51 protein-coding genes and 3 tRNA genes (2 of these 54 running past the window's edge) are annotated in these 57671 nt (G+C 55.2%); 32 read left to right on the top strand and 22 right to left on the bottom strand.

Annotation, left to right across the window (positions count from 1 at the left end):
- On the bottom strand, positions 1 to 629 hold the 5' end (the start) of the coding sequence (locus CKV89_RS11645; RefSeq protein WP_154657634.1) for a hypothetical protein. The gene continues 784 nt to the left of window position 1, outside the view; only the first 629 of its 1413 coding nucleotides appear in the window; its start codon is at positions 627 to 629; its stop codon lies off the left edge, out of view.
- An 80-nt stretch (positions 630 to 709) separates the two neighbouring features.
- The gene (locus CKV89_RS02205) at positions 710 to 2935 is read right to left on the bottom strand and encodes a transglycosylase domain-containing protein (RefSeq protein ID WP_051277524.1); all 2226 of its coding nucleotides are present in this window, start codon (positions 2933 to 2935) and stop codon (positions 710 to 712) included.
- Between the two features lie 209 nt (positions 2936 to 3144).
- Here CKV89_RS02205 and CKV89_RS02200 point away from each other — a divergent pair, with 209 nt between their 5' ends.
- Entirely contained in the window at positions 3145 to 3360 is a 216-nt protein-coding gene (locus CKV89_RS02200) for a biotin/lipoyl-binding carrier protein (RefSeq protein ID WP_028327200.1), read from the top strand.
- A gap of 22 nt (positions 3361 to 3382) precedes the next feature.
- Here CKV89_RS02200 and CKV89_RS02195 read toward each other — a convergent pair whose 3' ends face one another.
- Positions 3383 to 4843, bottom strand: coding sequence for a CCA tRNA nucleotidyltransferase (locus CKV89_RS02195; protein ID WP_231935424.1), 1461 nt, complete (start codon positions 4841 to 4843; stop codon positions 3383 to 3385).
- 219 nt (positions 4844 to 5062) lie between these two features.
- Here CKV89_RS02195 and CKV89_RS02190 point away from each other — a divergent pair, with 219 nt between their 5' ends.
- From CKV89_RS02190 to trxA, 7 genes are all read left to right on the top strand, one after another.
- Positions 5063 to 5545 (top strand): NUDIX hydrolase, encoded by a 483-nt coding sequence (locus tag CKV89_RS02190; protein WP_028327202.1) that lies wholly within the window; start codon positions 5063 to 5065, stop codon positions 5543 to 5545.
- Complete coding sequence (locus CKV89_RS02185) at positions 5542 to 7638, top strand: DUF6049 family protein (protein WP_028327203.1); 2097 nt, start codon at positions 5542 to 5544, stop codon at positions 7636 to 7638. The genes CKV89_RS02190 and CKV89_RS02185 overlap by 4 nt, the downstream gene beginning before the upstream one ends.
- Complete coding sequence (gene murJ / locus CKV89_RS02180; RefSeq protein WP_051277525.1) at positions 7635 to 9260, top strand: murein biosynthesis integral membrane protein MurJ; 1626 nt, start codon at positions 7635 to 7637, stop codon at positions 9258 to 9260. The genes CKV89_RS02185 and murJ overlap by 4 nt, the downstream gene beginning before the upstream one ends.
- A 127-nt stretch (positions 9261 to 9387) precedes the next feature.
- The gene (locus CKV89_RS02175; RefSeq protein WP_028327204.1) at positions 9388 to 11028 is read left to right on the top strand and encodes a protein kinase family protein; all 1641 of its coding nucleotides are present in this window, start codon (positions 9388 to 9390) and stop codon (positions 11026 to 11028) included.
- 102 nt (positions 11029 to 11130) lie between these two features.
- Positions 11131 to 11820, top strand: coding sequence for a hypothetical protein (locus CKV89_RS11640; protein WP_154657635.1), 690 nt, complete (start codon positions 11131 to 11133; stop codon positions 11818 to 11820).
- Between the two features lie 105 nt (positions 11821 to 11925).
- Positions 11926 to 12858 carry a thioredoxin-disulfide reductase gene (gene trxB, locus CKV89_RS02170; RefSeq protein WP_028327205.1) on the top strand — a complete coding sequence of 311 codons (933 nt, stop codon included), beginning with the start codon at positions 11926 to 11928 and terminating at the stop codon, positions 12856 to 12858.
- A gap of 83 nt (positions 12859 to 12941) precedes the next feature.
- Complete coding sequence (gene trxA, locus CKV89_RS02165) at positions 12942 to 13268, top strand: thioredoxin (protein WP_028327206.1); 327 nt, start codon at positions 12942 to 12944, stop codon at positions 13266 to 13268.
- 52 nt (positions 13269 to 13320) lie between these two features.
- Here trxA and CKV89_RS02160 read toward each other — a convergent pair whose 3' ends face one another.
- From CKV89_RS02160 to rpmH, 8 genes are all read right to left on the bottom strand, one after another.
- Positions 13321 to 14622, bottom strand: coding sequence for a ParB/RepB/Spo0J family partition protein (locus CKV89_RS02160; RefSeq protein ID WP_084441027.1), 1302 nt, complete (start codon positions 14620 to 14622; stop codon positions 13321 to 13323).
- 86 nt (positions 14623 to 14708) lie between these two features.
- Positions 14709 to 15659, bottom strand: a complete 951-nt coding sequence (locus CKV89_RS02155) for a ParA family protein (RefSeq protein WP_407919578.1) — start codon at positions 15657 to 15659, stop codon at positions 14709 to 14711.
- A gap of 222 nt (positions 15660 to 15881) precedes the next feature.
- Complete coding sequence (gene rsmG / locus CKV89_RS02150) at positions 15882 to 16616, bottom strand: 16S rRNA (guanine(527)-N(7))-methyltransferase RsmG (protein ID WP_084441029.1); 735 nt, start codon at positions 16614 to 16616, stop codon at positions 15882 to 15884.
- 64 nt (positions 16617 to 16680) lie between these two features.
- Complete coding sequence (locus CKV89_RS02145; RefSeq protein ID WP_084441030.1) at positions 16681 to 17178, bottom strand: Jag family protein; 498 nt, start codon at positions 17176 to 17178, stop codon at positions 16681 to 16683.
- 84 nt (positions 17179 to 17262) lie between these two features.
- Entirely contained in the window at positions 17263 to 18276 is a 1014-nt protein-coding gene (gene yidC, locus CKV89_RS02140) for a membrane protein insertase YidC (protein ID WP_231935423.1), read from the bottom strand.
- 105 nt (positions 18277 to 18381) lie between these two features.
- Entirely contained in the window at positions 18382 to 18660 is a 279-nt protein-coding gene (gene yidD / locus CKV89_RS02135) for a membrane protein insertion efficiency factor YidD (protein WP_084441125.1), read from the bottom strand.
- A 38-nt stretch (positions 18661 to 18698) separates the two neighbouring features.
- Positions 18699 to 19082 carry a ribonuclease P protein component gene (gene rnpA, locus CKV89_RS02130; protein ID WP_084441031.1) on the bottom strand — a complete coding sequence of 128 codons (384 nt, stop codon included), beginning with the start codon at positions 19080 to 19082 and terminating at the stop codon, positions 18699 to 18701.
- 17 nt (positions 19083 to 19099) lie between these two features.
- Positions 19100 to 19237 (bottom strand): 50S ribosomal protein L34, encoded by a 138-nt coding sequence (gene rpmH, locus CKV89_RS02125; RefSeq protein WP_084441032.1) that lies wholly within the window; start codon positions 19235 to 19237, stop codon positions 19100 to 19102.
- Between the two features lie 795 nt (positions 19238 to 20032).
- Between rpmH and dnaA the strand changes: the two genes are divergently transcribed.
- From dnaA to CKV89_RS02070, 12 genes are all read left to right on the top strand, one after another.
- Positions 20033 to 21592, top strand: a complete 1560-nt coding sequence (dnaA, locus tag CKV89_RS02120; protein WP_034401165.1) for a chromosomal replication initiator protein DnaA — start codon at positions 20033 to 20035, stop codon at positions 21590 to 21592.
- A gap of 797 nt (positions 21593 to 22389) precedes the next feature.
- Complete coding sequence (dnaN, locus tag CKV89_RS02115; RefSeq protein WP_084441033.1) at positions 22390 to 23523, top strand: DNA polymerase III subunit beta; 1134 nt, start codon at positions 22390 to 22392, stop codon at positions 23521 to 23523.
- Between the two features lie 89 nt (positions 23524 to 23612).
- Entirely contained in the window at positions 23613 to 24803 is a 1191-nt protein-coding gene (gene recF / locus CKV89_RS02110) for a DNA replication/repair protein RecF (protein ID WP_084441034.1), read from the top strand.
- Between the two features lie 97 nt (positions 24804 to 24900).
- Positions 24901 to 25395 carry a DUF721 domain-containing protein gene (locus CKV89_RS02105; protein ID WP_084441035.1) on the top strand — a complete coding sequence of 165 codons (495 nt, stop codon included), beginning with the start codon at positions 24901 to 24903 and terminating at the stop codon, positions 25393 to 25395.
- 277 nt (positions 25396 to 25672) lie between these two features.
- Entirely contained in the window at positions 25673 to 27769 is a 2097-nt protein-coding gene (gene gyrB, locus CKV89_RS02100; RefSeq protein WP_028327215.1) for a DNA topoisomerase (ATP-hydrolyzing) subunit B, read from the top strand.
- Between the two features lie 220 nt (positions 27770 to 27989).
- A complete protein-coding gene (gene gyrA, locus CKV89_RS02095) occupies positions 27990 to 30575 on the top strand; it encodes a DNA gyrase subunit A (RefSeq protein ID WP_231935467.1) in 2586 nt (861 codons plus the stop codon).
- Positions 30576 to 30730: 155 nt separating this feature from the next.
- Positions 30731 to 31075, top strand: coding sequence for a DUF3566 domain-containing protein (locus tag CKV89_RS02090; protein ID WP_231935422.1), 345 nt, complete (start codon positions 30731 to 30733; stop codon positions 31073 to 31075).
- A gap of 107 nt (positions 31076 to 31182) precedes the next feature.
- Positions 31183 to 31256, top strand: a tRNA-Ile gene (locus tag CKV89_RS02085).
- A 106-nt stretch (positions 31257 to 31362) separates the two neighbouring features.
- Complete coding sequence (locus tag CKV89_RS12175; protein WP_211226681.1) at positions 31363 to 31491, top strand: DLW-39 family protein; 129 nt, start codon at positions 31363 to 31365, stop codon at positions 31489 to 31491.
- 45 nt (positions 31492 to 31536) lie between these two features.
- A tRNA-Ala gene (locus tag CKV89_RS02080) sits at positions 31537 to 31609 on the top strand.
- Positions 31610 to 31773: 164 nt separating this feature from the next.
- On the top strand, positions 31774 to 33183 hold the full coding sequence (locus CKV89_RS02075; RefSeq protein ID WP_084441036.1) for an amidase: 1410 nt from the start codon (positions 31774 to 31776) through the stop codon (positions 33181 to 33183).
- Between the two features lie 89 nt (positions 33184 to 33272).
- Entirely contained in the window at positions 33273 to 34490 is a 1218-nt protein-coding gene (locus CKV89_RS02070) for a pyridoxal phosphate-dependent aminotransferase (protein ID WP_028327218.1), read from the top strand.
- A gap of 55 nt (positions 34491 to 34545) precedes the next feature.
- On the opposite strand, the gene CKV89_RS02065 is transcribed toward CKV89_RS02070, so the two are convergent.
- Complete coding sequence (locus tag CKV89_RS02065) at positions 34546 to 35220, bottom strand: hypothetical protein (RefSeq protein WP_154657636.1); 675 nt, start codon at positions 35218 to 35220, stop codon at positions 34546 to 34548.
- Positions 35221 to 35447: 227 nt separating this feature from the next.
- Here CKV89_RS02065 and CKV89_RS02060 point away from each other — a divergent pair, with 227 nt between their 5' ends.
- Both CKV89_RS02060 and CKV89_RS02055 read left to right on the top strand, forming a co-directional pair.
- Entirely contained in the window at positions 35448 to 35966 is a 519-nt protein-coding gene (locus CKV89_RS02060; RefSeq protein ID WP_028327220.1) for a peptidylprolyl isomerase, read from the top strand.
- 157 nt (positions 35967 to 36123) lie between these two features.
- Positions 36124 to 36864 (top strand): rhomboid family intramembrane serine protease, encoded by a 741-nt coding sequence (locus tag CKV89_RS02055; protein WP_051277528.1) that lies wholly within the window; start codon positions 36124 to 36126, stop codon positions 36862 to 36864.
- Between the two features lie 321 nt (positions 36865 to 37185).
- On the opposite strand, the gene CKV89_RS02050 is transcribed toward CKV89_RS02055, so the two are convergent.
- Positions 37186 to 37503, bottom strand: coding sequence for a cell division protein CrgA (locus tag CKV89_RS02050; RefSeq protein WP_231935421.1), 318 nt, complete (start codon positions 37501 to 37503; stop codon positions 37186 to 37188).
- Positions 37504 to 37740: 237 nt separating this feature from the next.
- Here CKV89_RS02050 and CKV89_RS02045 point away from each other — a divergent pair, with 237 nt between their 5' ends.
- Positions 37741 to 38388, top strand: coding sequence for an anthranilate synthase component II (locus CKV89_RS02045; protein ID WP_028327222.1), 648 nt, complete (start codon positions 37741 to 37743; stop codon positions 38386 to 38388).
- A gap of 87 nt (positions 38389 to 38475) precedes the next feature.
- On the opposite strand, the gene pknB is transcribed toward CKV89_RS02045, so the two are convergent.
- Genes pknB through CKV89_RS12010 form a run of 7 tightly spaced genes read right to left on the bottom strand, consistent with a single transcriptional unit; the run spans position 38476 to position 47698 of the window.
- Complete coding sequence (gene pknB, locus CKV89_RS02040) at positions 38476 to 40284, bottom strand: Stk1 family PASTA domain-containing Ser/Thr kinase (protein WP_028327223.1); 1809 nt, start codon at positions 40282 to 40284, stop codon at positions 38476 to 38478.
- Positions 40281 to 41876: a protein kinase domain-containing protein gene (locus tag CKV89_RS02035; protein WP_051277529.1), complete on the bottom strand. Its 1596-nt coding sequence runs from the start codon at positions 41874 to 41876 to the stop codon at positions 40281 to 40283. The genes pknB and CKV89_RS02035 overlap by 4 nt, the downstream gene beginning before the upstream one ends.
- On the bottom strand, positions 41873 to 43327 hold the full coding sequence (locus CKV89_RS02030) for a peptidoglycan D,D-transpeptidase FtsI family protein (RefSeq protein WP_028327224.1): 1455 nt from the start codon (positions 43325 to 43327) through the stop codon (positions 41873 to 41875). Before CKV89_RS02030 ends, CKV89_RS02035 begins: the two co-directional genes overlap by 4 nt.
- Entirely contained in the window at positions 43324 to 44706 is a 1383-nt protein-coding gene (locus CKV89_RS02025; RefSeq protein ID WP_028327225.1) for an FtsW/RodA/SpoVE family cell cycle protein, read from the bottom strand. Before CKV89_RS02025 ends, CKV89_RS02030 begins: the two co-directional genes overlap by 4 nt.
- Positions 44703 to 46163, bottom strand: coding sequence for a PP2C family protein-serine/threonine phosphatase (locus CKV89_RS02020; protein ID WP_028327226.1), 1461 nt, complete (start codon positions 46161 to 46163; stop codon positions 44703 to 44705). The genes CKV89_RS02025 and CKV89_RS02020 overlap by 4 nt, the downstream gene beginning before the upstream one ends.
- A 3-nt stretch (positions 46164 to 46166) precedes the next feature.
- On the bottom strand, positions 46167 to 46655 hold the full coding sequence (locus CKV89_RS02015) for an FHA domain-containing protein FhaB/FipA (RefSeq protein WP_306747161.1): 489 nt from the start codon (positions 46653 to 46655) through the stop codon (positions 46167 to 46169).
- Entirely contained in the window at positions 46652 to 47698 is a 1047-nt protein-coding gene (locus CKV89_RS12010; protein ID WP_028327228.1) for an FhaA domain-containing protein, read from the bottom strand. The genes CKV89_RS02015 and CKV89_RS12010 overlap by 4 nt, the downstream gene beginning before the upstream one ends.
- A 271-nt stretch (positions 47699 to 47969) precedes the next feature.
- On the opposite strand from CKV89_RS12010, the gene CKV89_RS02005 reads away from it, so the two are divergent.
- From CKV89_RS02005 to CKV89_RS01980, 6 genes are all read left to right on the top strand, one after another.
- Positions 47970 to 48056, top strand: a tRNA-Leu gene (locus CKV89_RS02005).
- A gap of 483 nt (positions 48057 to 48539) precedes the next feature.
- Positions 48540 to 49655, top strand: a complete 1116-nt coding sequence (locus tag CKV89_RS02000) for an ABC transporter ATP-binding protein (protein WP_028327229.1) — start codon at positions 48540 to 48542, stop codon at positions 49653 to 49655.
- Positions 49652 to 50293 carry an ABC transporter permease gene (locus CKV89_RS01995; RefSeq protein ID WP_028327230.1) on the top strand — a complete coding sequence of 214 codons (642 nt, stop codon included), beginning with the start codon at positions 49652 to 49654 and terminating at the stop codon, positions 50291 to 50293. The genes CKV89_RS02000 and CKV89_RS01995 overlap by 4 nt, the downstream gene beginning before the upstream one ends.
- Entirely contained in the window at positions 50290 to 50985 is a 696-nt protein-coding gene (locus CKV89_RS01990; RefSeq protein WP_034401171.1) for an ABC transporter permease, read from the top strand. The genes CKV89_RS01995 and CKV89_RS01990 overlap by 4 nt, the downstream gene beginning before the upstream one ends.
- Positions 50986 to 51025: 40 nt before the next feature.
- The gene (locus CKV89_RS01985; RefSeq protein WP_028327231.1) at positions 51026 to 51940 is read left to right on the top strand and encodes an ABC transporter substrate-binding protein; all 915 of its coding nucleotides are present in this window, start codon (positions 51026 to 51028) and stop codon (positions 51938 to 51940) included.
- Between the two features lie 31 nt (positions 51941 to 51971).
- Positions 51972 to 52265, top strand: coding sequence for a GNAT family N-acetyltransferase (locus tag CKV89_RS01980; RefSeq protein ID WP_028327232.1), 294 nt, complete (start codon positions 51972 to 51974; stop codon positions 52263 to 52265).
- 19 nt (positions 52266 to 52284) lie between these two features.
- Here the strand turns inward: CKV89_RS01980 and CKV89_RS01975 are convergent, their stop codons facing one another.
- On the bottom strand, positions 52285 to 53553 hold the full coding sequence (locus CKV89_RS01975) for a phospholipase D-like domain-containing protein (RefSeq protein ID WP_084441038.1): 1269 nt from the start codon (positions 53551 to 53553) through the stop codon (positions 52285 to 52287).
- A gap of 552 nt (positions 53554 to 54105) precedes the next feature.
- Between CKV89_RS01975 and CKV89_RS01965 the strand changes: the two genes are divergently transcribed.
- The 3 genes from CKV89_RS01965 to CKV89_RS01955 are packed head-to-tail and all read left to right on the top strand — an operon-like array spanning position 54106 to position 57168.
- Positions 54106 to 55404 (top strand): glycosyltransferase, encoded by a 1299-nt coding sequence (locus CKV89_RS01965; RefSeq protein WP_051277530.1) that lies wholly within the window; start codon positions 54106 to 54108, stop codon positions 55402 to 55404.
- Positions 55401 to 56090 (top strand): TVP38/TMEM64 family protein, encoded by a 690-nt coding sequence (locus CKV89_RS01960; protein ID WP_084441040.1) that lies wholly within the window; start codon positions 55401 to 55403, stop codon positions 56088 to 56090. The genes CKV89_RS01965 and CKV89_RS01960 overlap by 4 nt, the downstream gene beginning before the upstream one ends.
- A gap of 25 nt (positions 56091 to 56115) precedes the next feature.
- Positions 56116 to 57168 (top strand): glycosyltransferase, encoded by a 1053-nt coding sequence (locus CKV89_RS01955; RefSeq protein ID WP_051277531.1) that lies wholly within the window; start codon positions 56116 to 56118, stop codon positions 57166 to 57168.
- A gap of 7 nt (positions 57169 to 57175) precedes the next feature.
- Here CKV89_RS01955 and CKV89_RS01950 read toward each other — a convergent pair whose 3' ends face one another.
- Positions 57176 to 57671, bottom strand: the 3' portion of a protein-coding gene (locus CKV89_RS01950; protein ID WP_084441041.1) for a DUF4031 domain-containing protein. 437 nt of this gene lie beyond the right edge of the window; the window shows 496 of its 933 coding nt (coding positions 438-933); the start codon falls outside the window, past its right edge; the stop codon is at positions 57176 to 57178.

Below are 57671 nucleotides of genomic sequence, written 5' to 3'. Positions count from 1 at the left end.
CAAAGAAATAAAGCAACCGAAACCAAAAACACCCCGACCAGCTCCGGCCCAACAAGAACCACAGTGATCAGCAAAGGACTAAACGCAACCATCCATGCCCGCCATGGATCACGCCGCGCTGTCAGCACAGTGACAAGCACCAACCCCATCGCCAAGATGGATGCCACAACAGACCAAGCAGCAACAAAATCCACCGATCTGCCACTAGAAACCGCAAAAAAGGACAGCAGCCACAACAGCACCCCCGTGCCCAAGGGTTCTGACAGCGACAGCTCACCTTCATAAGGAAAAGCCGCCGAAGACAAACCACTAGTCACAAACATCGTCGGCAAATCCGAATAGCATGCACGCCAAAAAACCGACGACCCAGCCCAGCCATGAGTAAAGCAATGCGCCTTCTGTAACACCCCCAGAGCCACCATCACCGCAGCCACAAAGCTCAACACCGCAGCTACTGGCTGCCATGCCGGGACTAAACGTCCAGACCAGCGCCCCTTCTTTACTTCAACAACAGGCAATCTGGCATAGCGACCAAGTGGACCACCTAACACCGAGTTCTCATCACGAGAACCCTGCACCGATGACAACTGCTCAGGCGCCGAGGCGCTCGCATCACCCTGAGAGCTCATAGAAGAACCCTACTTGCTAACAAAGAGGCTCCCAGTAGTGCTTTGGCTCCGGTCGAGATATCTCGACCGGAGCCAAAGCACTACTCCTCCGAATGGGAAAAGCCACCTCTGATGTAGCCATCCGGCTCACTGGGTGCTTGTTCCCCATCAGAATCTCCAGGGCCGCCAGGACGGCCTGGTTTTTCTCTGCCTCGACCTCGATCAGAACTGCTACCGCCACGTGTCGGTGCTGGAGAATGCGTTCCTGTAGGAACACCCGTCGGCTTGGGCTCTTTCCCGTTGCTGTCGTCCGTTGTCGGGCTTTCACCCGGCTTAGTCGTAGCAGTGGTCGCTGTCCCTGTCGGAGTGGCAGGCGGAGTGCTCTCCGACCAAGACGGCACCTGAGAGTCACCAATTCCTACACGTTCAGGGAAAGCAATGACATGCTTCCCTTCCATGAAGCGACGCATATAGCCCATCCAGATACTCACTGGATAAGTTCCACCCGTTAGCTCGGCCTTGCCGCCGATGCCATGCATCGGCTGCGGAATACCCTTCTCATCAGGCATATACAGGGCTACAGCTGTAGATGCCTGTGGAGTAAATCCACCGAACCAAACTGCCTTCGAATTATCCGTGGTTCCTGTTTTCCCAGCAGCCGGGAACCAAAGGCCAGATGCTTTCTTAGCCGTACCTTCGTCAGACAAAACACGCCGCATAGCTTCGATCGTGTCTGCAGCCACAGCTTCACTGATCACCCGAGTCGGCGAAGGCGAAGCCACATACTCTTTCATGACCCCAACATTGTCGTTAACCGACTTTACAATGTACGGCTCAGCTTTCATGCCTTTCGCGGCAATAGTTGCGTATGCGTTCGCAAGGTCAATAACACGGATAGAAGCTGTTCCAAAGACATTCGAACCTGAAGCAACCAAGTCTGGAGAATTCTCGGGGATCCCGAGCTTTACCATCATGTCTTTTGTCTTTTGCGGACCAACTTTAAAGTTCAATTCAGCAAACGCTGTATTCACAGAGTGAGCCAAGGCCTGACGGACAGAAACATTTCCATAACTGACATTTGCATAGTTCCGAACATCCCATGGCTCCGCGCCCGTGATCTCTGAGCCAAAAGTATGCGGACTGTCTCCATGAAGCACCGTCCGCGTGCTGATTTCCTGCTCCAAAGCAGCAGCGACAGCAAAGACCTTGAATGTAGATCCAGCCTGCAACTGTGCCTGATGCGCAGCAGAGTATGGGTTCTTCGAGAAGTTTGAACCGCCATACAAAGCTTGAATTGCACCGTCACCGGGCTTAATACTCACCAGGCCCGTGCGAATGCGAGCCTCACCTGGCTTATTGTTCTCCACCGATTGAATAGCATTGTCCTGGGCCTTCTTATCGATAGTGGTCACTACACGAAGGCCACCACGCTCCAGCTCAGCCTCTCCAATACCAGCCTTGCTCACCAACTCATCACGGGCCAACGCAACCAGATATCCACCCGGGCCACCCAAAGAAACTTTGCGCTTAGGGGCAACTGTCTGAGGAACAGACACATTCCGCGCCTCCTCAGCCGATATCCACCCCTCTTCGAGCATTCCATCAACCACATACTTCATACGGCTCTTCAGGCGCTCAACGGTCTTCTCCCCATTTGAAGGGTCAAAGTTTCCCGGAGACTGAATAATCGAAGCCAAGAAGATCGCTTCAGAAGTCGACAAATTCTTGACATCTTTATTGAAGTACGCCTGCGATGCAGCCTGAACACCGTAAGAAAGCCGACCAAAATAAATAGTGTTTAGATAGTCAGTCAGGATCTGGTCTTTAGACATCTCCTGCTCAAGCTTTAACGCAATAACCAGCTCTTTGCCCTTACGAGCAAAAGTCTGATCGTGCGTCAAGAAGTAGTTCTTGACGTACTGCTGGGTAATAGTGGATCCACCCTGGGTCGGCCCACCTGTAACCATCGCCACTACTGCGCGACCAAGGCCAATAAAAGAGACACCTGGGTTTTCATAAAAACTACGATCCTCAGCAGCCAAGACAGCTTTCTGCAGAAGCTTTGGCATCTGATCCTGCGTAACCGAGACACGGTTCACGCTACTGGTACGACCAATCTCAGTCTTACCATCCGAATAGTAGAAGATCGACGTTTCCTGCTTAGCAACTTCGTTAGCATTAGGCACCTTAATAGCCACGAAGGCGAAAACCACTCCTGCAATTGCAAGAACAACCAGGCTCAGAACAAGAGCAGAAAACACCTTAAGGGCACGGAAACGACCCTTGCGGACCTTGCCGCCTCTACCGACGACGACGCGAGATCTCACGTCACTCCCCTCCGGACCCCCAGGTAGGGATCAACTACCTTAACCGCCCCAGTATGACCGGCGAATCACGACAACGCACGCCCACGTTTATTCTTCTGCCTCCCAAAGCAACTCAGCCAACAACGCGTCACACAAGAAAACCCACAATCTCAAAGGAGCACTCCAGCACATACTTGGCGGTAACTCCCTCTCACGGAAGACTCCATCACATGACATTCGTAATCTCTTCTGACCTCGTTGCCCACGTCCTTCACATCAACATCCATGAAGGCGACAAGGTAACTGCAGGACAAGAAATCGCACTCCTAGAATCCATGAAGATGGAGATCCCCGTCATCGCAGAACACAACGGAACTATCACCGCAGTCAAGGTCATAGCAGGAGACGTCATCCAAGAAGGCGACATCATCGCCACCCTTGAGTAATAATCACCACACTTCACACAAATCAATCACGGCTCTCTGGCTGATCTGCCCACCACAAACGAAGCCGCTCAGACACAGCTTCGCGACCAATCAGCCCTTCCTCTAGCCGAATCTCCAAAGCCTGCTTATACGCCCTGCCCAGCAACGGCCCCGGCTCAATTCCCAACAACTCAGCAATCTCATTACCATTCAGCTCCGGCCGAACAGCCTTCAACTCCTCCTCGGCCATCAACTTTTCAATACGAGACTCAAGAGCGTCATAAGCATGCCGCAAACGCGCTGCCTTACGACGATTACGCGTAGTGCAATCAGCCCGAGTCAACCGATGCAACCTCTGCAACAGAGAACCCGCATCCGTCACATAGCGCCGCACAGCAGAGTCAGTCCACTCACCGTCGGCATATCCATGGAACCGCAAATGCAACTCCACCAACCGAGCAACTGCCTTAATCGTCTCCTTATCGAACCTCAATGCACGCATACGTTTACGCGTCATCTTCGCCCCGACAATTTCATGATGATGGAAGCTAACGCCCCCACCCTCCTCAAATTTCCTCGTTGGCGGCTTACCAATATCGTGAAAAATCGCTGCCAACCGCAAAACCAAATCCGGACGAGGAACCACAGCCCTCTCCCCAGGTTCCTGCTCCAAATCCACCGCCTGCTGCAACACCATCAACGTGTGCTCATACACATCCTTATGACGCCGATGCTCATCCACCGTCGACCGCAAAACCGAAAACTCCGGAAACATGCGGTCCGCCAAACCTGTCTCAACTAAAACCCGCAAGCCCGCAACCGGATGCTCTGCCAACACCAACTTGCAGAACTCATCACGAATTCTCTCAGCAGAGACAATCTCTAAAGAATCAGCAGCCTCCACCATCGCTGAACGAACACCCTCATCCAGCTCAAAACCCAACTGCGCAACAAATCGAGCCCCACGCATCATCCGCAGTGGATCATCCGCAAAAGACACCTCCGGTGCTGAGGGCGTCCGTAAACGCTTCGCCAATAAGTCATCCAACCCACCATGCGGATCAACAAACTCCAGCCCAGGCAACCGCAAAGCCATCGCGTTCACCGTGAAATCACGACGAACCAAATCCTCCACCAAACTGTCACCAAAACACACCACCGGCTTACGCGATTCATGGTCATACGCATCAGCCCGATACGTCGTCACCTCAACCGTCACACCACCCAAACGCGCAGCAATGGTGCCGAACTCACGCCCCAAATCCCACGTACCATCACCCCACGCACGAAGAATTCTCTCCGAATCATCAGGACGCGCCGAAGTCGTCAAATCCAAATCAGGAGCATCACGACCCAAAAAAGCATCCCGCACCGGCCCCCCAACCAGTGCTAACTCGAACCCCTCAGCCGCAAACCTCCCACCGAGGTCGAGAAGAACAGGCAAATGCGGCGTCAGCCGAGAAATGGCCTCGCGCAAAGCAGGATCAATATGGTGGACCGACACGGCACGCAAGGATAGCCGCAGCCACACCACCCCCGCCCCTCAGCACACCCTCAACAAAGCCAGATGCCAGCCCCGCTCAACAGCCTCAATACATAAACAAACACAATCACCGCGCCACACGCCACCACAAAACACCAGGTCAACAACCAATACGCCACTAACTCATCCCCAAAGAGCCCGTATGAGTGCGGTTGCCAAATACCTCGTTAGAATCAAAAGATGACCACCGCACCGCGACCGAGCCGCCCCGTGCGGCGCGTCCCCGCAGTGCTCGAACGCTCCGCCGGAGGCATAGTCGTCGACGTCCAACAAGGCCAAGCCCATATCGCCGTCATCGCACGCCGCAACCGCGCAGGACGCGTCGAATGGTGCCTTCCCAAAGGGCACCAAGAAGGTGACGAAACACTAGAACAAACAGCGGAACGCGAAGTTGCTGAAGAAACAGGAATCCAAGGACGCGTGCTCACAACCCTGGGCACCATTGACTACTGGTTCTCCACCCATGACCGCCGCGTACACAAAGTAGTCCACCACTACCTCCTCGAAGCCACAGGAGGCGGACTCACCGTCGAAAACGACCCAGACCACGAAGCATTCGCCGTCGCATGGTTCCCCCTCCACCGCGTACAAGAACAACTCACGTTCCCCAACGAACGCCGAATCGCCCAACTCGCCTGGGAACGACTCGCCGGAACCCCATGAGCAAACACACACACCGCGCACTCACCGCACTCATCCTGGCCGCCATCCTCACCGGCATTTCTACGCCAGCGGCCACATCCAACGAACGCAACACCACCCAAAACCCCCTCGAACTCGCCCTCACACGAGTCACCCCTACCATCGCCACCCCCGGAGAACCCGTCACTATCCGCGCAACACTGACAAACCGCGGAAACAAACCACTACCCAACATCCAAATACGCGCACTCCTCGGCAACCACAAACTCACCACACGCAGCGAAATCAATACCTACACAACAAGCAACAAACCCCTCGACACCACCCACGTAGCCACAAGCAAAACCCCCATCACCCTCCCACCTGGCAAAACCCAAACCACCACCCTCACCATCGACGGCAACAACATCACCACCACCAACGCCTACGACATACGCCCCCTCATACTCGAAGCCACCACCCCCACCACAACCACCACCACCCGCTCATTCCTTCCCACCCACACCCGCAAGGAATACCAACCTCTCCAGCTCGGCTTCCTCATACCACTCACCGCCGACCCAGACCCCCACCTCGTCACCGCAACAGGCGAAGAACTCGACAAAGCCTGGACAGAATTCGCAGGCCCAGGAAGCCGTATCGACAACATCCTCAGCGGCACCAAAGACCACACCACCACCTACGCACTCGACCCCACCCTCCTGGCCCCAAACACCACCCCACCAGCCACAAAAAACACAGAAACCCCCGACGTACCAACACAACTCACCAAAAACATCACCAAAAACATCACCACCCCAACCTCCACCATCTGGCAACTACCCCCAACCGACCCAGACATCGACCCGCTCACCACAACCGACGCCAACCCCAACCTCCTCAAAGCGATCGGAAAAACCAACCCACAACTCGGCAAACTCCTCACCGAAACCGGCGCACCCCCCGAACAAGCACGCGCAGCAGACACCGCACCCCTACTTGCCTGGCCTATCGACAACGCCCTCACCACCCAACAACGCACCACCATCAACAACGCGCTGCACCCCCGCAACAAACAAAACCCCACCACCTACATCACCGACAACACACACATAGACCCCGACCCCGACCGCACAGGCCCAGCCTCCCGCCGCACCCCCAAGGGAAACCCCCTCCTCGTATCAGACAGCGGCCTCAACAACCTTCTCAACCGCGCCACCAACCCCACGCACACCGGCGAAATCACCCAACAATTCCTCGCCGAAACCCTCAGCCTCCTCTCCCAAAACCCAAGCAAACCCCGCGACGTCCTCGTCACAGCCCCCCGAGGGTTCAACCCAAACCCCAACACCCTCCACACCCTCCTAACCGACATATCCAACACACCCTGGATCACCCTCACCAACACCAACGACTTCCTCCAGCGCACCCACGAGCCCGAAACACCAACCACAGAACCCCCCAACCACACCCCCAACAACAACAGCCCCATCACTCCAAACACCATCGAAGACATTCTCGACGCCAACTGCCACCTCAACGGCCTCGAAACCGTCCTCACCCCCACCAACAAATCCACCCTCATCCCCACCACAACCACCACACACGCCCTCGCCTCAGCCCGCTGGCGAGGACAACCCACTCAACACGACACCGCGCTCACCACAACCACCGACCGCATCCACACCCTCACCACCGGCGTCAACGTCCTACCAAGTACCGTCAACTTCCTTGCAGACTCCGGCGTACTCCAAGTCACCATAGTCAACAATCTCGATGTAGCTGTTCACGACGTACGACTCATCCTCGAACCTGACCAACGAACACCCAGACTCCACATAACCCAACCAACTCCCCTGTCTATCTCTCCCAAAAGCCGCACCACCGTCAAAGTACCCGTCGAAGCAATAGCAGCAGGACTCGTCCCCATCTCCACCCACCTACAAACCGCAGCCGGAACTAGGCTCGGCACCGACGCCACCGTCAAAGTACGAGTACAACCCAGCGGCGGCATCACTATCACTATCGGCGCCATACTCGTTGCGCTCATATTTACCTTCGGCCTCGCACGAACCATCCGCCGAGGCCGCACACGCGTCACCGACGCCGACATTAAAGGGGTCGACCTGGAATGAGCAGCTCCAACGGCAGCCTCGCACGCGCCAGCGCCCTTATGGCATCAGGAAGCCTCGTCTCCCGCGTACTCGGACTTGCTCGCCAATCCATGATCCTCGCAGTCTTTGGGCTCACCCTCGCCGGAGACTCCTGGGCCGTCGCCAACATGCTGCCCAACACCATCTACACACTCTTAGCTGGCGGCGTTATCAATGCTGTCCTCGTCCCACAAATCGCAGCAGCACAAAAAAACCCCGACGGTGGACAGGAATACCTCGACAAACTCATCACTCTGTCTATCCTCGTACTTCTCGGCGTAACCGCCATCTGCATACCTCTCATCCCCTTCCTCGTTAACCTCCTCTCCAGCGCTAACTGGGACGAACCCACCTACGGACTCTCCGTGGCATTCAGCTACATCTGTATGCCAGCCATCTTTTTTTACGGCCTCTACGCCATCCTCGGCCAAGTTCTTAACGCCCGGGAAAAATTCGGGTGGTTCATGTGGTCACCAGTACTTTGCAACATTGTCTGGATCGTTGCCCTGGGATGGTTCATCAACGCCTACGGGCGCGGAAACGGTGACCCCACCACCTTCACCCCCGCCATGATCGCCCTTCTGGGCGGCTCTCTCACACTCGGTGTCGCGCTCCAAGCAATCGTCCTCATATGGCCTCTCCACCGAAGTGGATTCCGCTACCGCCCCCGCTTCGGTTTCAGAGGAGTCGGCCTCGGAGCAGTCGGACGCGTCGCCGGATGGACATTCGCCTCCTTAGCCGTCGCCCAACTCGGCCTCATCATCCAAACACGAGTCCTCACTTCAGTCGCCCAGTACTATCCAGGAAAAATTGCCTACGACCAGGCGTTTCTCCTCTTCATGACTCCCCACGGACTCATCACTGTCTCCTTGGCCACCGCGCTTTTCACCTCTATGGCCAAAGCCGTAGCCATCGACGACAGAGACACAATCCGAAGTGACCTCCGGCGAGGCGCCAACCTCATCGGCGTAACAACGATTCCCATCGCGTTCGGCACCCTTGCCATCGGAACTGCACTCACCGGACTGATTTTCCTCGGCAACTCACGAGAAGCCACCGACGCAATCGGCTACCTCACCATGGCCATGATGCTTGGCCTGCCCGCTTACGGCGTCTACTACCTTTGCCAACGAGCTTTCCTCGCACACAGCGATGCCCGAACTCCTTTTCGCATGCAAGTTCTCAACACCAGCATCGGAACGGTACTCACTATCGCCGCTCTAGTCCTCACCGATGAATGGCGTGGAGTAGCAGCAGCTGGCGCCCAAGCAATTGCCAACATCATTAGCGCAATCATCGCGACCATGTGGGTCCAACAGCGCATGGGTCGTCTCCGCATGTACCGCATTACCCGCACATGGGTACGCGTCATAGTTGCGTGTATACCCGCAACTCTCGCTAGTTACGCTGCCTTCTTAGCCATCGAAAACATCATCCCCATCCGCGCCCTCGAATCCACCTTGAAAGTCACCCTGGGCGCCGCGATCTTTATCCCGATATACCTCATCGGGGCACACCGGATGCGCATCGACGAAGTAAAACAAATCACTCAGCTGATCACGACTCGCCTACCAAAACGCAAGCCAACACACGGCCCGGCCTAGACTGTCCCACAAGCCCAGCAAGGGGACGCGACCGCCCATTCCGGCCCACCGCCACAACGCGGTCGAAAAAGACACCGCCGCAGGACGCGGCACCGTGAAGAAATCGACCTAGGACAAGGCAGGTGCCGTGCAGGGCGTAGGAGCAGGACAAGTCGTTGCAGGACGGTATCGGCTCAACAACCGTCGAGCGCGAATCGACGATATAGATGTATGGGCCGCCACCGATGACACCCTAGGACGAGAAGTCGAAGTCACTGTCCTTCCAACTTCGCATCCTCATGCCCAAGAAATCGTCAAAGCAGCACGCAATTCAGCCGCAATTGCCGATCACCGACTTGTGCGCGTACTTGATGTTGGTTCCGATATCCGCATGAGCTGGGTCGTCGAAGAATCTCTCGCAGACACGCGTACCCTAGCCCAGCTTCTAGAAACTGGTCCTCTCCCACCAGAAGAGGGACGTCGCATTGCCGGTGAAATCGCTACCGCACTCACCACAGCCGCACGCCGCAATGTTCACCATCTCCACCTCACCCCTCACGCTATTCGCATCACAGACAGCGGACTCGTAAAAATTGTGGGACTTGCAGTCGCTGACGCTATCGCTGGCGGAAACGAAAACATCAACACCGAGGATGCACAACGCACTGATGCTTGCGCCATCGTTGCCCTCATGTATGCAGCCATCACTGCACGGTGGCCTCTTCCCACTCCTATACGAGGACTTGACACAGCCCCCCGCGTCGGAACAGCAATCGCAGTGCCCTCTGAACTAGTGAGCGCAGTTCCCCCTGAAATCGATGCGGTCTGCCGAAGCACTCTCAACCACAATTCTGGCCCTGCAACTCCTGCTGAAGTCGCCGCGCAATTACGTCCTTGGTCCAGTGTTCGCGTCACTAAAGCTTCTCATTCCAAAAACACGGAAAAAACAACCGAAACCACACAAGACGAAACACCAGCTAACAAGAACACTGCCTCAATCACTACCCGCCTAAAAGACCGAAAAAACGAACGTATCGCTGCAGAACGACGTGACCTTGAAGAACGACGATCCGACCCTTCGTATCTAAACATCCGCGAAGCACTTGCGGTCAGCGCTGGAACCGACAACGAAAATGCCATCGCTCCAGGTTTTGCTGCACCTTCATACAAGGACGGAAAATATGCGCGCCCTATCGTCGCAGTAGTTTTAGCAGGAATACTCCTTGCCACAGCCGCAGCTATACCTGTACTCATTAACACGATTCCGGAATCCACTACTAGTGCAACACCAACGACACCTGCACCAGCGAAATCTGCAACTCCTAATCCTTCAGCTCCTCATACCGATAACCCAACTCCTATCGCTATCTCACATGTAAGATCTTTTGACCCCCAAGGCGACGGGGCAGAGAACGAAAATCAAACACATCGAGCAACTGATCAAAATACGTCATCTGAGTGGCATACCGAAGGATATGACTCCCCTGACATTATTGGTGGAAACAAACGCGGAGTGGGACTTGTACTTAAATTACAAGATCAGTCATCAATTAAAGGCATAAAAATTAACGGCCGCCAAGGTCAATCAATCACCGTATTAGCGAATAACTCAAGCTCTCTCGAAGGAGCCACGGAAATCGGGAAAGTAGAAAATACACCAAAAGGTGAAAGCGATATTCGTGCTAGCACCACTGGACCTGCCCAATACCTGATTGTGCTCCTCACCAAGTTGCCCCAAGGAGAAGACGGCCGATACCGCGGCAGCATCTCAGAAATCACGGTCTACTAGCACGCACGCTTCTCGGGGAACCCGGAACAAAGCCTGTACGTCCTTCATTTGAAACCGATCGGGGAGAATCCCCAGACTTGCCACCACCGGGAGGAGGACGGAATGAGGCATAACCACCCCGAAGACGAGGAAATCCGCCGACTTCTGGCGTCAGCGCACACGCCTCAAACGCCCACAGGCCTCACCGAACGTCTAAAAAAAGCTGTTTCACAGGAACAGCTACCCGCAGAAAATCGAAAAATCCCACCACCACCTATTCCTAACCGTTTGCACGGCAGATCTAGATTACCGGTCCCTCTCCTGGTGAGCTTTTCACTAATACTTGCAGCTACCGGAACAACTCTGCTTGTCACTGCGGGTATGACTCAGTTAGATACTCAAAGCCGCATGACCACAACGCTCGCACAAGAAGGCATTCCGCTCACCGAGCGCTCTGAACCCATTCCGGAACCTTCCAAAGCTGTGGCTGCGCTATCTGCACCTCATAACTCTCCACCTGTCGAAACTCCTCGGCCAACCCCAACAAAAGATACTCAAATCCTTTCGAGACAAATACTTAACTGCCTCAGACATCTTCGTATTGACGTTAATGAAGTTGAGCAGGTAGAAATCGCACCATACAACGGCATCACGGCTGCTTTTGTCACCACAAATACCCAAGGACAACGACGCCTACGCGTGATCGATCCAGCATGCCCTGTTTTCAGCAGTCCTGTCCTCTCGGAAGAGGAAACAACAGCAGACCCTCTTTCCAACGGTAAGAACGCCGCATCTAACAGACGTTCGGAATAGGTCTCCCCTCACGATCGTTGAGCGGATACATAACTTTTCCAACGCAGTGTAAGTATTCAACAGACCAAACGCTGATTAGCCATACTTCTATTCGAGAGGACTTCCATGAGCGAGGACATCCACAACGTCTTGATTGTTGGTTCCGGACCTGCAGGCTACACCGCAGCCATATACGCAGCGCGTGCCAATCTTTCTCCTGTAGTCATCACAGGATCAGTTGCAGCCGGCGGCGCTCTTATGAATACCACTGAGGTAGAGAATTTTCCAGGTTTTCCCGATGGGATACTGGGGCCTGATCTCATGGAAAAAATGCAGAAACAAGCAGAACATTTCGGAGCAGAACTCATCATCGATGATGTAGTCTCTCTTGATCTATCCGGCGACGTAAAAACCGCTATAGATGGAAGCGGTAACTCATACCATGCTCGCTCTGTGATTCTTGCTATGGGCTCTGCATACCGCGAGCTCCACGTTCCTGGTGAGAAAGAGCTCTCAGGAAAAGGTGTTTCTTGGTGCGCCACCTGTGACGGCTTCTTCTTCCGTGATCAAGACATCGTGGTAATCGGTGGCGGTGACTCAGCACTTGAAGAAGCAACCTTTCTTACAAAATTTGCTAAGTCAGTCAAAGTAGTACACCGACGCGATCAGCTCAGGGGAAGTGCCATCATGGCGCAACGCGCCATGAATAACCCGAAAATTGAATTCCTCTGGAACTCTGCAGTTACATCAATTAACGGAGTCGATAAAGTCGAATCTATTACTCTCAGAGATACAGTAACTGGAGCGACCCGCGAGGTAGAAACTCGCGCTGTTTTTGTAGCTATTGGCCACGACCCCCGTAACGAACTCGTCCGTGACGCTGTTGAGATCGATGAGGGAGGATATGTGTTAACGCAAGGTCGGAGCAGTGTCACTAATATTCCTGGCGTTTTCGCCTGTGGTGACCTTGTAGACCACACTTATCGACAGGCAATTACAGCTGCAGGTAGTGGATGCGCAGCTGCACTTGACGCAGAACGTTATCTGGAAACTATCTGATCTCATACATGAGACCTATCAGTCGTAAGTAAGTGATAACGCTTTAGTCCGACCCTCAGTCAGTTAATCAACCAGGAGATTTCATGGCAGCTATTAAAGAGACCAGTGATGCTGATTTCGAGGCTGACGTTCTCAAGAATGAAAAAACCGTTCTTGTCGATTTTTGGGCACCATGGTGCGGCCCTTGCCGTGCTGTAGCTCCAATTCTCGAAGAAATCGCAGCCGAAAATGTTGGTTCGATCGAAATTATCAAACTCAACACTGACGAGAACCCGAAAACTGCAGCCAAGTACGGAATCGTAAGTATTCCTACGATGAATGTCTTCCAGGGCGGGGAAATTGTGAAAACAATCGTTGGAGCCCACCCGAAGCCAAAGTTGCTCCGTGAAATCGCAGACTTCATTGCCTGATGACAAGGGTGGGTGTTGTTTCATATGAAACAACACCCACCCTTGTCATCTTTCATGCCTCCTGGAGAGACTCGCACTCTTCAACTAAACAGGTGGAGTCAATTGCCTTCAGGATTCGGTCTAAGTCCTCTCGGCCAGCAAACTCAACCGTTAGTTTCCCTTTTTTTCTCCCCATGTTGATGGTCACATGAGTATCAAGGCGATCAGTAAGTCTTGCTGCCAAATCTTCATATCCCTGATTATGTTGAGAACTGCGCAGACGACGAGGTTTGCTACTAGCATTATTTGCCGAAACAGCAACGATTTCTTCTACTGTTCGTACAGATAGACCTTCTGCCACTATTCGCTGAGCTAAACGCTCTATCGCTGCTGCATCTGAAAGACCTAACAAGGCACGAGCATGGCCCGCAGTTAAAACACCCGCTGCTACACGCCGAGCAACAAGAGGCGGAAGCCTCAGAAGCCGCAATGTATTACTGATCTGAGGGCGTGATCGAGCCACGCGATCTGCGAGTTCATCGTGGGTACAACCAAAATCATCAAGGAGTTGCTGATAGGCAGCGGCTTCTTCCAAAGGATTGAGCTGAACTCGATGCAAGTTTTCCAAAAGCGCATCACGCAGCATTGCGTCATCGGGGGTGCTTTTGATGATTGCAGGCACTGATTTCAGCCCCGCTAAACGGGAAGCGCGCCAACGCCTCTCACCCATAATTAGCTCATATCCAGACTCAATTTCTGGACTATGCCTAACAACAATTGGCTGGAGTATCCCAATTTCTTTGATGCTGGCAACAAGTTCATCTAGCTCTTGCTCATCAAAAACTGTTCGAGGTTGCTTCGAATTCGGGTGAATTGCATCTATATCGATCTGAGCAAGCTCGATCCCTGGAACAGGAGATAAGTCATCGTTCACCGTGACCCGCTCCTGGGACTCATTGGAAACTACGGCTACTTCGTCTTCAGATTCGAGATGAATTTTGCTTAGTTTGGTTTCCCGTGAAACATCAGAGTTACTTTGAGCTGCATCAGATCCCGAAGAACTGATAGTGCCTCCTGTATGCCCTACACTCTCGAAAGCTTTATCTAAAGCAGCACGACGCCCTTGACCACCTGCAGGAGCAATCGACTTATTTTTTTGTCCAGATGTAGCTGCTGATGAAGAAGCAGATTCTCGTGCGCGTCGAGTAACATCACTTTCAAAGAATAAATCTGCTGGCCTGATTTGCGCTGTAGGAACTGACTCAGTCTTGGGCCTTGCACTTCGTGGTTTAGCTGCAAGTGATTCTCGCGGGACATCAGTGGGAATCAAAGCCCCCAACCCTCTCCCTAAACCACGCTGCCGATCACTACTCATACGTTCTTCCTCCTCGTCATGCTCACTACTAGCTAATAGCAGTTTCGCTAAACCCGCCGCTATATATGTTTCCCGTGAAACATTACTTACGATCGGCAACTCGGATCGCGTTCAACAAACTCTCGAGCAGCACCTAGATACGCTAAGGATCCCGTACTCATCGGATCGTAAGTCAAAACAGTTTCACCATGGCTTGGAGCTTCAGATATCCGAACAGACCGAGGCACCATCGCATTGAGTACCTGATCTGGGAAAACTGAGCGAACCTCTTCTGCTACCTGCGATGAAAGCTTGGTACGCCCGTCATACATGGTGAGCAAAATCGTCGAAATATGAAGCACGGGGTTGAGGTGCCGCCGGATCATGTCGATATTGCGGATCAACATCGACAAACCTTCCAAAGCGTAGTACTCACACTGAATCGGAATAAGCACTTCGCGAGCAGCCACAAAAGCGTTAAGCGTGAGCAATCCCAAGCTTGGAGGACAATCGATGATCACATAATCGACTGGATCTCCGTCCTTATTTTTTTGCACGAGGTAAGACTCGATCGCTCTTTGTAGTCGCGTTTCACGTGCAACGAACGAAACTAGTTCTATCTCAGCACCAGCTAACTCAATCGTGGCAGGCACGCACGTTAATCCTTGGGTTAATGCAGAAGGTCGCTCAACATCAATCAGCGAAGCGTCTTCGATCAGAACATCATAGATACTGTCCACATCTGAGGAATGCTCGATTCCTAGTGCGGTGCTTGCATTGCCTTGTGGGTCTGAATCTATAAGTAGTACTCGTTGCCCGCCAAGCGCTAGAGCTGTTGCAAGATTGACTGCTGTGGTTGTTTTCCCAACGCCTCCTTTTTGATTTGCGATAGTGATGATCCTGGTATGAGCAGGTTTCTTCCAGGGGGATCCTTTAGGTCGAATCAACCGCCGCTTCGGCTGAGAGATGGCTCCATCTAGTACTGATTCATCTGATGACTTCTCGCCTAAGGGGTCAGCATGATCTTTCGCTGCCAGTGCCGGTGATTCCTGGGGCACGGCTCCTCCTTGTCTTAACGTCAATGCGTTTCACGTGAAACTGAGCTCTGCCACGAGAGTTTCACGTGAAACATGCATAGAACGATGCCTTCAAGGACCTACGCTACCCTCAGAGCTGGCTCTGGTGGCATGACGACATGGCGATTGTGAAACAGAGAGACTCTGGGCACCAAAAAACCTCTCGACTCACCTAGGCGAGCCGAGAGGTTTACTGAGAAGCTACTACTTTTGAGATTTGCGGCTATGGTGCGGCTTTTTCTTTCCAGAAGTTTTCATTCGAATATTTCTCTTCTGGACAGAGGTAAAACGAATACGTACAAGCGTCGTGGGATCTTCTAAAGTTCCTTCTCCAAGAAGCTCCACTCTGCTATCACAGCCACCAGAACTAGCTATTTGCTGACGATCCTCTTCTAGTTCACGGTAAGCAGATGTACCTTTAAGAGCAACCAGTTCGCCTCCCGGACTCAGTAGGGGAGCAGCCCACATTGCCAGTTTTGCAAGACGAGCGACTGCCCGTGCAGTTACGACAGGAACAGCGAGCTGGCCAGCTAAAGCCTCGGCACGCGCATGATGAATTACCACATTTGTAAGCCCCAGGTCCTCAACAGCAGATGAAAGCCATGTTACGCGTCGCGCAAGTGGCTCAATCAGATGTAGTTGCAGGTCAGGTCGCGCAATAGCTAAAGCTAATCCTGGCAGCCCAGCACCGGAGCCAATATCTGCCACGGCGACACCGGGTTCCAGCACATCTTGCACAATTGCACAATTTAGAATGTGCCTACTCCACAATCGTGGAACTTCGCGAGGACCTATTAGTCCGTGAGTCACTCCCGTTGTAGCTAATAATTCTGAAAACTTTACAGCTATATCTAGACGATCTTTATAGATCAGATAAGCAACGCTGGGAGGAGGGGAAAGTTCAGAGGAAAACGAATTATCCACGGTTGGTTGATCCATCGTTAAGAAGGCGAATGATGGCAGTGGCCGCGCTTAGCTGCCACTGCCATCAGAGAAGGTGTGATTAAACCAAAGGAAGTACAACAACGAAACGGTGAGGCTCACTGCCTTCGGATTCTGATTCGAGTCCTGCGCGAAGAACTTCGTCGTGAACTACTTTACGTTCAAATGCGGACATAGGTTCGAGTGATCGAGCCTCACCGTATTTTTTTACCTCAGCGATCACTTTTCGCGCAGTAGATATAACTGCTTCGCGCCTCTCAGCACGGTGGCCAGCTACATCAAGCATTACCCGGCTACGCTCACCAGTTTCAGCCTGCACTGCCATACGAGTGAGTTCTTGCAATGCTTCGAGAACTTTGCCGTCTTGCCCGACTAAACGACGTGGTACTCGACCGTCTTCTGAGTCTACGATGGCAACTGAAGCTCGGTCGCCATCGACGTCTACATCAATGTCACCGTCCAGGTCTGCAATATCGAGTAAACGCTCGAGGAAGTCTGCCGCGATTTCACCTTCACGCTCTAGCTCCTCTGTGCGGCTAGCACTAATTCCCTCGCTCATGCTGTCCCTCCAATGAATAGGCAGTTCTATCCGCTGCCAGATCGATTATGTATAGCCTGGCCGCGCAAAGCGCGGGAATACGAGTTATTTTCGTCGCGAACGGCTGGTCCTACGAGGCTGCTGACGCTGACCACCCTGTCGAAGCTTGTCCTCTACAGGACTATCGCGATACTCATCTACACTGTTTGAGGCATCTGTGTTGTTTTTGAACCACGAACGTTTTTTCTCTGATGCAATACTTTTTTCTACTGTATCCATGCGATTTTCTACCGGCAGCTTTCCTTGACGCCGGCGCCGTTCTTGGAATGCTTTTTCTGCTTCCGATCCAGGAGTTGGCATCCGGCGAATCACCCAAAACTGCTGCCCCATTGACCAGACATTCGTGGTGAACCAGTAGATAAGAACACCTACGGGGAAATTGACACCTGTAACCGCAAAAATCAATGGGAAAACATACAACATTACTTTTTGTTGCCGAGCCATCGGATTGTCAAGTGCCGAAGCAGGCATGTTTTTCATCGTCAGCTGATGCTGCGTGATAAATGTAGTGGCTGACATTAACAGAATCAGCACAATTGTGAGGATTTTGGCCTCAATGGAATGAGAGGTCATAAATGTAGCTGACAGCGGGGCCCCGAAAAGAGTCGATGCGTCTGCTTGACCTGCCAACTGCGGGTTCAACGGCCCTGCGGACAAACGTTGCCCATAAGCAACTCGACCAAGGTTGTTCAAAACGCTAAACAACGCAAAGAAGAAAGGCATTTGAACAAGAATTGGCAGGCAAGATGCGAAAGGGTTGGTCCCTGTTCGTCGATACAGATCCATTGTTTCTTCGGACATTCGCTGCCGAGATTCTGGATCAGTTTTTCCCTTGTATTTTGCTTGAATCTTTTGCATCTCAGGCTGAATGAGCTGCAGGCGACGTGACGACTGAATTTGTTTAAAAAACAAGGGCATCAACAGGACGCGGATGACAATAACCAACCCACCGATGGATAGCGCCCACGTCCACCCTGACTCTGCAGGCATTCCAACCCACGAGAAGAGACTGTGGAAAGTAACCAGCACCCACTCGACAAACCATTCAAGTGGAAGCATCAGCGTCTCGAAAAAGGACCTCTCCATATTTTCCTCTACGGTCTCTTCGTTCCGTCTTCGGGTATCTCTACAGATCAGATATGACCGAAGTTTATTGTCAAAGTTTCAGCACCTGTCGGTGGTGTCTGAGATAGTTCCATTCTGACGCACCGAGCGTCTTTTAGCGTCTCGCGCAGGTACATGATCAACGCCACCTGGATTCCAGGGATGACAACGCCCCAAACGTCTGATCCCCAACCCAAGTCCCCTGACCACACCAAAACGCTGAATAGACACAAGCATGTACGTGGAACAACTGGGATAGAAACGGCATCTAGGGGGTATCAGGGGAGATATAAACAGCTGATACCCCCGAATCGCCCATAAAAACGGCTTAGCTAGCATGCCACGTAAGCGATCGGCTAGTAGGGGGCTCACACAGATCAACCCATCACGGATTTTTCGTGACCTACTGAAACTTCATTCAAGTCTTTCATCACCCTAGTGAGAAGACGTTCTAGCTCAGTATCAAGGCGTAGAAAGTCTACTTGCGCAGACGCGGGATTAGCTCGAACGACGAGGTCGACACCTTGGGGAAAAGAAGAAATACGTGCACGCAAAGAATGGCGTAGACGGCGCTTGACTCTGTTTCTCACAACAGCAATGCCCACCGCTTTCGACACAACGAAGCCGACCCGCGGGGGTCGGCTTCGTCTGCCCTCAGGCTGAGCAACATGAATAACAAGCAGTTTTCCACCTGCTCTCTTGCCTTTGACCGCTACATGAAAATCTGCAGGTTCACGTAGGCGGTTACATGCGGAGAGCACGATCCTGCCCGGAAAATTCAGGCGGAAATGCTGGCGCGGCCTTTACGGCGACGGCAGGCAAGAATGGCGCGGCCAGCACGGGTGGCCATACGACTGCGGAAGCCGTGCTTTTTAGCGCGACGACGGTTGTTGGGCTGAAAAGTGCGCTTGCTCACGTTGAACTCCGTTGGGTCTCGTCGACGAGTCGGTTAAGTCGGCTCGACCATGACGCGACGCAAATCTCGAACGATTGAGAAAGCCTCGCCGCCGACGGTCGGGATCGAAGGTCCGTCTCCAGTCTCATTAATCACTACGCGCGCGAGAAACTGATGACTTCTACACACGTTACGTCTTGACTACCACAGCTTGGAGACGGGCACACGAAACCGCCCGTCGAAACCGACTGACACACCACGTTACGTGAAATAGGAAATAGAGGTCAAACTTGCTGGGCTAACTTACTCGAACCACAGCGAATACAGCTACCTCATCGGGCAGTTCATCAGCAGCCGATGAGTTCGTGCTTTGAACGCAAACCTGTCCGCCGACCCGATTGGCAGATTCTACTTACGGCTAACCAGCACGACTCGCTGTCTATTTTCCACCGACCAAGTGACCCGAAAACCTCAGCGTTAGAGATTCCCACAGGGCTTCCACATCCAAACACTGACCTTAAAAATTTGCCAAACACCTACCTGATCAGCAGTTTTCGTGACTTTAATTCACTTGGTCAATGATCTAGCGCTAGCAGCCTGTGGATATCCCGTATCCTGTACCCCCAGGCTGTTTCCACAGCTGTGGAAACAGCCTGGGGGCTCTGTAACCTGCATGTTTCAATAAAAATTCTCTAGAAAGTTGACGCTCTGCGCGGGCAAGTACACACAGGGTTTCCCACAAGATGCTCGCGCAGTGGACGCCTAACGCGTCCTAGGACTTACCGCCGCATTACACACTCAGCAGGAGGGCACAACGTGTCGGAAAAACAAAGCGACACCAGCCGGATCTGGACGGCGACGCTGCACTCTCTGCAGGAGGCAGGCATCCCTGCTCCGCAACGAGCTTTCGTCGCACAATGTGCGCTGGTTGGAATTCTCGACTCAACCGCAATCATTGCCGTACCTGATGAATTCACTAAAGACATTGTGGAGACACGCGTTCGCGAGTCTCTTACGGAGTCTCTAGCGCGGGAAACTGGTCGCGATATCCGCCTCGCGGTAACAGTAGATTCCTCTATTCGTGGAACTATCGAGGAATCGAGTCAGCCAACTCTTGATATGTACAGCGAAAGTGACAGCTGGAAAATCGAAGATAACCATCCCTCGAATAAGCCCAGCGGAGAAAATTCACTTCCTGCAACTTCTGCTGCTGCTCAAGAACGCTTCGGGGGAGTGGCAGATACTGTTTCCACAGAAACTGCTCATCATGATTCTGGACCAGACAGGCCACGTAAACCAGCAGGAAGTAGCACCAAGAATCAAACAACAAACGATTCAGGTGGCGATCACCTCAATCCTAAATACACCTTCGATACATTCGTGATTGGGTCTAGTAACCGTTTTGCCCATGCAGCCGCTGTGGCTGTCGCTGAGGCCCCCGCTCGAGCTTACAACCCGCTTTTCATCTATGGTGATTCAGGCCTAGGCAAGACACACCTACTGCATGCGATAGGCCACTACGCGCAGAATCTCTATCCTAAGGTTCGAGTTAAATATGTGAACTCTGAAGAATTCACAAATGATTTCATCAACTCAATCCGCGATGATCGCGCTAGCAGCTTTCAACGCCGCTATCGCGAAACTGACATTCTACTTATTGATGACATTCAGTTCCTGTCAGGAAAAATGCAGACTCAGGAAGAATTTTTCCACACTTTTAACACTTTACATAATGCCAATAAGCAAGTAGTCATTACTTCTGATGTTCCACCAAAGCAGCTCTCTGGCTTCGAAGAACGCATGCGGTCTCGATTCGAAATGGGTCTACTTACTGACGTCCAGCCGCCAGATTTAGAAACACGAATCGCAATTCTTTCGAAAAAAGCACGTCAGGAACAACTAAAAGTTCCTGACGAAGTTCTTGAATTCATTGCGAGTCGGATATCTAGCAATATTCGTGAACTAGAGGGAGCACTCATACGCGTAACTGCTTTCGCGAGTTTAAATAGGCAAGAAGTAGATCTAGGGCTCGCCGAAATTGTTTTGCGTGATCTCATGCCCGATCAGCAAATCAGTCAGATCACAGCTGCGACAATCATGGCGCAAACAGCTGGGTACTTTGACCTCACTATTGACGACCTGTGTAGCGCCTCTAGATCACGCACTCTCGTCAATGCTCGTCAGATTGCTATGTACCTATGCCGTGAACTGACTGAGCTCTCCCTACCCAAAATTGGCCAACAGTTCGGTGGACGTGATCACACAACTGTCATGCATGCAGACAAGAAGATCCGGCAGCTCATGGCGGAGCGACGCTCTGTCTATAACCAGGTAACAGAACTAACCACGCGCATACGGTCTCAACAGTCCACTTAGGCTCCCTAGTTTCACCTGTGAGGGGTGGAGAGCTGACATCAGCTCTCCACCCCTCACCTTGCCCTGCTGGCTCATAGGCAGCGACACGCGCGAAAACAGATACCACCACACTGACTCTTCAAATATTTTTCATCCTTTTTGGGTCGAATTTTAGGCATTGAAGGCTCGCTACCTCCTGCTGTGAGGAGCCCTTTCCAGTTTGCCCACATACTTGTGTATAAGTCATGAAAGTAATCGTTTTCATATTCCACTGTGGAACTAACTACCCCTTGACCTGCCTCGTTGCATCCACAGCTGGGGACAAGATTGGGGATATCTTGTGAAGATTTTCTACTTCTCCCTGTGGATAAAACAGTGGGTAACTCTGGGGAGAAGTGCGTATTGCATGAGGAAAGATAGATACAAGACTGTGGATGCACTGTGGATGCGGTGAGAGTTTCCACAGAGGCTTATAGCTCATCCACTAAAAATCCACAGATGAAATCCCCAACCCCTAAGGGCTCTTGAGCTGGCAATATAGAAGAAATCCACAGAATCCACAGGACCTATTAAGACGATGAATCTATATCTCTAGTTATGCGCGACTACGTACGGAAGCGCATCAAGGCAGGTGTCCCGGTTAGGTCAGATCCCAAGATTTGGGTCACTTTGTGAGAGGAGAGGACTCCAAGGTGGTTAGCATCGGTGTGTCAAACCGTTTCGAGCCGAAAGCCTGAAACCGAAACGATCATGGCCACCGAAGTGGATTCATTGAGTGGCCCCACCACGCGCTGTGTTGAGTTTGAGGAGCGGTGACTGTGAGATTCCGTGTGGAGCGCGACGTGCTGACTGAGGCAGTCACTTGGGTAGCTCGTGGCCTGCCTAATCGTCCACCTACGCCGGTTCTAGCCGGAATTCTTCTCGAAGCTGACGCTGACGGGTCATTGACTTTATCTGCGTTCGATTACGAAGTTTCCGCACGTATAACTGTTGAGGCAGATGTCCATGAACCGGGCCGAGCATTAGTTTTAGGACGAATGCTTTCAGATATTTCAAAAACACTTCCAGGCAAACCCGTCGATGTGACTACTGACGGAAATAAAGTTTCTGTCGCTTGCGGATCCAGTCGTTTTTCCTTGCTAAAAATGCCCGTGGAAGAATATCCCACGCTCCCGGTATCTCCTGAGCCGAGCGGTCACATTCCGGGTGATGTATTCACGCATGCAGTAGCCCAGGTCAGCGTTGCTGCTGATCGTTCAGATACGCTTCCCATTCTTACGGGTGTTCGCATGGAGGTCGACGGTGAACGCATGACACTGTTGGCTACAGACCGTTATCGATTGGCCATGCGTGAGCTGACTTGGCGTCCTGATGATGAGGACATTAACGCTGTTGTTCTTGTTCCTGCTCGAACGCTTTCCGACACAGCGAAATCTCTGGGGCCATCTGGTTCGGTTTCGGTCGCCCTCGGGGAAGCAGCTGGAGGTGACGGCCTTATTGGCTTTGATGCAGGGCAACGTCGCACAACTAGTCGCCTTCTCGATGGTGACTATCCCAAAGTTTCAGCGATTTTCCCTAACAGTGTCGATACGGAAGCAATTGTGGATACTCAAGTGCTTATCGAAGCTGTCAAGCGCGTCTCCATTGTCGCAGAACGAAACACGCCAGTTCGTCTTCGGTTCGTTGATGGACAAGTAAGCATCGACGCGGGGACGGGAGAGGATGCACAGGCTAGCGAAGCGGTTGAGTGCCAGTTAGTTGGTCCTGACATCGAAATTGCCTTCAATCCGACCTACCTTATTGATGGACTTAACGCTGTTTCGTCTCCTTTTACCAGACTTGCTTTCACCCAGCCTGGTAAGCCAGCAGTTCTCAGTGGTCAAAAAGAAGCAGATGGCGACTGCGACTCTTCGTATCGCTATGTTCTCATGCCAGTGCGGTTTACTAACTAATTTTTATTAAATGGTGGGGAGGGGATCCCTCCCCACCATTTAACTTTTATCACAATAATCCGATAGTAAAACTCATAAGAAAGTGGATTATGCACGTCACACATCTATGGGTTGCAGACTTTCGAAACTACATCTCTACAGATGTTTCCCTCAAGCCAGGAGTCACATTTCTTGTTGGCCCCAATGGTCAAGGTAAAACAAACCTAGTCGAAGCTATCGGATACCTCGCAACTCTGCGGTCACATAGGGTGGCTAGTGATGCTCCACTTGTTCGAGTCGGTGCAGATCATAGTGTCATTAGGGCAGCTGTTAGTAGAAGAGGGCGCAGTACCACTGTCGAGGTTGATATTATTCCTGGGCGCGCAAATAAAGTGGGGATTAATAGGACTCAAATGTCGCGCCCCAGGGATATTCTGGGAATTATTAGGACCGTTTTATTTGCCCCAGAGGATCTATCACTTATTAAAGGCGACCCGTCTGGAAGACGTGATTTTCTTGATGCGCTTCTTGTTGCACGGCAGCCTAAATGGGCGTTAGTTCAAGGAGACTACGCTCGAGCTTTGAAGCAGCGCAATGCTTTATTGAAGAAAGCTTTAAGTCCTGGTGGAGGTGACAAAAAAAATAGCTACGCAAAAGATCCGTATTTTGAGTCAACATTATCTATCTGGGATGATCAGCTTGCAGGGTTAGGTGGGCGACTAATGTATGCGCGCCTCAGGCTTCTTCATGACCTCTCTCCCCGATTAAAGGACGCTTATTCTTCAGTTTCTGAAGACAAGACAGGAAACTTTTTTGCGCATGCTAGGTATCGAACAAGTCTTGACCCGGAGTGCTCTCTCAAAGTTTCTTCTCTCATTAATTCTAACGAGACTCCTGATATAGAAGATTTACAACAAGCTCTTTTTGATTCCTTGCAGGGATCTCGTCAAGCTGAGTTCGCTCGAGGAATAACTCTGTTTGGGCCACATCGAGATGAAATAGAGCTTTCTCTTGGGGAGATGCCGGCAAAAGGATATGCCTCGCACGGAGAAACTTGGTCTTTTGCTCTCGCATTGAAACTTGCTTCGTATCATCTTCTTCGCCATGACCTCGGGGAAGATCCTGTTCTGATTCTTGATGATGTTTTTGCTGAGCTTGACGCTCGTCGTCGTGCACGTTTAGCAGAGCTGATCGAAGATGCTGAACAAGTTTTAATTACCGCTGCAGTAGAGGAAGATCTTCCTCCTCTACTTCAAGGAAAGACGCTTAATATTCTCGCTGGAAATGTGCGAGATGAGTGAGAAAAAATATTTTCGTCAAGTTTCATCTTTCAGAGATGTAGGCGCATATCAACATGCGCCTACATCTCCTTCATCCGATTTATCTGAAGACTCCGCGATGCGCGATGATGCCGCGCGTGCAGCTCTGGCCCGCGCACGAAATACAGCCCGTGAAGCAGGACTTCGGCCAGGCATGCTTCCACGGAAACGTCGAAGAAAAAACAGCGAGCCACTAACCAGCTCTGCTGGCCCCGATCGACGAGATCCACAGCTTCTCGGTGATGAACTCGGCCGATTAGTAGAAGCACGCGGATGGCGCAAAGATGTCTCTGCAGCGTCAGTTATGGGGAGCTGGCCAGCGGTAGCTGGACTCGATATTGCTCGACATTCAGTACCGGTGAGTTTTGAAGAAGGAATTTTGGTAGTGCGCGCTGAATCAACAGCGTGGGCCACCCAGCTGACCTACATGATTCCGCAACTGCAGGCCCGCATCGATGACGCGATAGGTAACGGGGTAGTCACCAATATTCGGGTAACAGGGCCTAGCGCACCGTCCTGGAAACGAGGACCAAGGCGTAGTCGGGGGCCAGGGCCTCGAGATACTTACGGCTAGTCGAAAAGGCATGTCATCCCATAAAGTCCCCACACAAAAACCCAGTAAAGCGACCTGAGCCGATCTCTGCTCCGCAAAGAGCTTCTACATACCCACCCACATGTCTCGGGTTCCAATGCGACTCAAGGGCTTGAGGGAAGCCCCATTGCGATATTCACTGTGGAGTGAAGGTAGACTGAATACCCGACCATGTATGAGAAGGCAGCATTCATGCGTGCTTCTCCGTGGTCAGCTGTTCTGATCCCGCGCCCCAGCGGCCTGCGTACCGAGGAGTCCTGTGACCGACTCGAGCTCTGAACCCGTGACCGGTGCAGAGGCGTTGCCTGCATCTGAAAACACATCCATTGCCTACGATGCCAGCGCCATCACCGTTCTGGAAGGCCTGGAAGCGGTTCGTAAACGCCCCGGCATGTACATCGGATCTACAGGCGAGCGAGGATTGCACCACCTCATCTGGGAGATCGTCGATAACTGCGTAGACGAAGCTCTCGCCGGATATGCCACTCGCGTAGACGTGACACTGCTGAACGATGGAGGCGTACGAGTCCAAGATGATGGGCGAGGCATCCCCACTGATATCCACCCTGTGGAGAAAGTCTCTGCTGTCGAACTTGTGCTTACCCAGCTGCACGCAGGCGGAAAATTCGGTGGAGGAGGCTACAAAGTCTCTGGCGGCCTTCATGGTGTGGGGTCCTCTGTTGTCAACGCTCTGTCCACCCGCCTAGAAGCCGAAGTTCGACAAAAAGGCCACGTTTACCGCATGGCCTTCGAACATGGAGTCCCCACCGGGCCGCTGCAGGAAATGGAAGAGATACCGGCAGAAGAAACCGGAACGACGATCACTTTCTGGGCTGACCCGTCGATCTTCGAAACCACAACCTACGATCTCGAAACCGTCCGTGCTCGATTTCAGCAGATGGCATTCCTTAACAAAGGGCTGACGATCTCTGTTACTGATGAGCGCCGTCCAGAGCACGACGAATCAGTGGTCGACGATGCTGTAGACGAAGCTGACCTCTCCATCCCCAAGGATGCTGAGGGCAGTGACGAACTCACAGAAAGCGTGTGGAAACCAGTCGTCATCACCTATCGCTACGACGGTGGACTCGTTGACTACGTCCAGCACTTGAACTCCAGTAAGCGCAGCGAGACAGTGCATGAACAAATCGTCGATTTCAACCGTGAAGATTCAGAGCGGTCCATGTCTGTTGAAATCGCTTTGCAGTGGACAACGGCCTACTCCGAGTCGGTGCACACCTACGCAAATGCGATCAACACTCATGAAGGCGGAACGCACGAGGAAGGGTTCCGATCTGCGCTGACCAACCTGGTCAACAGGTTCGCGCGGGCTCAGAACCTCCTGAAAGACAAAGACGACAACCTCACCGGTGAAGATGTACGTGAAGGCCTTACCGCAGTCGTCTCTGTGAAACTAGGCGAACCCCAGTTTGAAGGACAAACAAAAACCAAGTTGGGTAACTCTGAAGTACGTGGTTTCGTGCAAGGAACCATGACAGAAGGCCTAGGTGATTGGTTTGAACGTCATCCAAACGAGGGGCGAGAGATTGTCAAGAAAGCAATTAATGCTGCACATGCTCGGCTAGCTGCGCGTAAAGCGCGGGAAGCAACACGGCGCAAAGGCCTGATGGAGTCCGGGGGACTGCCAGGAAAACTGCGTGACTGTCAATCAAAAGACCCATCCGTCAGTGAGATCTACATTGTTGAGGGAGATTCCGCCGGTGGATCTGCCAAAGATGGTCGCGATCCTTTTAATCAAGCGATTCTTCCTATTCGTGGAAAAATCCTCAATGTCGAAAAAGCTCGCATCGACCGCATCATGAGCAACATGGAGGTGCAAGCACTGATCTCCGCGTTTGGTACTGGTATCGGTGAAGACTTCGACCTGAAGAAAGCGCGTTATCACAAAATCGTGCTCATGGCCGATGCCGACGTGGACGGCATGCACATTCGCACGTTGCTATTAACACTGTTGTTCCGGTTTATGCGCCCGCTCATCGAGGCCGGATACGTATACCTAGCCCAGCCTCCGTTGTATCGGCTCAAATGGATCAACCATCCACACGAGTATGTGTTCTCCGATGAGGAACGAGACCGCCAGCTCCAAGCCGGTAAGAGCGCTGGTTGGAGGCTTCCCAAAGATGGCATCCAGCGGTACAAGGGTCTTGGAGAGATGAACTCCAGCGAGTTGTGGGACACCACGATGGACCCAGAGCACCGTGAGCTCCTCCAAGTCAATCTCGACGATGCGGCTGCTGCTGACGAAATCTTCTCCGTGCTTATGGGAGAAGACGTTGAGTCAAGACGTGACTTCATCCAGAGGAACGCGCGGGACGTTCGGTTCCTTGACGCGTAGCGATTACCGCAGGGGCAGAGGCAGAGATCGGCTCTCAACGTTGGTTTTCCGCTTCCACCCACAAATGTTAGTTGGTCTTTCCCGTTGGTGATCGTGTCGATCTCCGCCCGAACATGATTGTGAAGGATTTGTTGTGAGCGACGAACAGCCTCCTGGTGTCGATGTTGAGGCAGCTGGATCCGGCTACGACCGGGTCGCGCCAGTAGACCTAAACACCGAGATGCAGCGTAGCTACATCGAGTACGCGATGAGCGTGATCGTCAGCCGCGCACTGCCAGATGTACGAGATGGGTTCAAGCCAGTACATCGGCGGATTATTTACGCGATGTTTGATGGCGGGTACCGGCCTGACCGCGGTTACAACAAGTGTCAGCGTGTTGTCGGTGAAGTGATGGGGCAATACCACCCACACGGTGATTCGGCTATCTACGACGCATTGGCACGTTTGGCCCAGTCATGGGTGATGCGATATCCACTCATTGACGGTCAAGGAAACTTCGGTAACGCAGGTAACGACGGCCCTGCTGCCGCGCGATACACCGAATGCCGGATGGCTCCCTTGGCGATGGAGCTAGTTCGTGACATCCACGAAGATACAGTCGACTTCTCGCCGAACTATGACGGCAAGAATCAAGAGCCAGACATCTTGCCGGCACGAATTCCGAACCTACTGGTCAATGGGTCTAATGGAATTGCCGTGGGGATGGCTACCTTAATCCCTCCACATAACTTGCGTGAGGTTGCCGAAGCAGCCCAATGGGTGCTGGCACATCCTGACGCAACAAAAGAAGAACGTTTAGAAGCATGTATTTCCATTATTAAGGGACCAGATTTCCCCACGGCCGGTTTGATTATGGGGCGTCAAGGAATTGAAGACGCTTACCGCACAGGCCGAGGATCAATCATCATGCGGGCGCGCGTGCTGGTTGAAGAGATCCAAGGGCGTACATGCCTAGTGGTGACCGAGTTGCCATACATGGTTAACCCGGACACGTTGGCCACAAAGATCGCGGAGCTAGCTAAAGAAGGGCGTGTGTCGGGGATTGCCGACATTCGCGATGAGTCTTCCGGGCGTACCGGGCAACGTCTGGTGATCGTGTTGAAGCGAGATGCAGTTGCCAAAGTTGTACTGAACAACTTGTACAAGCACACGCAACTACAGACGAACTTCGGTGCAAACATGCTTGCACTCGTCGATGGTGTTCCGCGTACGCTGCCGATTTCAGCATTCGTTCGGCACTGGGTCGACCATCAGGTAGATGTCATCCTGCGCCGTACCAAGTACCGTCTGCGTAAGGCCGAGGAGCGTATGCACATTCTGCGTGCGCTGCTCAAAGCGTTGGACATGCTCGATGAGGTGATCGCTCTTATCCGACGTTCGTCCACACCTGATGAAGCCCGCACTGGCTTGATGGGGCTACTAAGCATTGATGAATTGCAAGCAAACGCGATTCTTGACATGCAGCTGCGTCGTTTGGCCGCCCTGGAACGGCAAAAAATCCTTGAAGAGCACGATGAACTCGCCGCCCTTATCAAGGATTACCAAGACATCATTGCCAAGCCTGAGCGGCAGCGGCAGATCGTCTCTGAGGAGCTGACCGAGACAGTCGAGAAATGGGGCGATGAACGTCGTTCGCAGATCATGCCCTACGACGGTGAAGTCTCGATGGAAGACCTCATTCCTGAAGAAAACGTCGTCGTCAACATCACCCGTGGTGGTTATGCCAAGCGCACACGAGTCGATGAGTACCGATCACAAAAACGTGGTGGTAAAGGGGTTCGCGGAGCAACCTTGCGAGGCGATGACATCGTTGAGCACTTCTTTGTGACGACAACGCATCATTGGATCTTGTTCTTCACTAACCTTGGCCGGGTATACCGGATCAAGGCGTATGAATTGCCTGAGGGTGCGCGGGATTCGAAGGGACAGCACGTTGCGAATCTGCTCGAGTTCCAGCCCGATGAACGTATTGCTGCTGTGCTGGCGATTCCGAACTATGAGGTAGCTCCGTATTTGGTTGTGGCTACACGTAAGGGGTTGATTAAGAAAACCTACTTGCGCGAGTACGACTCCCCCCGTTCAGGTGGCCTCATCGCCGTGAACCTACGCGATGGTGATGAGCTCATCGGGGTAACCGCTTTGCACGATGAAGATGACCTGTTGCTCGTTTCCCGCAAAGGCCAGTCTTTGCGGGTTAAGGGAGACAACAGCACTCTTCGTCCGATGGGTCGTGCCACTAGTGGTGTCACGGGTATGAAATTCCGTGCCGGAGATGAACTGCTAGCTATGTGTTTAGTTCCTGATGCCATGGATCCGGACGTATTTGTTGTGTTTGAGAACGGTATTGCTAAGCGCACACCTGCCTCCGACTATCCGGTGAAAGGTCGCGCGGGCCTAGGCGTCAAAGTTGCTTCGATGAGCGAACGGGCTGGCGACCTCGTTGGTGCGTTGACCGTTGGTGAAAATGAAGAAGTCATGGTCGTTATGGAAAAGGGCAAGGTCGTTCGCTCGCGTGTCGACGAGGTTCGACGCACTGGACGTAACACCATGGGTGTGCAGTTCGCGAAGCCGGATAAAAACGACGCCATCGTTGCGGTGGCGCGTAACCCCGAGCCCGCTGCCGAAGCCGATGTCGAAGCCATCGAGGACGGCGACACCACGGACAGCGCCGAAGCATTAGCGGCGATGCACGACCCGGCCCAGCCGAGGACCGACATCGGTACCGAAGGAGGAGAGAACTCCGAATCCGCTCATGCACAGGAGGCTGCTTCCACGATGCAGGACGATGACGGAGGTCAGGCATGAGCAATCCCAAGGGGCAAGCCAATGGGCCAGCCGCTGCACCGCGCACAATGACAGTAGGCGGTGTCCGGGTTGGTGCGCGCCCTGCAGGGCGTATAGGTCCTACGGCTGCGCCTGGGGATGCAGATCCACGGCGCGTCAAGCTCACGCTGGCGCGCGTGGATCCGATCTCTGTCATGCGGATCTCATTTTTGCTATCGGTGGCATTTGGGATTGCCATGGTCATCGTTGTGATTGCGCTGTGGCTAATGCTCAACAGCATGGGGGTGTTTGCAGAGATTAATGCTGCGGTAGAGAGCCTGCACTTGCAGCAAGGTGGAGAAGCAGACGCACGGTTTAACCTCGTTGAATTTCTCAGCCTCGGCCGGGTGCTCTCCTTGACGATCGTGTTTGGCGTGGTTGACGTGATTTTGTTGACAGCAATCGCGACCGTGGTGGCTTTCATCTACAACATGTGCGCTGCTTTGGTTGGTGGCGCGCAGGTGACTCTCGTCGATGACTGATGCGGCTCTGAGCTGGTTCTTTAGAGTCGATGGAAGTGGCGTACCTGTGTGGTTTGCAGCCGATTTGGGAACCGAGACAACATTCGGGTAATGTAAACGCTTGTTGAGGGCCTATAGCTCAGACGGTTAGAGCGCTTCCCTGATAAGGAAGAGGCCACAGGTTCAAGTCCTGTTAGGCCCACGATTCACGGCGGGGCAATTCCCACATCATGGAGTTGCCCTGCTTGTGTATCCGAGTGACTCAATCCGACTACCTTAAAGTGGTCCAGGATAAGCAAGAGGTGCACATGCATCGATACCTCGCACTAGTCGCAGCAGCTATCGGCGGTCTAGTAACGTGGAAGCATGTGCGCACTCGAAGCGCAGAAAACGCTATGTGGGACCAAGTAACCCACACAGTAAAAAAACACTCGTAAAATTAATGCAGAGCTGAAAAGCTCAACCAAGCGAAACTTCGCTTCGGGGCCTTGGCGCAATTGGTAGCGCACCTGCTTTGCAAGCAGGGGGTTAGGGGTTCGAGTCCCCTAGGCTCCACCGCCGCCCACCAGTAGCTGACAGATCAGCAGCTGGTGGGTGCTGCTTTTTCTCCGACGGTGTGAAGATGACCAAAGTCACTATGCATCCCAAACGCTCGGGAATGCCACCACAACTGCCTCCCATGCGCAGCCCCTTCACGTCCACGATGACACCATGTGCACATGGCCTCCGAAAAACCCACGCACATCGAAGAAATGGCTCGCTGGAGCATCACAGAAACCATTGCAGCCATCCGCGAGGGCCGCGCCACCGCCCGCCTCGTCACCGAAGCAGCTATAACCCGCATCGAACGAGCCAACCCTCACATCAACGCCGTCCACACCCTCCTACGAGAGCAAGCGCTCGCTGATGCTGAAGCCATCGACCCAAGCCTTCCTCTGGCCGGAGTGCCCACCCTCATCAAAGCCGAACACGACATCGAAGGCATCCCTACCACCCTCGGTGGCTACGGCAACAGCACACCTGCACAACACGACTCCGCTGTCGTATCACGACTCAGAGCAGCCGGCGCCATCATTCTCGGCACCACACATATGCCCGAATTCGGCCAATTCCCATGGACCGAAGGAGCCTCATTCGGCCACACCCGCAACCCCTGGAACCTCCACCACAGCACCGGCGGCTCCAGCGGAGGATCCGCAGCCGCAGTCGCAGCCGGATGTGTCCCCTTCGCCATCGGTAGCGACGGCGGCGGCTCCATCCGCATCCCAGCCTCCTGCTGCGGACTTATCGGCCTCAAACCCGTACGAGGGCGAGTCAGCACCTCCCCGTGGCCAGACCTATGGGGACGACTAGGAACCATCGGGCCACTCACTCGCACTGCTGCCGACACCGCGCTCGTCTACGACATCATTGCCGGCCCCAGCGAGCACGACGCCTTCCCGCTACCCCGCCCTTACAACACCTTCACCGACGCCGCCAACCAAGCCCCCCAGCGCCTACGCATCGCCTGGCTCACCAGCCCAGCCAATCCGCTCATCCACGTCGAGCGCCACATCGCAAAAACCGTTCACGACGTAGCCCGCACACTCGCCAAAGCAGGCCACACCATCACCCACCTCACTCAGCGATGGCCCAACGACCAACCTAACTACCTCATCGAATTCGCCCACGCCATCGCCCAAGAACGCAAACGCGTTGAACACCCCAACCGCCTCGAAACCCGTACCCGCCACACCGCTAATGCCGGGCGCCTCATCCCCCCGGCCCTGCTCAAACACGCCCACACCGTCGCCACCAAACTCGCCGCTGACATCGAAACACGCTTCGCTGAATACGACATCGTCATTACGCCCACCATCGCCACAGCACCCCCCAAACTCGGACAACTCGACACCACAGGCAGCTTCCACGCACTCATCCGCTCACTACCCATGGTCGCCTTCACTACCCTCGCCAACACCACCGGCCACGCCTCCCTATCCTTCCCAGCCAGCCACACCCCCGACGGACTCCCCATCGGCATCCAGCTCTACGCCCCTGGCGGCGACGAACAACGCCTGCTAACCCTCGCTGCCCAACTCGAACGCCTCCTACCCAACCGCCCCACCATCGCACCCACCCTCCCCTGAACAGCCATCACACCTGCCAAGAAGAAACCACCCCTTAAGAACACCCCAAACACCTCCCACACCCATCCACCAGTGAGAAGCTGACCCACATGCGCCGATTCGTCCAGAGCAAAAAACTCCAATCAGTCCGCTACGACGTCCGCGGCCCCATCCTTGTCGAAGCCGAACGACTCGAAGCCGAAGGACACAAAATCCTCAAGCTCAACATCGGCAATACCGCCCCCTTCGGATTCGAAGCCCCACCCGCCCTCACCAGCGCCATGATCCGCCACCTGGGCGAGGCCCAAGGCTACTCAGACAGCCGCGGCATCTACTCCGCCCGCACCGCAATCGCCCAGTTCTACCAAGCTGAAGGCCTCCACCACGTCGACGTCGACGACATCTTCATCGGCAACGGAGTCTCTGAACTCATCAGCATGGTCCTATCCGCTTTCATCGACGACGGCAACGAAATCCTCGTACCCGCACCCGACTACCCCCTATGGACAGGCGCAGTCTCCCTCGCCGGCGGAACCCCCGTCCACTATCTCGCCGACGAAAACAACAACTGGAACCCCGACCTGGCCGACATCGAATCCAAAATCACCCCCAATACCCAAGCCATCGTCCTCATCAACCCAAACAACCCCACCGGCGCCGTCTACAGCGCAGAAACCGTCAAAAACATCGTAGATATCGCCCGACGCCACGAACTGGCCATCTTCTCCGACGAAATCTACGAAAAAATCCTTTTCGACGACGCCACTCACCACCACACAGCCCACTATGCCGGCGACGACGTGCTTTGCCTCACCTTCTCAGGACTTTCCAAGGCCTACCGCGTCTGCGGATACCGTGCCGGATGGGTCATGATTTCCGGCCCCAAAGAACACGCCACCAACTTCATCGAAGGCCTCACCCTCCTGGCCAACATGCGCATGTGCGCCAACGTACCCGCCCAACACGCCATCCAATCAGCCCTAGGCGGATACCAATCCATCACCGAACTCATCAAACCCGGCGGGCGCTTCTACGAACAAGGAAAACTCGCCTCACGCCTACTCAACGAAATCCCCGGAGTGAGCTGCGTTGAACCCCGAGGTGCCCTCTACTGCTTCCCCCGCCTTGACCCAGACATCTACCCCATCGACAACGACGAAACTTTCGTCATCGACCTGCTCCGCTCCAAAAAAATCCTCGTCACCCACGGAACAGGCTTCAACTGGCCCCACCCCGACCACTTCCGCCTTACCTTCCTACCCGACGAAGAAACCCTTACTGACGCCATTGGCCGTATCAGCGAATACCTCGCCGCGCGGCGAGCCTGAACACACGTGAGGCGGGAGCCTGGAAACCCACGCCCCGCCTCACGCATCATCAAAATTAACTGTTTTTCGGGTTCTCCGGCGCTTCAGCCGAAGCATCATGCACCTGCTCAGGATTCGTTGGGGCCATGCCATCACCCGTCGGTGCTTGACCCAACGTGGAGATCTGTCCAGGCTTCGTCCCAGATGCGGCACCATCCGAAACACTCGAAGTACGACCACTAGTGGGCGCAGCATAAGGGTCAGTCAACGGACGCGCCCATGGGTCTTCATACTCAGCCTGACGCTGCTTCAACACGTAGTACGCCGCACCCGCAGCCGCAAGTACAACAGCAACACCCAGCACTCCACCAAAGCCAGCACACTTCTTTTTCACTGGAGTTGCTACCGCATCGCCACGCATCACAGCACGAGCACCAACGGCACGTTCGCGCCACACCTGAGGATCAACATCGCTGGCCTCTTCAAGCTGCGTTACGATCTCGCTCCACTTTGAACGCAAGTCACCAGCTCGCCCCTCGGCTTGACTGGCAACAGAATCCGCAGTGTCACGCGCAGCCACGCGAGCCTTTTCGAAACTCTCCTCAGCGCGCTGCGCCACGGAGGTCGCGGTATCCCGAGCCACATCGGCCGCGTCGCTTAGCTTCGGCTCGGCCGCTTCCCACAGACCAGCCAACGTGGGCACGGTCACCTTGAGCGACGGAATCTTGTACGTCTTCTTTTTCTTCGCCACCACTGGCCTCCTGTGCGTCAGTTGCGGATTTGTGTATTTACCATCCTGCCTGTAAAGCACTCAAAAGACAGTCCTAATAACTGCATTTCGCTCAACCCTAAAAGTTGCAACTGACCGCCAGCTGCACAAAAACGCACTATTTGCACCCTTAAGGGTGCAGCCATAGGCGAAATGTATCCCACCAACTCTTGTCGACCCGCTCCCGAGGGCATGGAAGGATGGACCCCATGAACGTCACACTTCACACGAACAAGGGCGACATCAACCTGACCCTGTTCCCCGACCACGCGCCCAAGACCGTAGAAAACTTCGTCGGCCTTGCCAACGGCACCAAGGAATACCAGGCAGACGGCGGTAAAACGTCCCCGGAACCGTTCTACGACGGTGTGATTTTCCACCGCGTCATCCCCGGCTTCATGATCCAAGGCGGATGCCCCTTGGGCATCGGCACAGGCGGGCCCGGCTACATGTTTGACGACGAGATCCACCCTGACCTGGACTTCTCCAAGCCCTACATCCTTGCCATGGCTAACGCAGGCAAACGCATGGGACGTGGCACCAACGGCTCCCAGTTCTTTATCACCGTTGCCCCCACCACCTGGCTGCAGGGCAAGCACACCATCTTCGGCGAAGTTGCCGACCAGGAAAGCCGCGACGTTGTCGATGCCATCGCCGCCACCCAGACCGGTGCGCAGGACCGCCCCACTGAAGACATCACCATCCAGTCCGTCACCATCACCGAGTGACAACGACACGCTGACACACCACGTGAAAGCACAATCCACGGCCACCTAGGCCCGATAACGTGCGGGGCATCCGCGGCACACGCTGCAGGTGCCCCGCACACTTATCCACCACATTGCGCCCCACCCATAAAGCCATACGCCGAAAGCAGAGACAACGGTGGACCAGAAGGCCCCCTCACCCCCCACCAGCCGCAGCCACTACGCAGTCTTCACCGCGCGCCAATACCTCACCACACCGGTCACATACACCCTCATCGCGCTCTGCGTCCTGGTCTGGTTCGCCCAACTCATCCCCAGCCTCGACTATCTTTTGTTCCAAAACGGTGCTTTCATGCCTTCTCTCGGGGCACTGGAACCATGGCGTTTCCTGACCGCATCTTTCCTCCATGCACCCCAAATCTGGCACTTGCTGTTCAATATGCTCTGTCTTTGGATACTGGGGCGCACACTTGAACCAGCAATAAACACAAAGTTTTTTCTGGCTTCCTACTGCGTGTGCGCCATCGGCGGATCAGTCGGATCTATCTGGTTTTCCACTTCTATTACCGACCCCAACGGAACCTGGATGCAGGCAACAGTCGGTGCTTCCGGAGCCATTTCTGGTCTCTTCGCGATGCTCTTTGTCCTTGCATCAACAGTTGGCGCCGACATGCGAGGCATACTTGCAGTTCTTCTCCTCAACGCAACTTTGCCCTTCTTTATTGAAGGAATCGTTTGGCAAAGCCAACTTGGCGGTTTGCTTACCGGCCTCATGATCGGTGCCCTCTGTGCTCTCCAACGCAAAATCTGCATCCGCACACTGCGCTGGCTGGGACTTGCTGCCATTGCAGCAGTACTCATAGCCCTTGCCTGGCACAAGTACGAGGTAGTCGGAAGCGTCGTTCACCTTGGTTGGTGACTGTGTGAGTGCAGAACCTGATTTCCACAGCAGCACATCCGGAGGGATATCCACATCGGTGGAAAGAAACATTGCAAGAAGATTGAATAAGGCCAATCAATACTGAAAGTGCAGGTCAACCATGATTCGGCCTCGTCGAGGCTAGGGTCTCTTACATCCGTGTAATTCATCCCCAGCTGTGCACAAGCCTGTGGAGAACGGTGCGAAACTCCACAAAAACGGTTTACAGCCATCCTGAGATGGTCCAGCATCCACATACGACGATGGTGGGACCACCGCAGTGGCACCCACCATCCATCGAAATCGAAGTGAGAACTGGCTCTACTTCCACTGAGTCGTCATCAAAAAACCAGCCATGATGAACGCGAAACCAATACCTAAATTCCAGTTCTGCAACGACTCAATTGGGTACTTGTAACTACTCAAATAGAAAACAACAACCCATACAAGACCGATAAGCATCAAGCCAAGCATCGTCGGGACAAACCAAGGGCGATTGCCGCCCATCGATTTACGAGCGATCTTCTGCTGTGCTCGCTCCTCTTTCTTCTGGGCTTTGCGCAGGGCTTTCTGCTCCTTCGGAGAAAGGTTGTCATAGTCGTCCATAGCTGATGCATAGCCGGACGGCGAGCCTGCCACGTCCGCGGGCTCATTGCGGGATAGGTCAGACACTGCGAAATCTCCTGCGCTGATCGAAGTGTAAGTGCTCTCAAAGAACACTTTTGATGGCTCCAGAGACCAACATTACGGCCTACACACAAAGCAGCCCGACCAACGTGGCCATCCTCCAGACGCCACACCTGGATTACGGTTGTGAACGATCTACACGCGGTCACCAACGAACCGAAAACAGATCGGAAAAGAAAGGCAACACACGTGACAACAGATGCCGGAAGCAAAGTACTAGTAGTCGACAACTTCGACAGCTTTGTCTACACAATTGTGGGGTATCTGGAACAGCTGGGAACCGAGTGTCACGTCATCCGCAACGACATCGTTATCCCACAGACAGTCGACCAATACGACGGCGTACTTATCTCACCAGGTCCAGGAACCCCAGAAAACTCAGGCAAATCCATCGACGTTATCCACGCATGTGCCCAAAAACACATACCCATGTTCGGGGTCTGCCTGGGCCTGCAAGCACTCGCTGTAGCTTACGGAGCATCAGTGACACGTGCACCAGAACTCGTCCATGGAAAAGTAAGCGACGTATTTCATGACAATACAGGGGTATTCGCAGGTATCAGTAACCCCTTCCGCGCCACCAGATACCACTCACTTGCCGTCAACGAAAAGACCCTGCCACCTGACCTCATCGTCGATGCCCGCACCGATAACGGCATCATCATGGGCCTCAGACATGCAACCCTTCCTCTATCCAGCGTGCAGTTCCACCCGGAAAGCGTCATGACCGCTCAAGGCCACCGACTACTAGCCAACTGGCTCGCAACCACCGGTGTCTCCGGTGTTATTGAAGCCAGCACAACAATGAGCCCCCTCATCAAAGAAGCGGCGTTCTGACCGCTCACCCCAGACGTAGCTAGAGGTGCACGACCACAACGCCGCTCCACGACTGTCAAACCCTGGAAGCAACTAAAGCCGCCGTTATCAAGGCTTACCCGAATTTATCGAGTGGTTAGGATCCGGCTCTTCACCAGGGTCATCTCCCTCTCCGATCGGGCCACTCGCCGGGGGAGAAGGAGAAGGAGAAGGCGGAACCGTGACAGTTGCAGTAGCAGTAGGAGCAGGCGGCGGCTCCGAAACAATGTTGAGTTCGATCACAGTACCAACCGGGACCTTCTCGCCCTTCTGGTAACTCTGTGACAACACTGTTCCTGGCTTCCCGTTACCCCGCACAGGAGTGAACACTCGGCCAAGCCCAGCTTCCTTCAACTTGCGAATCGCGTCTTCCCTGCTCAAACCAACTAAATTCGGCACCGTTACCCGGCCAGTGGAGACATTCAGTGTGACCTTGGTGCCCTCTTTCACCGATGTTCCTGCTGGTGGGTCAGTAGAAACAACATTGCCCGCCGAAACATCCTTGCTATCGATAGGTTCGACAGCCTGGATTGCAAGACCACGATCTTCCAGCGTCTGACGTGCAGCAGCCTGCTCAAAATTACGCAAGTCCGGCACCTGTAAAGTCGCTGGCCCTGAAGACACCACATACGACACGGTGCTCCCAACCTGAACATGATTGCCTGCTGCCGGATTTTGAGAAAGTACAGTCCCGGCCTTAGCGGGATTACTTGTCGTCTCTTTCCCCGCAGCTAGCCCAAGTTCAGAAAGAGCCTGTTGTGCCTGGGCGTCTGTCTTTTGCACCAGATTGGGCACAGCGACAGTTTTCTCCGCAAACGTCAACAAACCTTGAGAAGCAAGGACCCCTAAGAAAGCAGAAACAACTACGAAAGTGGCTACCAGAGGGATTAACCAGCGTCGCTTGCGGCGAGCAGGCTCCTGTGGTTTAGCCGGTACCACATGATGAACATCAGTTGCTTCACCATTTTTGGCCGCGCCGAATACTGCTGTCGCTGAATCTGACCCATGAGTCTGAGGGGACTCACCCTTGAGGAAAGCCTTGATGTCATCATCGAACTCTTCAGCACTCTGATAACGATCTGCGGGGCTCTTCTCCAACGCGTGAAGAATCACATGATCCAGCGCTGCGGGGATCTCTTCATTGAAAACAGAAGGAGACTGAGGCGGCTCACCTACGTGCTGATAGGCGATAGACACCGGCGACTCACCAATAAACGGGGTGCGCCCAGTTACGAGTTCATAGAGCAAACAACCCGCCGAGTAGATGTCTGAACGCGCATCGATTTCACGGCCTTGGGCTTGCTCGGGCGAGAGGTACTGAGCAGTGCCAATGACCACGGAAGTGTTCGTCATTGTTGCTGCAGAGTCCGCAATGGCCCTAGCAATACCAAAATCCATGACCTTGGCAACGCCAGTGGGAGTAACCATCACGTTGCCAGGCTTGATATCGCGGTGAACGATGCCGTGACTATGGCTATACCCGAGTGCAGCGAGTACCTGAGTCAGCGTGTCACAGGCTTCTTTGAGCGAAAGGCAGCCTGCTTCAGCTAGACGTTCACGCAAAGTGATTCCGTGAACGTACTCCATGACAATGAACGGCTGAACAAGAGTTTGACCGTGCGTATCAGTGTGTTCATCTTCGCCTGAATCGAACACAGCCACGATCGACGGGTGGTTCAAGCTCGCAGCCGCTTGTGCTTCACGGCGGAAACGGTGAAGAAACGCAGGGTCGCGAGCAAGTTCAGAGCGAAGAATTTTGATTGCGACCTCGCGCCCAAGCCGTGTGTCGAATCCGGCGTGGACATCGGCCATGCCGCCTCGGCCTACGAGGCCACGGACCTCATAGCGATTGGCGAGTTTGCGGGTCTCGTCGGTCACTTGTCTTGGGCCATTCCTTCATCCAAAGGCGTTGCATCCTGCTGTGCCGATTGATCCTGCTGTGCCGAGTGCATGTGCGGGAAACCGTTGGCTCCACCACCGGGAGGAGCAGGGTCCTGCTTCCCACTGTTGTCAGGGTTTTTGTCCGAAGAGTCCGGCTCCTGGTCCGACGGGGGTTGCTTGTCACTAGGAGCTGGGTTCTGCGTTCGAGTGTGGCTGGGAGCTTGCGTCACCGTGACGGTAGCTGTGCTGCCAGGCTTACTGCTGCCACTGCCCTTACCGCGCGAAACGTTGAGTTTGACTTCAGAGCCCTTAGACACCGATCCGGTGGGATCAATGGAGACAACAGTTTCAGCAGATTGTGGCGCATCGATGTGGTTGATCTTCGGGACAAACCCACGTTCACGCAGTTTCGCGCTCGCCTCATCAGCAGTTAGACCGATGTAGTCACGTGCATCAATAGTGCTGGATTCGCCGCTACTGTCTGCCGTTGTGGAGCTCGGGCTTGATGTGGTTGGAGCTGTGGACGTGGGAGAGATCGTCTCGGGTGAATCAGGTGTTTTCGAGCCACCTCCGAGCAGGCCAGAAGCCATACCTCCGAAGATAAGCAACCCAATGACCGCGATAGCGATGAGGAACCATAGCCATGTTTTGTTGCGAGGTGCTTCCTCGACGTCGTCTTCGTAATAGGTAGGGACAGGGTGCGTCTGGGGTCGGGTGGTGATGCGCTGTCCAGAGCCAGGTTGCGTGATGCGTTGTGTTGCGAGCAATCCAGCTGCAGAGGGACCGCCAGTCAACATGCGGGCCAGATCACCGGCCGAAGCAGGACGATCCTCAGGTGCCTTGTTCAGACACGACATGATGACTGTCGAGAGGTCCTCAGGTACCCATCCAGGTAGTGGCGGGACAGGATCCTGGACATGCGCCATTGCTGTAGCGACTGGGCTGGTTTCTTCGAAAGGACGGTGCCCAGCGACCATCTCGTAGGCAACCACACCCAGCGAGTAGATATCGCTGGCAGGGCCTACTGGTTTACCAGTGGCCTGCTCAGGCGAGATGTACTGCGCAGTTCCCATCACTTCGCCGGTGCGAGTAATCGGAACCGCATCGATAGCACGAGAAATACCGAAGTCGGTGATCTTGGCGACGCCATCGTTACGGATGATGATGTTCGCGGTCTTGACATCGCGGTGAATCACGCCTGCATCGTGGGCTGCCTGCAGACCAAGCGCAGCCTGAGCAAGGATTGAAGAGGTGCGATCTGGGTCGATGCGTACTTCATCTTTGAGGATGTGCGCGAGGTTATTTCCCTCCACTAGCTCCATCACAAGCCAGTGAGCACCAGAGTCTTCGCCATAGTCGTAGACATTGGCGATATTGGGGTGACCAAGGGCTGCGGAGTTGCGAGCCTCCTCGCGGAACCGTTGAGCGAACCCGGGTTGGCCGGCAAGGGTGGGGCTGAGAAGTTTGATGGCGACGTCGCGTTCGAGCACTTTGTCACGGGCGCGCCACACTTCGCCCATGCCGCCTACTGCGATGCGATCGCCGAGTGTGTAGCGGTTGCCGAATTCTAGACCGGTCTCGTACCTCATCGGTTGATCACTGCCTCCATGATTTTTTTGGCGATCGGTGCCGAAACCTTGCCGCCGCCCCCTTCGCTTCCTGCTACTCCGCCGTCTTCGACCACGACGGCGACGGCGACCTGTGGGTCGTTTGCCGGCGCGAACGCCGTGAACCATGCGTGTGGTGGGCGCCCTTCTCCGTGTTCGGCGGTACCAGACTTTCCAGCGACCTTGACGCCGGAAATCTGTGCTTTGGTGCCAGTTCCGCCTTCCACGACGCCTTCCATCATTTGGGTGAGTTTTTTAGCTGTTTCTTTGCTGACTGCTGTGCTGAGTTTTTGTGGACGTGTTTCCTCGATGACATCAAGGTCTGCGCCCATTGTTTTGCTGATGAGGTATGGCTTCATCAGTTCGCCGCCGTTAGCGATGCCTGCAGTGACCATAGCTATTTGCATGGGAGTCGCGCGGACATCGAATTGGCCGATAGCAATTTGGATGTTCTGTGCTGTATCGCTGTTCTTAGGGATGGTGCTTGGGGTAACTGACATGGGAATTTTGAGTTGTTCACCGAACCCGAATTTTGCTGCCTGGCTGCGGATAGCGTCACCGCCGAGTTGCTGTCCGAGGTAACCGAAAGCTGTGTTGCAGGACATTTGTACAGCGCGTGCGAGAGTGACTGTGCCGTTGTCGCATGCGCCACCTCCGGCGTTGGGAAGGCTTGTGCTGCTGCCTGGCAGGGGGAGTCGTTCAGGTCCGGGTAGTTGGGTTTGGGTTCCGTATTTTTGTGATTCGAGAGCTGCGGCGGCTGTGATGAGTTTGAAAGTGGATCCGGGTGGATAGAGGTTACCGCCGATAGCTCGGTTGATGGTGGGGTTGCTCTTAGCTTTGGAGAACCGTTCCCAGGCACTGGTCACTTTGCTGCGATCGTGACCTGCCAAGGAGTTGGGGTCGAATGTGGGGTGGCTGACCATGGCTAAGACGGCGCCAGTTTTAGGATCGAGCGCGACTGCGGCGCCGCGACGTTCGCCGAGTGCTGCTTCGGCTGCCTTCTGTGCAGCTGGGTTGATGGTCAGTTCCAGGGTTGCTCCGCTGGGGTTTTGGCCAGTGATGAGATCGCCGAGGCGTCGGTAGATGAGTGAGCTTGCTTGACCGCTGAGGAGATCGTGAGCTGCTTTCTCCAGGCCAGCGCCTGCTCCATAGACGAGTGAGTAGTAGCCAGTGACGTGGGCGTATAGGTCACCTTTGGGGTAGACGCGCTGGTATCGGTATTGGTCATCCACGGGTCGGGACGAGGCAATTTCATTGCCGCCAACGAGGATTGATCCGCGCGCGGTGGCATAAGAGGCCAGAAGAGTGCGGGTGTTATTCGGTTTGTCTCGCAGTTCTTGTGCTTGGAAAAACTGAATGATCGTGGTGGAGATCAGTAAGGCCGCGAACATTGTTGCGGCGAGGATCGCGACGCGACGGATGGGGTTGTTCATGCTTGCACCTCCGTAGTGGTCGTGGGGGTGCTTGTTTCGGGTGTTGGGCGAGGTTCAGGGATGGGACGGCGTGCGTGGTCGCTGATACGCAGCAGCAAGGCAACGATGGCCCAGTTCGCCAAGAGGGATGATCCTCCTTGCGATAAGAAGGGTGAGGTCAGGCCGGTAAGGGGGATGACACGGGTGACGCCTCCGACGACGACGAAAATTTGCATGGTCATGGAGAAGGCGAGTCCTGCAGAGAGAAGTTTTCCGAATCCGTCCCGGGTTCCTAGGGCGGTGCGTAGCCCTCGCTCCACGAGGAGGATGTAGAGGGTGAGAATGCCGAAGATACCGATGAGGCCGAGTTCTTCGGCGAAGCTGGGAATGATGAAGTCGGATTCGGCGAAGTAGGTCAGATCTGGGCGACCGCGACCGAATCCAGTGCCAAGCAGGCCTCCTGCGCCCATTCCCATGAGACCGCGTACGAGTTGGTCAGATTGGTTGAGGGCTTCCTTGGACCAGGGGTCAAGCCAGAACAAAACGCGTTGTTGTACGTGCGTGAAGAGGGTGTAAGCAACGATTGCTCCGGCGCTGAACATCGTCAACCCGATGACAATCCAGCTGGTTCGTTCAGTGGCGATGTAGAGCATTGCTACGAACAGCCCGAAGAACAGCAGTGATGAGCCCAAGTCGCGTTGGCCGACCAGCACCAAGAGGCTGGCCATCCATGCCATGAGGATGGGGCCGAAAACACGAGCGTGGGGAAAAGTGATGCCGAGGAATTTTCGTCCGGTGAGGGAAAGCGCGTCGCGGGTTTGGACTAGGTAGGCGGCGAAGAAAATTGTGAGAACGATTTTGGCGATTTCGCCGGGTTGAAAAGATGCAGGTCCGATGTGAATCCAGATGCGGGCACCGTTGATGTTTTGCCCGAGGAAGGGCGTCAGCGGCAGAAGCAGGAAGATGATGCCCAAAGCCATCATGCTGAAGGTGTAGCGGCGGAGAACGCGGTGATCTTTGAGGATGAGGACGATCGCGATGGCGATGGCCATTGCGACACCGGTCCACATGATTTGGCGGGGTGCGCCGGCGGTGGCGGCGTCACGGTGGTGAGCAACGTCGAGGCGGTGAATCATGACGATTCCCAGCCCGTTCAGGAGCGTGACGATGGGCAGGATGAGGGGGTCAGCGTAGGAGGCGCGCCAGCGAAGAACACCGTGGAAGCCCAGGCTGAAAGCTAGGAGCCAACCGCCTTGGGTGAAGAGGTCCACGGGGACTTTGCCGACAGTGGACAGGCCGACGTTGAGGTAGGCCAGAAGGACCAGCCCTACGGAGGCGAGAATGAGCAGAAGTTCGAGGTTGCGGCGTGTTCGTGGCCGGAATGAAGAGATGGTGCTCATGGTCGTACCTCCTTTGCGGGCGGTTTAGTGTGTCGGCTGGTGTGGGGGACTGGTTGTGCGGTGCGTGGAGTACGCAGTGGAGGTTCGGCTGTGGGTGGTGATGCGGGGATCACGGTGGGTGCAGCGGAGCCTGATGGTGATGAGGTGGTGCTGGTGGGGCTGGGCTGTGAAGTTGGAGGTGCGGGGGTTGCATCGACTCCACAGGGGGCTCCTGCAGCCATGCGGGTCAGACACTGTGCTTGTTGCACGCGCAGAACTTGGATTTGGTTCTCGATGTCGGCGTCGTCAGCTGCGGGGATGGCTGCGGCGAGCCTGCTGCGGTAGTAGTCGGGCAAGTTCTCGATTTTGATGTCGCTGACGTCGCGTTCGACGTGGGATAGGGGAATCGCGCCGATGCTTTGGGGGATTCCGCGGTATACCCCGACGATGTCGCCAGCGATGCCGAGGTATCGCTGCTGTTGGGTCCAGGCGTAGGCGCCGACAAGTCCGAGGGTGACGGTGGCGAGGGTGAGCAGGGTGATGAGAATACCGCTGCGGCGGGTCCTCCGGTCAGTAGCGGAGGAGCCGTCATCAATCTCTTCGCCAGTGTCGGGTTCGGTACGTTTGCCCGTAGTTTGGGCCTGGAATGCAGCTGCTTTTTGGGCGGGGGAGAGGGCAGTGGTGGGGTCGGGGCGTTCGCCGTGTTCGGCGGCAGCGCCTACGACGATGGGGTGGTGGGGTGAGTCTGGTTTTTCGTCGGTGACGTCGGCGATGACGACGGTGACGTTGTCAGGAGCCCCTGCTTTGAGTGCGAGGTCAATAAGCTTTTTGAGGGTGTCAACCGGTGGCATACCGGCGGTGATGACTTCTTCGATAGTGCTGCGGCTGACGTAGTCGGACAGGCCGTCTGAGCAGATGACGTACCGGTCGCCCGGGCGTGCACGGCGTACTGACAGGTCGGGTTCGTCTTCGGGAGCACCGGTAAGTACACGGGTGACGAGGGAACGTTGGGGGTGATTCTCTGCGTCTTCGGGGCTGATGCGTCCTGCGTCGACGAGTGATTGTACGAAGGAGTGGTCGATGGTGATTTGGGTGAATTGCTCGTCGCGGACCATGAAGGCGCGGCTGTCACCGATGTGGACGAGAACAAGGTTATCTGCGCCGCAGCGCATAAGGCCGGTGAAGGTGGTTCCCATGCCGTTGAGTTCGTGGTGTTCCTCAACAGCGGTGTTGATGTCGTTGTTGGCTTCTGCGACGGTACGGGCCAGGAGTTCGAGGGCGTCATCGCAACCGTGGCTGTCTCCATCGAGACGGGCGATTCTGGAGATGACTAGCGAGCTGGCGACGTTGCCGCCGGCATGACCGCCCATGCCGTCGGCGATGGCGATGAGGTGGGGGCCTGCGTAGCCGGAGTCTTCGTTGCGGCTGCGGACGAGGCCGACGTCGGTGCGTGCCGCGTAATTCCACGCGATACTCATGCGTCAGCGCCTCAGTTCGAGAACGGTGGTGCCGATGCGGAGCTGGTTGTGCTCTCCAATTTTTTGGGGTTGGTCGATGGCGGCGCCGTCGACCAGGGTGCCGTTGGTGGAGTTGAGGTCTTCCACATACCAGTCGGATCCGTCGTAGTAGATGCGAGCGTGGCGGCCTGAGGCGTAGTCGTCGTCGAGGACCAGGGTGGCTTCGGGGTTACGGCCCAGGAGTACTCCTGATTCTTTGAGAGGCACGGTGACGCCGCGCAGTGGTCCATCGATGACGGCTAGGTGTGTGAATGCTCGGCGTCTGCCTCGGCCGCGGCTAGGGGTGCTTGCGGCTGGGCGGATGATGGAGTCGCCGTTACGTGTGCGGTGGACGATGCGAGTGCCGTAAAGGTCGGTGCGTAGTACACCAACGATGGCGAAGATAAAGAGCCATAGGCCGATGAGTAGGCCGAGGCGGACGACGGTCAGTGTGAATTCACCCAGTGGACTCACCTCCTCCGCGTGTGTAGGACGAAACTGATGCGACCAATGGTGATGCGGTCGCCATCAGACAGTCTTGCACTGGGGACACGCTCTCCGTTGAGGAAGGTGCCATTAGTGGACCCCAGGTCGCGTAGCCCGATGATGAGGTGGGGGCCGTCGTGAGTGACGCGGATCTCGCAGTGACGGCGGCTGATGCTGCTGTCTTCGAGAGAGATCTGGGCGTTAGTGTCACGGCCGATGATGGTGATGGGGCCTAGGAGCGGGTAAGCATCGCCATCAACGTCGATCCAAGGACGGCTGGATGGGTCGGGAAGGATGTCGGGAGGAAATGGTGCCGGGTCTTCCTCGATGATGGGGTTACGTGCGGTGCGCGCGTCGTCCTCGTCTGGCCCCCAGTAAGAGAGATCATCTTGGCGTTGTGCTTCACGTTCGTGGGGGGTGAGGTATGAGTCGTTGCGTCTTTGGTACATGCGGTTGACTTCGGCGGTGCCTTTGGCAGCGCTGTTGGCCGCGTGTGCTGCGTTAGTCGCGATGTCGTATGGACTGTCTGGGTCAGCGACGGCATCGGGGGGAAAGACTGGGTTGGGTGAGACACGGCTGCGGGGGGCATCGTGTGGGTAATGAGTTTCGATGACTTCGCCGGGGCCGCGGCCGCGACGACGTTCCGCTGGGGGAGGGCTGTCATATCCGCTGGTGGAGCGGACACGGAAGACGCCAGTTTCGAGGTCATCAAGGTCGATGAAAGATACGCGAATGGGCCCCGCGGGGTGGTAACGCTGGGTGTGGATGTGTTCTTCAGCGCTGGCGATGAGTTCCTCGGTGAGGAGGTCTTCGTAGGCAGTGAGGCGGTCGTAGTCGCTGATGGATAGTTCTACGACGAAGTTATTGGGGACGATGGCCCGGTCGGAGGAAACGATGGCGGCTTTGTCGTCCATGGCCTTACGCATGGCTGCGCCGATCTCGACGGGTTGCACTTCAGCTTTAAAAGCGCGTGCGAATGCTCCGTTGATGGTTGAGGCCAGTTTGGCCTCTATGCGGTCGAAGAGTCCCACCGTGCCTCCTCTCGCTGGTGCCGGATCACGTGGTTGATCCGGGGTGGCGGTTCCTTCCAGATTATCCGGAATGGCGTGGACTACTTGGGAACGTGATGTCTTTATTGCGTTGTTATCGGTGTGAGTATGCCTGTTGTATCTGGTGTATGAGGAGTTGATGTTGTTGACCTGCAGTTTTGTGGGTGTCTTGTGGGGTCAGTGATGGGCTGTTCGGATGAGGCGAACTCTGAATTTGTCGAATCTGTTGTGACGTGCCAGGATAAACCGCAGCGCGCGAGTGGCGGAATAGGCAGACGCGCACGGTTCAGGTCCGTGTGCCCGAAAGGGCGTGGGGGTTCAACTCCCCCCTCGCGCACCACAGATCATCTACAAAACCCCCGATCAGACCAAGTCTGATCGGGGGTTTTGTATTTGAGAAAAGTCACAGCGAAGGCACGATACCCATTCAGAAGATCAGTGTTTTCAAAGAACAGGTAACCATCGGGACATAGACAAAAACGCGCCTGAAATTTGCTGTGCTGCTCCTAAAAATCCGACAGAAATGTTCTCTCCCAGCAGACCAAAAATAAGCTGAACGCTTTCTCAGCAGAGATGAAAAATCTCTTCCTTTTTTGGGTACACAAACCCTCACTTACGCGACGAGTAACACCCTGCAAGTAACCCATCCTGCGAAAACACCAACCAAACACTGCCCACCGTTACCCCCCAATACACATCAAAAACTCGCCACGACACGACGCCCACCGGCACCTGCCCAACGGAGCCCTCAGCCACTACTCCGATAAGGTCCCAGCACAGCAGAGAGCACACCGGCTCTCTTCCGAAAGCATGGGAAGACCGCATGATTCACCTGGATAACGTCGTCAAGACCTATCCCCGCGGAACAACAGCCGTCAACGGGCTCTCACTAGAAGCGCCCACCGGAAAAGTCACCGTCCTGGTCGGCCCCTCCGGATGCGGCAAAACCACCACCCTGCGAATGATCAACCGCATGGTCGAACCCACCAGCGGAACCATCACCATCAACGGCCGCGACACCGCAGAAATGAACCCCGACCAGCTACGCCGCGGCATCGGCTATGTCATCCAAGCCGGCGGACTATTCCCCCACCGCACCGTCCTGGACAACATCGCCACCGTCCCCATCCTGCTAGGAACCCCCAAGAAAAAAGTCCGCGACCGCGCCCGCGAACTGCTCAACCTCGTCGGCCTCGACCCCGAACACGCCCACCGCTACCCACGCCAACTCTCCGGCGGGCAACAACAACGCGTCGGCGTCGCCCGTGCCCTAGCCGCAGACCCACCACTCATCCTCATGGATGAACCCTTCAGCGCCGTGGACCCCGTCGTACGCACCCAACTCCAAGACGACCTACGCCGACTCCAACACGAACTCGGCACCACCATCGTCCTCGTCACCCACGACATCGACGAAGCAATCCGCCTTGGCGACCACATCGCAGTCCTGCGCGTCGGGGGATCCCTCGCCCAAACCGGCACACCTACCGAACTACTCACCAACCCCGCCGACGACTTCGTCGCCGACTTCATCGGAACCGACCGCGGCTACCGCTGCCTAGCCTTCACCGCCACCCCAAACCTGCCTCTCATCCACGAAACAACCGTCCGCCTCGGAGACACTCCCACCCACATCACCACCACCGCAGCCGGCCAACACTGGATCCTCGCCCTCGATAACAACAACAAACCACTCGGCTGGGTCGACACAACCACCATCACCCAACCACTGGCCAGCCACCACCTCCACCGCGGCGGCACCCTAGCCACCACCAACTCCTCCCTACGCCGAACCCTCGACGCTGCCCTATCCTCACCCAGCGGACGCGGCGTACTCACCCACCCCGATGGCACATTCGCTGGCACTATTCACGCCAACCAACTACTGGATGCCATCGAAAACACGAGAAACCACCCCACCAGCCAGGAACGCCCATGAACTGGCTCTACGACAACTGGACCCACGTTCTCAACCTCACTACCCACCATGCCCTCCTAGCAGCAACCCCACTGCTCATAGGCCTCCTCCTAGCTATCCCCCTAGGACGAATCGCCCACCAATACCGTCACGCCTACCAACCCATCATCCTCGCCAGCTCACTGCTCTACACCATCCCCTCCCTGGCCATGTTTATCCTCATGCCACTCATCCTGGGCACAAAAATTCTCGACCCCATCAACGTCATCGTGGCCATGACCCTCTACACCCTGGCCCTCCTCGTACGCACCATCGCCGACGCCCTCAACGCCATCGACGACACCATCACCCAAGCAGCCACCGCCATGGGAATTGGGCCCCTGCGCCGCTTCCTCACCATCGAACTCCCCCTGGCCACCCCCATCATCAGCGCTGGCTTACGCGTGGCTGCCATCAGCAACGTCTCCATCGTCTCCGTTGCCGCCATCATCGGAGTCAACCAACTCGGCACCCTCTTCACCGACGGATTCGCTCGCACCTACCCAGCCCCCATCATCGCCGGCACCATCGCCTGCATACTCCTGGCACTTTTGTTCGACCTGACCATCGTTGTCCTCAGCTCCCTGGCCACCCCCTGGACCAGAAAAGACCCAACATGATCACCAAAATCTGGACATGGCTCACTGACCCCATGAACTGGACAGGCACCACCGGTATCCCCAACCGCCTGATCGAACACCTTCAATACTGCGCAATCAGCCTGCTGATCGCCTCTCTCATCGCGATACCTTTCGGCCTCTACATCGGCCACACCGGAAAAGGCCGCATCTGGGGCGTGCAGCTCGCCAACGGCATGAGATCAGTCCCTACCCTCGGACTGCTCTTCGTTACCGTCCTGCTCATCAGCCCACACCTGAACAGCAACTGGGCCTTTCTCGGCCCCAGCATCGCTGTACTCGTCCTTCTCGCCATCCCACCCATCCTCACCGGAACCTACACAGGCATCAGCTCGCTGGACCCCGCCACCCGCGATGCAGCACGCGGCATGGGGATGACCCCCATGCATATTCTTTGGCGCGTCGAACTGCCCAACGCCCTTCCTCTCCTGTTCAGCGGACTACGATCAGCCGCACTGCAAGTCATCGCCACGGCCACAATCGCAGCCACCGTCAGCGTGGGCGGACTCGGGCGATTCCTCATCGACGGGCAAGCCTTCCGTGACTTCGCCATGATGAGCGGCGGGGCCATTCTCGTAGCTGGTTTGGCCCTTGCAGTCGATCTTTCTCTCATTGCCGTAGAACGGCTTGTCGTCTCCCCAGGCATTCGCACCCGAAACCGTCAAAAAACCTAAAGTCCATCCTCACTTCGCCTCGACCACTTCAGGAGTAGCCATGCACCGCAGCACCCGAATATGTGCCCTATCTGTTGTTGCAGTCTTCGCCCTCAGCGCCTGCGGAGCTAGCAACGACCCCCTCGACTCCACTCATAGCAACACCTCTGGAACTGGCCAGATCGTTGTCGGATCAGCAAACTTCCCCGAAAACCAACTCCTCGCAGAGATTTATGCAGGAGCCCTCAGCAAAGCTGGCCTTAACGTCACCACTCGACTTAACATCGGTGGCCGCGAGGTCTACATGGGAGCACTCAAAGATGGCTCCGTCAGCGTAATTCCCGAGTACACCGGCAACCTCGCTAAATACCTCAACAAAGACGCAGAAATCTCTACACCCAAAGAAGCCATCGACTCCCTCAAAAAATCCCTACCAGAGGGTTTGGTGGCCCTGGAACCTTCACAAGCCGAAAATAAAGACGCCGTCGTCGTTACTAAAGAAACCGCCAATATTCATCACCTCACATCCATCGAAGACCTTGCCCCCCTATCCGGTGACATGATCCTCGGCGGCCCTCCAGAATGGTCTCAACGACCCGACGGCCTACAAGGACTGACCAAGCAATATGGCCTCAACTTCAAAGAATTCAAACCCCTGGACTCCGCCGGAGCATTGACCGTCACCGCCCTCAAAAACGGTCAAGTAGACGCAGCTAACCTATTCACCACCGATCCCCAAATCATCGCCAACAACTTCGTTGTGCTCAAAGACCCCAAAAACCTCTTCGGAGCACAACAAATCACCCCACTCGTACGCGCCGACATCGCAAAAAACGAGAAAGCAACCCAGGGACTCAACAAAGTCAGCGCTGCTCTGAGCACCGAAGACCTCACCAAAGAGGTCGCCAAAGTAGTCATCGACAAACGCAACGCTAGCGATGTGGCCAAAGAGTGGCTTAGCGCTCACGGTTTCTAACCCGACAGTTTCTGAAGGGAGTCCTCACCTCATGTCTGAGATCAGCGTCACCGATAACCCCAGCGAAACACGCTACGAAGCTCGTCACGGCGGCACTTTGGCTGGCATCGCCACCTACATAACCGACAACAACATCATCACCTTCACCCACGTCATCGTCTTGCCCGAATTCGAAGGCAAAGGCATAGGGACCGCCCTCGTCGAGGGAGCCCTGGAAGACGTCAAAATCGGCCAAACCTACCGGGTTGTACCGGAATGCTCATTCATGCGTAAGCACATTCAACGCAACAGCGGACGCTACGACGACATCCTTGCCAACCAGTAGAACTCCCACAGGGGAGGGGTTACATAAGCGGGGCAAATGGAGCCACTACGATCTCCGCGAACCTCGCTAACCGGTGACGCTGTTGCCACTCTTCCCGGGTCAGTGCGTGAGCGTTGCCTGCATCTGCGTGGAAAATTTTCTCCATAGATGCGGCTACCCCAGCATCAGTGATCTCTGTATTGACTTCGTAGTTGAAAGACAAAGACAGCCGGTCAATATTGGCAGTGCCGATCGTGGACCACTTTCCGTCCACCGTCATCGTCTTCGCGTGAATCATGGCGTCCTCGTACAGCAGCACCGTCACCCCTGCATCAAGTAGCCTTCGCCAATACCCCCGCGACACAAAGTCAGCCAAAATGTGATTCGAATCCTTAGGGATCAAAATACGTACGTCGACCCCACGCTGGCTGGCCTGAATAAGTGCATCCAGAACCTGCTGGTCTGGGATAAAATAAGCAGTGGTTAAGAAAATATGATCATCGGCCTTATCGATAGCCGACAAATACATTGATCGAATCGGGTAAGTCCGTCGAGCAGGAATATTATCTACCGATCGAATTTTTGAATCCCAAGCCTCATTTGAGTCAATGCGGGACATCGCCTCTCGGCCCCGTCCGCGTGCTGCCAACCTATTCCACACCACGCGGAAAGAATGCTGCAGCTCCCATGTTTCCGGTCCCGTTAGCTTCACATGGGTGTCTCGCCACTGGGTCGCATACAGAGATCCTAAGTTGTAGCCCCCCACGTAGGCGCACTCATGATCAACAATGAGCATTTTCCGATGCGTTAATCCGGAGAAGTCAATCGGGTTAAAAATAAACTGAGGGCGAAAAATCGGAAGGCGGAATACCTGCACAGAAGGATCGAACTTGTAAAAGAACGGATTGACTACCAGATTTCCCATTCCGTCAAAAATTACTTTGACTTCAACTCCTCGCCGAGCTGCGTCATTTAATGCATCACGGAAGCGAGTGCCTACCTCATCGCTCTTCCATAGGTAAGTTTCAAGCAAAACGGAATGCTTTGCTTTCTCAATATCGGAAATCATCTCTTCGTATAGATCAGCACCATATGTGAAGATCTGAACACTATTTTCACCCACACGGTTTTCAAAAGTTCCCGGCCGAGTGAACTGGACGCGTTTACGCCGCCCGCGCTTCTTATATGCATCAAAAGCAATCAGGCCCGCGACCGTCCCCGCCTGAATTGCCAAGCTCGTCACTGCAGCAACCTTCACTGCGTGCCCCATCAGCAAACTCGGAGAACGCCGTATACCGATCTTCGACATGCTCACACCATAAAACGCGTTCTCGCATTGAGCAGCTCGAAACGCTTGCCTGGTGCACCGGCATCAAAACACCCCACAGCAAAAGTCACATGCCTCAAACTAACTCGACCAAATCCATCCAACCTCATTCACAACACACAACCGTGACCACCCTTCGCCAAGCGCGTAATCACCACAAAAAACAGCCACCCAAAGACGAAAAAACCCCCACACCCCCAAAAAAGTCACCAGACCCGTCATCCTCTCCTGAGGCCAACTTCACACCGACATCGATAACAACGAAAGAACATGACCACCACCCCAGCCCACAGCGCAATAGCAGCTACCAACAACCACCCAGAGCCCGGCACACCCCACCAATTTCAGCATCCCGCCACCTCGACATGACATTCTGACCCTGATGGCCACAACCCGAGACAGCCGGACCCACGCCAGTCCGCAAAACACTCGAACGACCCGCCCCACAGGCAGGTCGACCCCATCTGACCCCCACAACACCACCACCACTACACCTCGCCACACCACCCGCACAGGAGAACAGGGAGCACAGCTGTGAAAATCCTGCTACTCAGCGACAGCTACTCGCCCATGGTCAACGGAGTCGTCACCTCCGTGCGCACCCTCCAAAGCGGACTCATCGCCCAAGGACACGACGTCCGCGTCATCACCCCCGGCGACGCACGCACCTCCTCCTTCGACGGAGACGTCTACCGACTTGCCTTTATCGGCATCGGAGCCATCTACCCCGGAGCCCGACTCGCCCGCCCTACCGACCGCAAAGTGCTCACCAGCATCTGCGAATGGGGCCCAGACATCCTCCACTCACACACCGAATTCACCGCCTACCTCTGGGCACGCCGCCTCACCAGACACACCAACGCACCCCACGTGCACACCTATCACACCGTCTACGAGGACTACACCCACTACTTCAGCCCCAGCGAAAAAGTCGGCAAAGGGGCAGTCGCCATCGGCTCCCGCCACATGATGGGAGCTACCGACCTTGTCATCTCACCCACCCGCAAGGTCAAAGGTCTCCTCGACGGCTACGGCGTCACCACCCCAGTAGCCGTCATACCCACCGGCATTAACCTCACCAGATTCACCTCCAGCCTGGGCCACACCGAACTAGGTGCCACGGATCATCCCCGCACCACCCCCGCCGACGCCGGACCATCAGCACCCAACCACCTGCACCGAACCGTCCCCATCAACACCCCCACCCCCACCGACGCCCATACGACCCGCCCGGAACTACACAAACGCCTAGGCATCAACGAAAACGAAACCGTCATCCTCTACGTCGGACGACTCGCCCAAGAAAAAGGCCTCGTCGAAACCTTTAACCTCCTCAAAACCCTCCCCGAGGAAATCCCATGGAGATTCGTCGTCGTCGGTGACGGGCCCTACGCAAGCAACCTCCACCAGCAAGCCCACCGCATGGGACTCAACGACAAGGTCATCTTCACCGGCGCCGTTGACCCCGAATACGTCTGCGCCTTCTACCGCATCGGCGACATATTCGTCTCCTCCTCCCGCAGCGAAACACAAGGACTCACCTACCTCGAAGCCCTCGCCAGCGAACTGCCCATCCTCTGCGCAGCTGACCCCGTCTTGGATGACCTTGTCACCCAAGGAGTAAACGGTTACCAGTACCACAGCCCCGAAGAATTCACCGACCGCATGACCGAACTACTCACCAACCCAAAGCTGCGCACCCAACTCGGTCAAGAAGCCCGCGCTACCGCCCTCAACCACTCCGAAACCGCCTTCGTCCACAAAATCATCAAAGCCTACGAAGAGGTCATCGACCGCCGCCGCATCTCACCCCGAATCGGTCGCGTCGCATGAACAACAGCACGCCCCCCTCACCCGAACACCACCACCAAACACACCGCGAAAAACGCCTCGCACACTTCCAACGCCGCCAGGCCACCAGCCCCCAAGCAGCCACATTCCTACGTATCTCTCGCTGGATCACCGCAATCAGCCTGCTGGCCTGCGCAGCATTCGTCATCTACGGATTCCTCACCGGAATCTTCCACTCCGTCCCAGCCCTACGAGACTTCCTCGACCGCCTCGGCATCCTGGCCCCCCTGGGGTACATCGGCTTGTGCATCGCCCAAGCCATCTTCCCCATCCTTCCCGGGGGCATCACCGTCATCGCCGCCCCCGTTCTCTTCGGAGCCGTCAAAGGAAGCATCTACGCCTACCTCGGAACCGTCATCGGCTCCATCGGCGCCTTCCTCATCGGACGACAACTGGGCATGGACGTCCTACGCGCACGCTTCAGCCCCAAAACACTCGACAAATACCTCGGCTGGCTCACCCACCCCCACTACACCCGCTACTTCGCCATAGCTATCGCCATGCCCGTGGCCCCCGACGATTTCCTCTGCTATCTCTCAGGCCTGACCACGATGAGACTACGTACCTTCTCCCTCATCATTATCCTGCTCAAACCGTGGTCCATCCTCGCCTACAGTTTCGGAGTGCTCGCACTCATCAACCTCATCTTCCCCGGCATCGGCGCCTAGCCCACCCGCCCCGTAGGAAGCACCGATGACCGACACACACCCCCACCACCAACTACGCGTCCACCACTACAACGGCACCGGACGCCTCGTCACCCAAAGCGGACTCGGCGCAGCAATGCGCCACCAACGCCACATGCTCCACCACCCCGGCATCCGTCTTGTCCGCCTCAATGAACACCCCGACGTACTCGTCCTCAACACCGTCTTCCCTGACTCAGTCATCGTCGGCCGCTGGGCACGCAAACAAGGCATCCGCGTCATCCAATTCGCCCACTCCACCCAACAAGACTTTGAAAACTCCTGGGCGGGGGCAAACCACATTGCACCGCTCTTCGGACGCTGGCTCGGACATGTCTACGCTGGCGGAGACGCCATCATCACCCCCACCCCCTACGCCAAAAAACTGCTTACCCGCTATCAACTCGACGCTCCCATCTATCCCCTCACCAACGGCGTCGACATCGACTTCTTCCACGGAAAACCAGCAGCAGGAAAACAATTCCGAGAACGTCACAACATCGCCCCCCACACCCCCCTCGTCGTAGCCGTCGGACACCTCATGGTCCGCAAAGGATTCACCGACTGGATCGACCTCGCCCGACGCATCCCCCAAGCTCAGTTCTATTGGTTCGGCCACACCCCCCGCGCCACCATGTCCAAAGCCGTCAAACGAGCCATCGACACCGCACCCCCCAACGTGCACCTACCCGGCTACGTACCCGCAGCCGAAGTCCGCGACGCCTACGCCGCAGCCAACCTCTTCTGCTTCGCCAGCCACGAAGAAACCGAAGGCATCGTCGTTCTCGAAGCACTCGCCTCCGGAACCCCCACCCTCGTCCGCGACATCCCCGTCTACGACTCCTGGCTACCCGAAAACGAAATCGTCCACAAGGCACGCAACCTCGAGGAATTCGAACATAAAGCCCGCGCAATCCTTGCCGGTGAAGCCCCCGACCTGACCCAAGCAGCCCGCCACCGCATGCAGGAATACTCACTCGATCGCGTCGCCCAACGCTTCCTGGCCATCTGCGCAGGCACCGCCCCCAACCCGGACACCCCATCCACGCGACGCCGCTGACAACTCACTACACAGACAGTTCCGCGATCTCACGAGCCACGTTCACCCGCGCCCAGCGCTCCCACCGCTGCCGCCCTGCGTCCGTGCGATAAATCCACTCCTGCTCCAAGAACCGACTCAGCAACGCAGCCCTGCCCGCACAAAACACCTCATCAGGAATCACGCCGTACTCACGACGCACTCCCTGTACATACTTCTGATACCTCACTGGCGAACCAGCCAAAACAGCCAAATCCGCATCCACCAACGCAGCCCCAGAATCATCAACAGCTACAGCAGTGCTATCGGTCGTCAACAAGATCAACCGCCGCACCTCATCCACAAAAGACGACTCCACAGACAACCGCCGCAAAGAATCAACCGCCACCGCAGCCGAAGCACGCTCATCCTCACCCGGACGCGCCGCATACACAACATCGTGAAACCACGCCGCAGCCACACACGCATCCGAGATCACGACACCCAGATCACCAAGAAGCTGCAAACACTGCAGCACATCATGC

It is taken from the genome of Dermatophilus congolensis (assembly GCF_900187045.1).
Lineage (GTDB): Bacteria > Actinomycetota > Actinomycetes > Actinomycetales > Dermatophilaceae > Dermatophilus > Dermatophilus congolensis.
This window is presented reverse-complemented; position numbering and strand designations above follow the sequence as displayed.

Coding starts and splice junctions, on each gene's coding strand:
- CKV89_RS02200 (WP_028327200.1), top strand. CDS start 3,145: ATGACATTCGTAATCTCTTCTGACCTCGTTGCCCACGTCCTTCACATC.
- CKV89_RS02190 (WP_028327202.1), top strand. CDS start 5,063: ATGACCACCGCACCGCGACCGAGCCGCCCCGTGCGGCGCGTCCCCGCA.
- CKV89_RS02185 (WP_028327203.1), top strand. CDS start 5,542: ATGAGCAAACACACACACCGCGCACTCACCGCACTCATCCTGGCCGCC.
- murJ (WP_051277525.1), top strand. CDS start 7,635: ATGAGCAGCTCCAACGGCAGCCTCGCACGCGCCAGCGCCCTTATGGCA.
- CKV89_RS11640 (WP_154657635.1), top strand. CDS start 11,131: ATGAGGCATAACCACCCCGAAGACGAGGAAATCCGCCGACTTCTGGCG.
- trxB (WP_028327205.1), top strand. CDS start 11,926: ATGAGCGAGGACATCCACAACGTCTTGATTGTTGGTTCCGGACCTGCA.
- trxA (WP_028327206.1), top strand. CDS start 12,942: ATGGCAGCTATTAAAGAGACCAGTGATGCTGATTTCGAGGCTGACGTT.
- CKV89_RS02160 (WP_084441027.1), bottom strand. CDS start 14,622: ATGAGTAGTGATCGGCAGCGTGGTTTAGGGAGAGGGTTGGGGGCTTTG.
- rsmG (WP_084441029.1), bottom strand. CDS start 16,616: ATGGATCAACCAACCGTGGATAATTCGTTTTCCTCTGAACTTTCCCCT.
- CKV89_RS02145 (WP_084441030.1), bottom strand. CDS start 17,178: ATGAGCGAGGGAATTAGTGCTAGCCGCACAGAGGAGCTAGAGCGTGAA.
- yidC (WP_231935423.1), bottom strand. CDS start 18,276: ATGCTTCCACTTGAATGGTTTGTCGAGTGGGTGCTGGTTACTTTCCAC.
- yidD (WP_084441125.1), bottom strand. CDS start 18,660: ATGCTAGCTAAGCCGTTTTTATGGGCGATTCGGGGGTATCAGCTGTTT.
- recF (WP_084441034.1), top strand. CDS start 23,613: ATGCACGTCACACATCTATGGGTTGCAGACTTTCGAAACTACATCTCT.
- CKV89_RS02105 (WP_084441035.1), top strand. CDS start 24,901: ATGCGCGATGATGCCGCGCGTGCAGCTCTGGCCCGCGCACGAAATACA.
- gyrA (WP_231935467.1), top strand. CDS start 27,990: ATGCAGCGTAGCTACATCGAGTACGCGATGAGCGTGATCGTCAGCCGC.
- CKV89_RS12175 (WP_211226681.1), top strand. CDS start 31,363: ATGCATCGATACCTCGCACTAGTCGCAGCAGCTATCGGCGGTCTAGTA.
- CKV89_RS02075 (WP_084441036.1), top strand. CDS start 31,774: ATGGCCTCCGAAAAACCCACGCACATCGAAGAAATGGCTCGCTGGAGC.
- CKV89_RS02070 (WP_028327218.1), top strand. CDS start 33,273: ATGCGCCGATTCGTCCAGAGCAAAAAACTCCAATCAGTCCGCTACGAC.
- CKV89_RS02060 (WP_028327220.1), top strand. CDS start 35,448: ATGAACGTCACACTTCACACGAACAAGGGCGACATCAACCTGACCCTG.
- CKV89_RS02035 (WP_051277529.1), bottom strand. CDS start 41,876: ATGAGGTACGAGACCGGTCTAGAATTCGGCAACCGCTACACACTCGGC.
- CKV89_RS02030 (WP_028327224.1), bottom strand. CDS start 43,327: ATGAACAACCCCATCCGTCGCGTCGCGATCCTCGCCGCAACAATGTTC.
- CKV89_RS02025 (WP_028327225.1), bottom strand. CDS start 44,706: ATGAGCACCATCTCTTCATTCCGGCCACGAACACGCCGCAACCTCGAA.
- CKV89_RS02020 (WP_028327226.1), bottom strand. CDS start 46,163: ATGAGTATCGCGTGGAATTACGCGGCACGCACCGACGTCGGCCTCGTC.
- CKV89_RS02000 (WP_028327229.1), top strand. CDS start 48,540: ATGATTCACCTGGATAACGTCGTCAAGACCTATCCCCGCGGAACAACA.
- CKV89_RS01995 (WP_028327230.1), top strand. CDS start 49,652: ATGAACTGGCTCTACGACAACTGGACCCACGTTCTCAACCTCACTACC.
- CKV89_RS01990 (WP_034401171.1), top strand. CDS start 50,290: ATGATCACCAAAATCTGGACATGGCTCACTGACCCCATGAACTGGACA.
- CKV89_RS01985 (WP_028327231.1), top strand. CDS start 51,026: ATGCACCGCAGCACCCGAATATGTGCCCTATCTGTTGTTGCAGTCTTC.
- CKV89_RS01980 (WP_028327232.1), top strand. CDS start 51,972: ATGTCTGAGATCAGCGTCACCGATAACCCCAGCGAAACACGCTACGAA.
- CKV89_RS01975 (WP_084441038.1), bottom strand. CDS start 53,553: ATGTCGAAGATCGGTATACGGCGTTCTCCGAGTTTGCTGATGGGGCAC.
- CKV89_RS01960 (WP_084441040.1), top strand. CDS start 55,401: ATGAACAACAGCACGCCCCCCTCACCCGAACACCACCACCAAACACAC.
- CKV89_RS01955 (WP_051277531.1), top strand. CDS start 56,116: ATGACCGACACACACCCCCACCACCAACTACGCGTCCACCACTACAAC.